Source organism: Vibrio sp. NC2, from assembly GCF_025195005.1.
Lineage (GTDB): Bacteria > Pseudomonadota > Gammaproteobacteria > Enterobacterales > Vibrionaceae > Vibrio > Vibrio splendidus.
In genome coordinates this window covers 1-57671 of the sequence record NZ_JANVFC010000015.1, presented here as the reverse complement: position 1 = coordinate 57671, position 57671 = coordinate 1, and the positions used below count along the sequence as shown (strand labels likewise).

Annotated in this window: 44 protein-coding genes and 2 pseudogenes (1 of these 46 running past the window's edge); 27 read left to right on the top strand and 19 right to left on the bottom strand. The window is 45.2% G+C overall.

The window, feature by feature from the left end:
• Window positions 1-1100, bottom strand: the 5' portion of a protein-coding gene (locus NX845_RS17260) for a methyl-accepting chemotaxis protein (RefSeq protein WP_260257023.1). Its footprint begins 538 nt before the window's first position; 1100 of the gene's 1638 nt are visible here — the first part of the coding sequence; it begins with the start codon at window positions 1098-1100; its stop codon lies off the left edge, out of view.
• Window positions 1101-1361: 261 nt separating this feature from the next.
• On the opposite strand from NX845_RS17260, the gene NX845_RS17255 reads away from it, so the two are divergent.
• On the top strand, window positions 1362-1787 hold the full coding sequence (locus NX845_RS17255) for a DUF3010 family protein (RefSeq protein WP_010432976.1): 426 nt from the start codon (window positions 1362-1364) through the stop codon (window positions 1785-1787).
• 106 nt (window positions 1788-1893) lie between these two features.
• Here NX845_RS17255 and NX845_RS17250 read toward each other — a convergent pair whose 3' ends face one another.
• Window positions 1894-2793 carry a DMT family transporter gene (locus tag NX845_RS17250; RefSeq protein WP_108150198.1) on the bottom strand — a complete coding sequence of 300 codons (900 nt, stop codon included), beginning with the start codon at window positions 2791-2793 and terminating at the stop codon, window positions 1894-1896.
• Window positions 2794-2917: 124 nt separating this feature from the next.
• Here NX845_RS17250 and NX845_RS17245 point away from each other — a divergent pair, with 124 nt between their 5' ends.
• Window positions 2918-4345: a PLP-dependent aminotransferase family protein gene (locus NX845_RS17245; RefSeq protein WP_260257022.1), complete on the top strand. Its 1428-nt coding sequence runs from the start codon at window positions 2918-2920 to the stop codon at window positions 4343-4345.
• Between the two features lie 90 nt (window positions 4346-4435).
• Here the strand turns inward: NX845_RS17245 and NX845_RS17240 are convergent, their stop codons facing one another.
• The 3 genes from NX845_RS17240 to NX845_RS17230 form a co-directional block, all read right to left on the bottom strand.
• Entirely contained in the window at window positions 4436-4984 is a 549-nt protein-coding gene (locus tag NX845_RS17240) for a carboxymuconolactone decarboxylase family protein (RefSeq protein WP_004732957.1), read from the bottom strand.
• A 332-nt stretch (window positions 4985-5316) separates the two neighbouring features.
• Window positions 5317-6285 (bottom strand): HTH-type transcriptional regulator YidZ, encoded by a 969-nt coding sequence (yidZ, locus tag NX845_RS17235; protein ID WP_004732954.1) that lies wholly within the window; start codon window positions 6283-6285, stop codon window positions 5317-5319.
• Window positions 6260-7498 carry an MFS transporter gene (locus NX845_RS17230; RefSeq protein WP_102455412.1) on the bottom strand — a complete coding sequence of 413 codons (1239 nt, stop codon included), beginning with the start codon at window positions 7496-7498 and terminating at the stop codon, window positions 6260-6262. The genes yidZ and NX845_RS17230 overlap by 26 nt, the downstream gene beginning before the upstream one ends.
• Window positions 7499-7978: 480 nt before the next feature.
• Between NX845_RS17230 and NX845_RS17225 the strand changes: the two genes are divergently transcribed.
• Window positions 7979-9142 (top strand): amino acid permease, encoded by a 1164-nt coding sequence (locus tag NX845_RS17225; RefSeq protein WP_065681097.1) that lies wholly within the window; start codon window positions 7979-7981, stop codon window positions 9140-9142.
• Window positions 9143-9298: 156 nt separating this feature from the next.
• On the opposite strand, the gene NX845_RS17220 is transcribed toward NX845_RS17225, so the two are convergent.
• Complete coding sequence (locus tag NX845_RS17220) at window positions 9299-9736, bottom strand: MarR family winged helix-turn-helix transcriptional regulator (protein WP_065681096.1); 438 nt, start codon at window positions 9734-9736, stop codon at window positions 9299-9301.
• A gap of 128 nt (window positions 9737-9864) precedes the next feature.
• Between NX845_RS17220 and NX845_RS17215 the strand changes: the two genes are divergently transcribed.
• The 4 genes from NX845_RS17215 to NX845_RS17200 all read left to right on the top strand — a co-directional run bounded on the left by NX845_RS17215 (window position 9865) and on the right by NX845_RS17200 (window position 13202).
• Window positions 9865-10287, top strand: a complete 423-nt coding sequence (locus NX845_RS17215; RefSeq protein WP_065681095.1) for an organic hydroperoxide resistance protein — start codon at window positions 9865-9867, stop codon at window positions 10285-10287.
• 285 nt (window positions 10288-10572) lie between these two features.
• Window positions 10573-10881, top strand: a complete 309-nt coding sequence (locus NX845_RS17210; protein WP_004732945.1) for a helix-turn-helix transcriptional regulator — start codon at window positions 10573-10575, stop codon at window positions 10879-10881.
• 185 nt (window positions 10882-11066) lie between these two features.
• Window positions 11067-12407: an aldehyde dehydrogenase gene (locus tag NX845_RS17205; RefSeq protein WP_029406151.1), complete on the top strand. Its 1341-nt coding sequence runs from the start codon at window positions 11067-11069 to the stop codon at window positions 12405-12407.
• A 15-nt stretch (window positions 12408-12422) separates the two neighbouring features.
• Window positions 12423-13202, top strand: a complete 780-nt coding sequence (locus NX845_RS17200; RefSeq protein ID WP_083994882.1) for an oxidoreductase — start codon at window positions 12423-12425, stop codon at window positions 13200-13202.
• Window positions 13203-13294: 92 nt separating this feature from the next.
• On the opposite strand, the gene NX845_RS17195 is transcribed toward NX845_RS17200, so the two are convergent.
• The gene (locus NX845_RS17195) at window positions 13295-15274 is read right to left on the bottom strand and encodes a methyl-accepting chemotaxis protein (RefSeq protein ID WP_054541504.1); all 1980 of its coding nucleotides are present in this window, start codon (window positions 15272-15274) and stop codon (window positions 13295-13297) included.
• A 497-nt stretch (window positions 15275-15771) separates the two neighbouring features.
• Here NX845_RS17195 and NX845_RS17190 point away from each other — a divergent pair, with 497 nt between their 5' ends.
• On the top strand, window positions 15772-15945 hold the full coding sequence (locus tag NX845_RS17190) for a hypothetical protein (RefSeq protein ID WP_004732938.1): 174 nt from the start codon (window positions 15772-15774) through the stop codon (window positions 15943-15945).
• Here NX845_RS17190 and NX845_RS17185 read toward each other — a convergent pair.
• Together NX845_RS17185 and NX845_RS17180 are read right to left on the bottom strand one after the other, a co-directional pair.
• Window positions 15942-16826, bottom strand: coding sequence for an SDR family oxidoreductase (locus NX845_RS17185; protein WP_065681093.1), 885 nt, complete (start codon window positions 16824-16826; stop codon window positions 15942-15944). The genes NX845_RS17190 and NX845_RS17185 overlap by 4 nt on opposite strands.
• A gap of 36 nt (window positions 16827-16862) precedes the next feature.
• Window positions 16863-17462 (bottom strand): hypothetical protein, encoded by a 600-nt coding sequence (locus tag NX845_RS17180; RefSeq protein ID WP_065681092.1) that lies wholly within the window; start codon window positions 17460-17462, stop codon window positions 16863-16865.
• 197 nt (window positions 17463-17659) lie between these two features.
• Here NX845_RS17180 and NX845_RS17175 point away from each other — a divergent pair, with 197 nt between their 5' ends.
• A complete protein-coding gene (locus NX845_RS17175; protein ID WP_065681126.1) occupies window positions 17660-18208 on the top strand; it encodes a TetR/AcrR family transcriptional regulator in 549 nt (182 codons plus the stop codon).
• Window positions 18209-18371: 163 nt separating this feature from the next.
• A complete protein-coding gene (locus NX845_RS17170; protein WP_017076914.1) occupies window positions 18372-18956 on the top strand; it encodes a TetR/AcrR family transcriptional regulator in 585 nt (194 codons plus the stop codon).
• A 125-nt stretch (window positions 18957-19081) separates the two neighbouring features.
• Here NX845_RS17170 and NX845_RS17165 read toward each other — a convergent pair whose 3' ends face one another.
• Window positions 19082-20947, bottom strand: coding sequence for a fructose-specific PTS transporter subunit EIIC (locus NX845_RS17165; protein ID WP_065681091.1), 1866 nt, complete (start codon window positions 20945-20947; stop codon window positions 19082-19084).
• Window positions 20948-21286: 339 nt separating this feature from the next.
• On the opposite strand from NX845_RS17165, the gene NX845_RS17160 reads away from it, so the two are divergent.
• Window positions 21287-21589 carry a PTS fructose transporter subunit IIB gene (locus tag NX845_RS17160; protein WP_017070485.1) on the top strand — a complete coding sequence of 101 codons (303 nt, stop codon included), beginning with the start codon at window positions 21287-21289 and terminating at the stop codon, window positions 21587-21589.
• 7 nt (window positions 21590-21596) lie between these two features.
• Window positions 21597-22370: a PTS sugar transporter subunit IIA gene (locus NX845_RS17155; protein WP_017070486.1), complete on the top strand. Its 774-nt coding sequence runs from the start codon at window positions 21597-21599 to the stop codon at window positions 22368-22370.
• A gap of 149 nt (window positions 22371-22519) precedes the next feature.
• Here the strand turns inward: NX845_RS17155 and NX845_RS17150 are convergent, their stop codons facing one another.
• A complete protein-coding gene (locus NX845_RS17150) occupies window positions 22520-24298 on the bottom strand; it encodes a sodium:solute symporter family transporter (RefSeq protein WP_017090435.1) in 1779 nt (592 codons plus the stop codon).
• Window positions 24299-24861: 563 nt separating this feature from the next.
• Window positions 24862-25701 (bottom strand): helix-turn-helix transcriptional regulator, encoded by an 840-nt coding sequence (locus NX845_RS17145; RefSeq protein WP_065681090.1) that lies wholly within the window; start codon window positions 25699-25701, stop codon window positions 24862-24864.
• 378 nt (window positions 25702-26079) lie between these two features.
• On the opposite strand from NX845_RS17145, the gene NX845_RS17140 reads away from it, so the two are divergent.
• The 4 genes from NX845_RS17140 (at window position 26080) to NX845_RS17125 (ending at window position 31485) form a co-directional block, all read left to right on the top strand.
• Window positions 26080-27984 (top strand): fructose-specific PTS transporter subunit EIIC, encoded by a 1905-nt coding sequence (locus NX845_RS17140; protein ID WP_065681089.1) that lies wholly within the window; start codon window positions 26080-26082, stop codon window positions 27982-27984.
• A gap of 110 nt (window positions 27985-28094) precedes the next feature.
• Window positions 28095-29312: a mannose-6-phosphate isomerase, class I gene (gene manA, locus NX845_RS17135; RefSeq protein ID WP_065681125.1), complete on the top strand. Its 1218-nt coding sequence runs from the start codon at window positions 28095-28097 to the stop codon at window positions 29310-29312.
• A 306-nt stretch (window positions 29313-29618) separates the two neighbouring features.
• On the top strand, window positions 29619-30059 hold the full coding sequence (locus NX845_RS17130) for a PTS sugar transporter subunit IIA (RefSeq protein ID WP_065681088.1): 441 nt from the start codon (window positions 29619-29621) through the stop codon (window positions 30057-30059).
• A gap of 13 nt (window positions 30060-30072) precedes the next feature.
• Window positions 30073-31485: a fructose-specific PTS transporter subunit EIIC gene (locus NX845_RS17125; protein WP_065681087.1), complete on the top strand. Its 1413-nt coding sequence runs from the start codon at window positions 30073-30075 to the stop codon at window positions 31483-31485.
• A 157-nt stretch (window positions 31486-31642) separates the two neighbouring features.
• Here NX845_RS17125 and NX845_RS17120 read toward each other — a convergent pair whose 3' ends face one another.
• The gene (locus NX845_RS17120; protein WP_017095116.1) at window positions 31643-33148 is read right to left on the bottom strand and encodes a bifunctional diguanylate cyclase/phosphodiesterase; all 1506 of its coding nucleotides are present in this window, start codon (window positions 33146-33148) and stop codon (window positions 31643-31645) included.
• A gap of 239 nt (window positions 33149-33387) precedes the next feature.
• Here NX845_RS17120 and NX845_RS17115 point away from each other — a divergent pair.
• A pseudogene (locus NX845_RS17115) lies at window positions 33388-33615 on the top strand (transposase); the annotation flags it as partial.
• Between the two features lie 542 nt (window positions 33616-34157).
• Here NX845_RS17115 and NX845_RS17110 read toward each other — a convergent pair.
• A complete protein-coding gene (locus NX845_RS17110; RefSeq protein ID WP_065681086.1) occupies window positions 34158-35783 on the bottom strand; it encodes an ABC transporter substrate-binding protein in 1626 nt (541 codons plus the stop codon).
• Between the two features lie 173 nt (window positions 35784-35956).
• On the opposite strand from NX845_RS17110, the gene mpaA reads away from it, so the two are divergent.
• Window positions 35957-36664: a murein tripeptide amidase MpaA gene (gene mpaA, locus NX845_RS17105; protein ID WP_083994880.1), complete on the top strand. Its 708-nt coding sequence runs from the start codon at window positions 35957-35959 to the stop codon at window positions 36662-36664.
• A 339-nt stretch (window positions 36665-37003) separates the two neighbouring features.
• On the opposite strand, the gene NX845_RS23430 is transcribed toward mpaA, so the two are convergent.
• The 3 genes and pseudogenes from NX845_RS23430 to NX845_RS17075 all read right to left on the bottom strand — a co-directional run bounded on the left by NX845_RS23430 (window position 37004) and on the right by NX845_RS17075 (window position 43015).
• On the bottom strand, window positions 37004-39832 hold the full coding sequence (locus tag NX845_RS23430) for a tetratricopeptide repeat protein (protein ID WP_311319416.1): 2829 nt from the start codon (window positions 39830-39832) through the stop codon (window positions 37004-37006).
• A 458-nt stretch (window positions 39833-40290) separates the two neighbouring features.
• Entirely contained in the window at window positions 40291-40635 is a 345-nt protein-coding gene (locus tag NX845_RS17080; protein ID WP_083994879.1) for a multidrug efflux SMR transporter, read from the bottom strand.
• Window positions 40636-40844: 209 nt separating this feature from the next.
• Window positions 40845-43015, bottom strand: a pseudogene (locus tag NX845_RS17075) (metallophosphoesterase).
• Window positions 43016-43526: 511 nt separating this feature from the next.
• Between NX845_RS17075 and NX845_RS17070 the strand changes: the two are divergent.
• The 5 genes from NX845_RS17070 (at window position 43527) to NX845_RS17050 (ending at window position 47682) form a co-directional block, all read left to right on the top strand.
• Window positions 43527-44675 carry an S-(hydroxymethyl)glutathione dehydrogenase/class III alcohol dehydrogenase gene (locus NX845_RS17070; protein ID WP_065681081.1) on the top strand — a complete coding sequence of 383 codons (1149 nt, stop codon included), beginning with the start codon at window positions 43527-43529 and terminating at the stop codon, window positions 44673-44675.
• A gap of 154 nt (window positions 44676-44829) precedes the next feature.
• Window positions 44830-45669 carry an S-formylglutathione hydrolase gene (gene fghA, locus NX845_RS17065; protein WP_065681080.1) on the top strand — a complete coding sequence of 280 codons (840 nt, stop codon included), beginning with the start codon at window positions 44830-44832 and terminating at the stop codon, window positions 45667-45669.
• A 160-nt stretch (window positions 45670-45829) separates the two neighbouring features.
• On the top strand, window positions 45830-46162 hold the full coding sequence (locus NX845_RS17060) for a multidrug efflux SMR transporter (RefSeq protein ID WP_065681079.1): 333 nt from the start codon (window positions 45830-45832) through the stop codon (window positions 46160-46162).
• A gap of 144 nt (window positions 46163-46306) precedes the next feature.
• A complete protein-coding gene (locus NX845_RS17055) occupies window positions 46307-46708 on the top strand; it encodes a hypothetical protein (RefSeq protein ID WP_102489290.1) in 402 nt (133 codons plus the stop codon).
• A 236-nt stretch (window positions 46709-46944) separates the two neighbouring features.
• Window positions 46945-47682 (top strand): NUDIX domain-containing protein, encoded by a 738-nt coding sequence (locus tag NX845_RS17050; protein ID WP_017083093.1) that lies wholly within the window; start codon window positions 46945-46947, stop codon window positions 47680-47682.
• Window positions 47683-47825: 143 nt separating this feature from the next.
• On the opposite strand, the gene NX845_RS17045 is transcribed toward NX845_RS17050, so the two are convergent.
• A complete protein-coding gene (locus NX845_RS17045) occupies window positions 47826-49346 on the bottom strand; it encodes an aldehyde dehydrogenase family protein (RefSeq protein ID WP_260257021.1) in 1521 nt (506 codons plus the stop codon).
• Between the two features lie 327 nt (window positions 49347-49673).
• On the opposite strand from NX845_RS17045, the gene NX845_RS17040 reads away from it, so the two are divergent.
• Both NX845_RS17040 and NX845_RS17035 read left to right on the top strand, forming a co-directional pair.
• On the top strand, window positions 49674-51464 hold the full coding sequence (locus NX845_RS17040) for a sigma-54-dependent Fis family transcriptional regulator (protein ID WP_260257020.1): 1791 nt from the start codon (window positions 49674-49676) through the stop codon (window positions 51462-51464).
• Between the two features lie 402 nt (window positions 51465-51866).
• Window positions 51867-53981: a methyl-accepting chemotaxis protein gene (locus tag NX845_RS17035; RefSeq protein WP_260257019.1), complete on the top strand. Its 2115-nt coding sequence runs from the start codon at window positions 51867-51869 to the stop codon at window positions 53979-53981.
• A gap of 309 nt (window positions 53982-54290) precedes the next feature.
• Here NX845_RS17035 and NX845_RS17030 read toward each other — a convergent pair whose 3' ends face one another.
• Window positions 54291-55142 carry a LysR family transcriptional regulator gene (locus NX845_RS17030; RefSeq protein WP_065681074.1) on the bottom strand — a complete coding sequence of 284 codons (852 nt, stop codon included), beginning with the start codon at window positions 55140-55142 and terminating at the stop codon, window positions 54291-54293.
• 117 nt (window positions 55143-55259) lie between these two features.
• On the opposite strand from NX845_RS17030, the gene NX845_RS17025 reads away from it, so the two are divergent.
• Both NX845_RS17025 and NX845_RS17020 read left to right on the top strand, forming a co-directional pair.
• A complete protein-coding gene (locus tag NX845_RS17025; RefSeq protein ID WP_065681073.1) occupies window positions 55260-55907 on the top strand; it encodes a glutathione S-transferase family protein in 648 nt (215 codons plus the stop codon).
• Window positions 55908-56050: 143 nt separating this feature from the next.
• Complete coding sequence (locus NX845_RS17020) at window positions 56051-57493, top strand: N-acylglucosamine 2-epimerase (RefSeq protein WP_260257018.1); 1443 nt, start codon at window positions 56051-56053, stop codon at window positions 57491-57493.
• Window positions 57494-57671: the final 178 nt, after the last annotated feature.

Below are 57671 nucleotides of genomic sequence, written 5' to 3'. Positions count from 1 at the left end.
TCTTGAACCACCCCACCCGCGTTCTCGATATCTTGCGCAAGGCGTTCAATAGAAGTCACGGTTAAACCCAGCGTCGTATCAGCCGATTCCACTTCATGATTGGCAACGTTACTTGCAGTTGCGGCATCCAGTGCATTACCACTGACCACTTCGCTAGTTGCTTGCATTTCATGAACCGCCGCAGCTACCACTTCACTTTCTCGCTGCTGATTTGAAGAGAACTCAGCAACACTTTGCGTGAGTGATTTAATGTTTTCCATCTCGCCACGTACTGCGTTCGATGTGAGAATAACTTGTTCCACGGTTACATGGATCTTGCCAACAAACTGGTTGAAAGCAGAACTTAAGCGAGCAATTTCGTCGTTACCTTCAACCTTCATGCGTTGAGACAAGTTACCGTCGCCCGATGCGATCTCATTCATCGCTTTCTCTACGTTCTGGATTGGTTGGACGATAAAACGGTTAGATAACCACATCGCAAAAAGCGCAGCGAAAACAGCGACCGCCATACCCACTTCAATGATCAACTTACTTGATTCGATAGAGTCAGCAGCTTGCTGACGAAGCTCTTTCTGCTTCTGTTCAATCAGGGTTCTGATATCACGAAGCTGAACACGAATGATTGCAAACTCAGCGTCTAATGCTGGCGAGTAATTGATGTTGTATTGGTATGCGCTGGCAGGATCTGCAAACATTGGTTCATGCAGCGCCACCCAATTGCTCATCGCGTTCACAAGCTTTGACAACTCACTGCGAGAAGAAGGATCTAGCACGCCCGCTGCATATAAAGTTTCCACACTTTCAAAACGAGGAACCGCTTTGTAAGCATTATCTTTAAATTCAAATTTTTGGTACTCAATCGCCGCTTGGTCTTTCGCGAGTAGTAGACCTTGAGCAGAAGCGATAACTTGGTAAATGTCACGATACCCATCTTCCAAATTGTCTAGCACGGGCTGAACCACATTATTCAGCTCATGGTTGATCGCAGCCTGAGCATTAGATCTAATGACATTAAGCACAGTAACAGTCGAGAAAACAATCACGATCACCATTAGTGGAATCGCAATTTTACTCTTAATAGATAGGTTGTTGATACTCATAAGGGGGTTAATAACCACACAGTAAATAGGGACGCGCGCATAATATACAGTATCAATATAAAAGCTAGCTAAAAGTTTGTGAACCTAGTCGCATAGCAAACGTTACCCCTGAATCGACTGTCTATTATTCAACCAAAGGTCAACTTTAAAAAGTAGAGCCAAAGACGTTTTTGCACTTATTTACCACAGACATGCTCAAATACTGGAGAAGTAATGGAAATAGCACCATAATGTACGGCTCAAAAGTAAATAGGTATGAACATGAAAATTTGTGGTGTTGAAATCAAAGGTAACGATGCTGTCATCTGTCTTCTTTCTCTGTCAGATGGTGTATTTAATATCCCTGATTGCCGAGTTTCAAAGGTTGCGATTAGCGACGCAAACGACACGCAGAATATGAAAGACTTTCAATTCTCTTTTGCAAAGTTAATGGAAGATTACCAAGTAGACAAAGTTGTGATTCGTCAACGCCAAACTAAAGGCAAATTTGCTGGCGGTGGCTTTGGTTTCAAACTAGAAGCAGCAATTCAACTGATCGACGGCCTAGACGTAACCGTTGTATCACCTGCTGACATCAAGGAGAGCCTTAAGCGCAACCCTCTTATGATGAAGTTCAAAGAAACTGGCCTTAAGCAATACCAAGAAGCACCGTTTACAACGGCTTACGCTTGTTTAATGCAGCGCTAATCAATAGTCGCTAACCAATATTTGATACAGAAAGAGCCTGAATATTCAGGCTCTTTTTTGTTTCTATCACTCGGCTTTAAACCCAGTTAGTTTTGATGAAATACGCTTACCGCTCTAACGCTGTTCGCCTGCGAGCCTTAATCCATTCCGGCTTTTTCACCACCAGATAAACCGCAGCGGCAGATAAGGCGAAGCCCATTGCGCCGTAGATATCGAACGACTCACCAAAGATAAGCCAGGCTTGAATTGCTGTCGTCGGTGGCACCAAGTAAAACACCGACGCCACACTTGAAGATGCACCGTGCTCTACCATGTAAAGCAGCAAAAGGATGGCAACACAAGACAGAACAACCACCAGCCAAATCAGCGTTAGCGTGAATTCTACAGTCCAGTTCACTTGCATAGTTTCGTAACGCATTGCGAACGGTAGAAACAACGCAGCAGAAGCCAAGTATTGCACCATCGCGCCGCCGACCATATCTGTCCCCTGACAGAAACGCTTCTGATACAAAGTGCCGCAGGTAATACCCACCAAAGAAACCAAACACAATAATGTTGCCAAGCCTTTCTGGTCGTCTGACTGCCATTCAATATTGCCCATCAACACCAAGCTAATACCCGCAAAACCGAGCGCTAATCCCAGCCACTGTGCAAAATTAAAACGCTGTGAAGTACAGCTGATCATAATCAATGCGGTAAGAATCGGTTGTAAGCCAACCAGTAAAGAACTCAACCCGGCAGGCATACCCATATCAATCGCCAGATAGGTGCCACCAAGGTAGAAACCATGAATCAAGATGCCGACTACACTAGCGTGGAAGAATGCTCGACCACGAGGGATACGACGCTTAAGGATTGCAATCAAAACCAAGAACAGCGCCACGTTGGCTACCATCCTCAGTGAAAGTAATGTTGCGGGTTCCGCGTATTCCACGCCAAGACGTGCGCCGACAAAGCCTGACGACCACAATATTACAAACACGAACGGAATCATTTTAATCAGCATTACAAACCTCTGGTCAACTCTTCATCAATGCTGTTACCTTAGTTGGGTACAGATAACTAATAAAGACACAGATATAACACTTTAAATGGTTACAGATTGAGAGTGAGCAACGAGGGAGAAAAATGTGGAAGTAGAACTCAGCGGCAATAAATATCTTGCTACCGAACAACATATTAAGGCTCAAATTGATAAAGGGCTCTTTCACCCAGACGATCGTCTTCCCTCGATCCGCCAGTTAAGCGAACAGCTTGGCGTGAGTAAAAATACCGTGATTCGCGCCTATCAAGAACTCGAAGCAACGGGTTGGGTGTACTCGGTACCTAAATCTGGCTATCGCGTGAAAGCACCGAACACCACCAGCTGGGATGCATCAAGCCAACCTCAAAAAGTGGACCTCTTGTCTGTCACCAAATCGGTACTCTCTCGCCCGAAAGGCCCCCTGAAACTGTTGGCAGGTTCTGCGCACCCGAACATAAACAACCCTGCGATTCGTAGCTTGTATGCCGAGATTGGTCGCCACAGTCGATTACAAACTCAATTGCCTGGGTATTACCAATTACCTCCCGGCGACGAGCAATTAGTAAAGCAATTGTTAAAGATCACCCATGATCTTGGTGTGCCTGCGGGATCGAAAGAGATTGCGATTACTCATGGCGCTCAACAGGCGATCAGTTTGGCACTACGTGCGCTCACCAAGCCCGGTGACATCGTGGCGGTCGAGTCGCCCTGTTATTTCGGTAATCTACTTTTACTTGAATCACTTGGCTTGCAAGCCCTTGAAATCCCAAGCAGCGTTAGCCACGGTATTGATATCCCATCACTACAGAGTGCGTTGGAAAAATGGAAAGTGAAAACCTTACTGCTAACGCCAAACTTTACTAATCCAACGGGATCACGGATGCCATTGGCTAATCGAAAAGCCCTGTTGGAGATCACCGGTTCTTTACCGATTATCGAAGACGATGTGTTCGGTAGCTTAGCATTCGACACACCAATCGCTAGTCTCAAAGAACTTGATGATCAAGATAGAGTTATATACGTCAACTCACTGTCTAAAACCTTAGATTCACGCTTACGAATCGGTTGGTTACTGTCGGGGCGCTACCAACCTTTGGTCGAAAAGTACCTTTTATGCGACAACATGGGCAGTTCAAACCTCATGCAATCCGCGGTGGGTCAATTCCTCACCACAGGCAAATACCGCAGTCACTTATCCAAAATGAAACGACTCTACCAAACCAATCAAAAGCAGTTTCAAAGCTTGTTAATACAAGCATTGGACAGCTATCCTCATCTTGAAGGGCGTTATCATTTATCGAAGCCAGAAGGCTCTTTTTTAAACTGGATAACGTTGCCAGAGTCGGTCGATAGTTATGCCGTCTACCAAGATTGTTTGAAGCATAAACTCGGGATCTTACCCGGAACAGTATTTGGCACCAATGACCAATATAAACACTGCTTGCGCTTCACTGTCGCCAACATTGAAGAGAGCAAAGAGTGGAAAGAAGGGGTTGTGACATTAGCGAAGATAATCGCTAAGCATACACCTTAACCAGATTAGGCCCACATAGCCCAAACAACAAAGCCCCACTCAACTGAGCGGGGCTTTCATCATTCTGATTCTTTAATTGCTTAAAGGCGATTAGCCTTGCCAAGCGAACTGTTCAAATACTTTGTCTACTGGCGTTTTGGCAACGCGGTTTACGTAGTTGCTGATCACTTTCTGAGACAAGCCAAGAATCACTTCTAACACCTGTTGCTGACCGTAGCCCGCTTCGAAAAATGCTGCCATTTCGCTTTCAGGTACATTACCGCGGTTGCGTACCATGCTCAGCGTAAAGTCATGAAGTGCTTGCAGCTTTTCAGTGGGTAGAGCCGTGCGATTACGAAGTGCTTCGGTGATTGCAGGATCAACCTTCATTGAATGTGCGATACCTGTGTGCGCAGGAACGCAGTAGTGGCATTCGTGTTCAACGTTGATGGTTTGCCAAACAACCGTCAGCTCTTCAGCATCGAAAGATGAGTCACTAAACGCCTGGTGAAGCTGAGTGTAAGCCTTAAGTGTGTTTGGAGATTCAGCCAACACACCGAAAAGACCCGGTACTCTGCCCATCTGCTTTTTAGCACCTTCAAGAATAGGTTGGCTTTGTTCTGGCGCTGATTCTACTGAATGAATTTTGAAGTTGCTCATTGTTTTATCCCTATCAATTTATGATTCTAAAGTTATTCAATCACGGAGCAATTAATGACTATTCTCCGTTGGTGTGAAAACAATATAGATCAAACCAGAACGATCGTTCAAGCGTTATTTTGAACACTCGTTCGATTTCATTCTATTTATCGAATCAACAATTAAGAAAAAACCGATTTTATTTTAGAGGGGCTAACCCTAACCCCATGATTAAAAATAAAAAACCCACCAGGCATCAACTGGCGGGCTCGCTTATAAGTCTGCATTCTTATTTCAATCAACGATCAATATCAACGGTACAAGCCTTCAGAACATCTAATTTCATCACAAGGTTAGACACTTTTCCCTTCAAATTGGTAAAGCTCTCTGAGCGTGTCTTTTAACCATAAAACGATGGGGTTGTAGGCATTGCGTTTGTGCCAAATCATGGTGAACGGGATCAGCAGCTTTTTGACGTTTTCTTCATCTAAAGGGATGGGTAGACAGGTAAGATTGGGGTGGAGTTGTTCAACGTAACGTCGACAGTAATTCGGCGCAACGGTAGTCATGGTGTGATTCGATTGAGCGGTCATAAATAACGACTGCTCAAAACCAGCTAAAGTCAGTACGATATTTCGGTCTAGTTGTAGGTCAGTAAGCACTTCATCTAGTGCCCATGTTTCACTTTTCTCCCACACAATATTGATGTGGGGGTATTTAAGGAAAGCCTCAAGATTCCACTCTTCTTTCAAGGCGGGATGATCTTTTCTCAAATACACAACCGGCAAGTCGTGAAACAGAACCTCGAAGTCGATGAAATAAGGTAGTGAGTCTAGGGATTCTTTCGAACGCGGATGGCTTTCTCTCCCTGAAAATCCAATATCCGATTCGCCACGTACGATGGAATCTATCGAATCGTAGTCCCAGTTACGCATTTTGATTTTCGCGTTGGGGTAACGTTGAGACACGCTTTGCGTCAACTCGTTAAGCATGATCAGAGATAAAGGAGATTCTGCCTCTAAATTCAAACGCACATCTTTTGGCGCTTCGTCACCACGAGTCGTCAGTATTTGGCTTCCAATCTGCAGCCAGTCTTGAAGATCTTTTACCATGCTCAGTGCAAGTGGCGTTGGCGTTAATCCCCTTGGCGTTTTCACAAACAAAGGATCATCAAACCAATCTCTAAGCTTGGTGAGTGATTTACTCACCGTAGAAGGCGTGACGTTCAGCTTTTTCGCAGCTTTTGAAACACTCTGCTCCTGCAGAAGCAATTGCAGAGTGAACAACAGGTTCAGATCAAGACGGGCTAGTGGCTTCTTCATAATCACTTTTAACTTGAGAGGGACCTACCCATAGTATTAGAGCAATACTGATAACTCCACCAACAGCTAATATAAATGCCAACATATTCAATGCACTTAGCCCAATAATGCCCATAAACCAAATAAACAATGCCGACGTACATATTTGAGAAACACCAAGAATCGAACTAGCCACACCTGCCCGCTGCGAATAACTGCTCAATGCTTGGCTCATCGCGACACCAAAGCCTAACGAGAATCCGCCACACACGAAAGCGAAGCCGATTAATGTCACGTAATGTCCTAATCCACCATCCATCGAGGCTATTAGCAAAATAGCAGCCACAATGAAGCACGTTTGAGAGGTCAGCATTAAGCTTTTCTGCTTAAACACATTCAATGCAAATGGGGCTGAAAATGACACCAACATGCTCACCAAGGCGGTTAATGCCATGGTGTAAGAGTACTGACCTCTATCGAAGCCAAGCTCTGTCATAATCAACAGTGGAGAGACATTCACATAAGTGAGAATTGTGGTCACGCCGAAACTGGTCATGATCACTCGGCTAATAAACAACGGCTCTTTAAACGTTTCGATTGAAGTCGAATGAAGGGTTACAGGTTTCTCAGGTAAGCGCGATGTCTTAGAGAGAGAGGCTTTGGTTAACCCATTATCTTTGATGTTGAGCTTAGTCTCTCTTAGCACCAACACCGACAATAAGCACACCACTAGACCCATGCCCGCCATGGTCGTGAACAAACTCGGCCATGGGTAAACAGTCATGATTAGATGACCAATCACAGGCGCGAGTACCGGAACGATGCAAGTAATGCCATTCAACATCGACAGCACCTTGGCACGCCTTTTATCGTCTAAGACATCTCGTAAGATGGCGAACGCCACCACATAACAAGATCCAGCACCAACACCTTGGAAAAAACGCACGATAAGAAACGGCTCAGCACTGCTCACAACCCCGCCCAACGTCGACGAGAGAGTAAAAACAATTGCACCGAAAATGGCGACGGGCTTCCTCCCTACGCTATCGGCAAATTTACCCGCGAACAACATAGTCGTTGCCATACCGGCCAGATAGATAGAAAACGCGGCATGGAGCTGAGCCTCAGAGGCATTTAAGTCCGCGGCGATTTGAGGTAACCCAACCAAATACAGATCAATGGCCGTTGGATACAAAAGCACAAGTGCGAAACTACAAAATAGAAAACGATACATAACACCCCCACATAATTGATGTGAGGATAATAAGAGCGAAATGCAAAACTACCGAGTGGCATCTACGACAACGGATCTTTCCATTTACGACAAACCCCCACGCTCTCCTAAGAAGTATATTGATTGGGGCTCATCAGATGAGCTGTGCTAGATATAAAAATCCGACAGAGATTCACTAGATAAGCAAGATTTGGACTGAGTTTTTCTGAAATAAAGGCATCTCTTAATCAGAGATGCAGTGCGAGTTATTGAACGTCGATTAATTTACAAAGGTTATCAAAAGGCTAAAACAATTCACCTGCCGAACACCTAATTCACCCAACCATACTCTTCGCAAATTGCTTCGTAACTTTTTTAGAAAAATTCAAAATTTATTAGAAATTAACCCCTAACTTTACTGAGTAATTTGTTAGTCTTGGCAACAAATATTTACAATCCAACTAAAAATTATTTGGATACTTCGAGGTTGTTTTCTTGAATATGAAATTATTCGGCAGTTCCCTAATCCTTTCAGGGACTGCATTAGGTGCAGGCATGCTGGCCATTCCGATGGTATTGGCTCAATTTGGTTTCATGATCAGCTCAATACTGATGCTACTTATCTTTATCGGCACCACCTACTCTGCGCTTCTACTAGCGGAAGCGTGTACAAAAACGAAAGACAACAGTGGCATGAGCAGCGTTGCTTACTTAACGCTTGGCAGTAAAGGTAAACACTTTATCAATGCACTCTTTTACCTGTTGCTGGTATGCATGCTGATCGCTTATATCTTGGGTGTCGGTGACATCATTCACAAGCTGCTGCTCGACGTTGGCGTCGATGTGTCTACATCGGTTGCCTATACCATTTTCAGCCTATTAATGGGTGTGATTGTGGTGGCGGGTAAGTCGTATATCGACAAATTAAATCGTGGTTTATTCATCATGATGGTGGTGATGCTGCTGATTGTTATTGCCTCTTTGTTTAGTAATATTCGTCTTGATTATCTGACTCAAACCAGCAAATACACCGCTAATGATGTGGTGCAATACAGCGCGGTTATCTTTACCAGTTTTGCCTCTATGGTGGTGATCCCGTCACTGGTTATCTACAACCGAGAAGCGACTCAAAAACAGATCCGCAATATGATTCTGCTTGGTTCAGTGATTCCATTAATTTGCTACCTAACTTGGTTATTCGCAATTATTGGCAATCTTGGCACAGACGCGATCAGTCAGTTCCACAATATCTCTGAGTTGATCTCTGCGTTCAGCGGCCAATCTGCTTGGTTGAAAGTGGTGATTGCGCTGTTCTCAGCACTGGCATTGGTAACCTCTTTCCTCGGAGTCTCGATGGCGCTTTACGACCAAAACAAAGATGCCGTCACCAACAACAAAGCGTTGGCTTATGCGTTGACCTTCATCTTACCTTTGGCATTAGCAGAGCTGTTCGCTAGCCAGTTCGTCAGCATGCTGGATTACGCAGGGATGGTATTGGTGTTCCTAGCTATCTGGGGACCACTTGCAATGGTGGTTAAGGTTCGTAGACCTGACTTCCCTCACCTACAAACCGAAGGCAGCTATACTGCAGCCGGTGGCGACACGGCACTAATGGCAACATTCGGCTTTGGTGCGTTGATTTTCGTATCTTGGTTTATGGGTTAAATCCCAATTGAATACACTACCTGCTGCCATTTAAACGACAGCAGATACAAAAAGCCCGTTAGTCTTACTCGAATTAGCAATCGCAACTAATTAACAGTAGGACTAACGGGCTTTTCCGTTTTCTTATTATCATTGCCGAGAGCTAAAAGGGCTTTCTCACTTGGTTAAGTTACCAAGCAATTGCTCACACTGGGCTTTTAGCGATTTAAGCTCATCTTCATTCATCTTAGAAAGACACAGCATTTCAACCGGAACGGTCTGCGCTTGCTCTTTGAGCTCTACCCCCGCAGGTGTCAGTGTAATAACCCGAACTCGTTCATCTTCAGCACTGCGAGTTCTAAGCACGTAACCTTTCACTTCCAAACGCTTGAGTAGTGGCGTCAATGTACCAGAATCTAAATGCGTTTTTGCGCCTAGCGCTTTGACATTTATCTCTTTTTCTTCCCAAAGCACCATCATCACAATGTATTGCAAGTAAGTAAGATCAAGTGCTTTCAGCAAAGGTTGATACGCTCTACTCATTGCATTCGATGCACTATACAGCGCGAAACACACCTGATTATCCAGCTTTAGATAGTCATCTTGGTCGCTCATGATCGCCTCACCAATAATTTAAATTGTGCACAATATACTTGCGCGCTCAAATTTTATCAATTAAGCTAGCTTTAAAATTAAGTTGCACACAATTTAATTGTACAAAATCATAATTAAGGACTAAAACAATGACAACACTCTACACAACTTCTGCAACAGCAACGGCGGGTCGTAACGGCCAAGTTTCTACTGATGACAATCTGCTTTCAGTGGCGTTGAGCTACCCTAAAGAGATGGGCGGAACAGGTGAAGCGACCAACCCTGAGCAACTGTTTGCTGCGGGCTACTCTGCATGTTTCTCAAATGCTCTACTTCACGTTGCGAAAGAGATGAAAATTAAAATCGTATCGGCGCCAACCACTGCAACAGTGGGTATCGGACCAAATGAAAACGGTGGCTTTGCTTTAACTGTTGCTCTATCGATTGAACTGGATCTAGAGCAAGAACAAGCTGTTACGCTTGTGAAAACGGCGCACCAAGTTTGCCCTTACTCAAACGCGGTTCGTGGCAACATTGATGTGAAATTGTCGGTTAACGGACAAGCGCTTTAGTCTCAAAGTTAAACCAGAAAGATACGCTTATAGAGATGTCAGTAGACGCCTAAAATTGAGCCTTATCCCTAAGTTACTTTGCTTTGAGCGAGTAACTTGGGGATTGTTCATTAGTTAATAGCGAACAAGCTTTACCAAAACAAATCGATACTCAGATCCCGCAACGTCGGATTGGCAGACACCGTAACGCCAGATTGGCAGACACCGAAAATAGATATCGACATATTGCGATATCTTAGTTTCAAGGGTATATTTCACTTAAATCGGAAATAGCAGTCAAACACCATGTCAGACGTGAACGAAATTTTAAAATCCATCAACAACCCTGTACGCAGAGATATTCTTCATTGGCTTAAGTCGCCTCAAGAGCACTTTAACCTAGAGAAACAACTCGTTGATACCGATGTTGAGGGGGTGTGCGTTAGCATTATTCAGGAGAAGAGTGGCTTATCTCAATCTACCGTTTCTTCTTACCTCTCGAACCTGCAGCGTGCGAAGTTAGTGACATCAAAACGCATTGGCTCGTGGACTTACTACAAGCGTAATGACGAATACATCGAGAAATTCCTGAAGGCGCTGTCTGATTCCCTGTAGTTGAAAAGAACAAAAATCAACAGAACAGCAGTTAGATAGCAAGATGAAAACTGGATGGAATCACGCCATCCTTTATGACGAATATCATTTTTAAAAATCAACATATCGAGATTTTTAGATATCTAGTTATCGCACTATTCAATAATAATGATGCCGATACTAAAAATGCAGCGGAGCCGACAAACATGAGCAAGTCCATTCAATCCTTTGACCCAAGTAACGGTGAACTCCTTGGCGAGGTAAACCACACTTCGGCTGAAGAAGTAACTCAAACCATCCACAAAGCAAAAGCAGCACAAAAAGCATGGCGCAAACTTTCGATGAACGAGCGAGTGCTGACCATTATCAAAGCCTATCAACAACTTGATAAGTACGAAGAGTCCCTCTCACAGTTACTTGCTCGTGAAATGGGTAAAGACATTCGTCGCGCGACCGGAGAAGCAACCGGTGCGATCTACATGGGTCAGCACTATGCAGAAGATGCTCAACGTGCACTCAACACTCGAAAATTATCCGGCTCAACAGAACTTCAATACCGTCCACTAGGTGTTGTCGGAGTTATATCTCCTTGGAACTACCCGGTGATGATGGCAAACAACCTCATTGTGCCAGCATTGGTCGCCGGCAATAGCGTGATTCTAAAACCTTCAGAAGAGACCCCTCTCATCGCTGAAGCATTCTTTGGTGAACTGCAAAAGTACTTACCAGAGAATGTCTTGACCGTGATGCAAGGTGATGGTGAAACAGGCAAAGCATTAGTCGAAGGCGACATCCAAATGATCGCGTTCACTGGCTCAAAAGCAACAGGCCAAGACATCATGCGACGTGCCGCGAGCAAGGTAAAACGCTTGGTCATGGAACTAGGTGGCAAAGACCCAATGATTGTGATGCGTGATGCCAACCTAGAGCAGGCCGCTCGCTTTGCCGTCGCAGGCAGCTTTGAGAACTCAGGGCAAATGTGTACTTCGATTGAACGTATCTATGTTGATGATCGTATCGCTGAAAAATTTGAACAACGTGTCACCGAGATCGCCAACATGTACCAGATTGGCCCGTGGGATATGCCGAACGTCAATGTCGGACCAATCATCAACGCGACACAACATGGCAAGATTGTCGACCAGCTAAAAGACGCAAAACAGAAAGGAGCCACTTTTCTTTTAGGCGGTTCTGAGCAACCCGAGCGTTATATCCGCCCTACAGTAATCACCGGAATGACAGCAGAAATGAAACTGGAAACAGAAGAGACTTTCGGTCCAGTTGTCGCGATCAGTCGCTATTCCGACATTGAAGATGCGATTGAGCGAGCCAACGCCAGTGAGTACGGCCTAGGTGCTGTGGTCTTTGGAAACCAAGGCGTCAATGACGTTGCTGACGAACTTGATGCTGGCATGGTTGGCATTAATCAAGGACAAGGCGGCAGTGGTGATGCTCCATGGGTTGGTGCGAAACAGAGTGGCCTTGGTTACCACGGCTCGGTTGACGGGCACCGTCAGTTTGCACAAGTAAAAGTGGTTTCAAGATAGAGATAGAGGTTGATGATGAATAACAATGAGAATTTTTATGTCGTTCGACGCGAGTCAGGTACCCAGCGCAATGACCTTCCTGTTTGGGCACCAAAATCTGCAAACCCATTTGCACTTGATAAGAACGTTAACGCGGTATCACGCGTTGAAGTAGACAAGGTTCCCGGTGCTTTCCAGTTGCGAGATGTGCTGCTTCCCGAAGAAGTTCAGCGCATACTGGATGAAGCCAACAAGCTTGGATTTACAGAAGATGCGGCCGTGTCTCTACCAAGAGAAGTTCGCCACAATCAGAATCTCAACTTGATCGCAGATACTGAAACTCTCGACGTTATTTGGAAGCGTTGCCAAGATCAATTCATCGATAAGTACAATCACTTTGCTGGTGTAAAACCTCTAGGCATTAACGGTCGTTTCCGCTTGTATCGTTACGATAAAGGGGATTTCTTTAAGATGCACACTGATGGGTCGTGGCCCGGCAGTCAGGTGGTGAATGAACAGTTAGTCGATGACGCATTTGGTGACCGCTGGAGCATGTATACCTTCTTGATTCTATTGAGTGACGACTTCGTTGGCGGTGAAACTCAATTTATGGTTAACCGTAATGACCCGAGTAAGCCTGCTCGTCGTCAAGGGCATCATCAGGAGAGCGCGAATATAGAATCGGTTAGAACACCAAGCGGCAGCGTGCTTTGTTTTCCTCACGGTACGCACCCCGCCCATTGTATTCATGGCTCTGCGCCGATACTTTCTGGGACGAAATACATTATTCGCACAGACGTACTATTCGAGCTCTAAGCGACTCTACTGGTCGTTTCAACTCTTAAAAAAATGTCCCGCACTAAGCGGGACATTTTTATATAAGATAGAAAGCTTCTAGCTCTAAGCTGCTAACTCTTAAACGTATTCGAAAGCTCTTTCAGTGATGTTGCCAGTTCAGCTTGCTCTTTAGCTGTTGCGGCAATTTGCGTTGCACCCGTCGTAGATTCTGTCGACTTCTGCTCTACCGCCACAACGTTCTGAGCGATATCCTGAGTGACGACCGCTTGCTCTTCGGTCGCAGTTGCGATCTGCTCTGTCATGCTGAATATTTCGCTCACAGCACCTGAAATATCTTGCAACGTCTGCTCTACTCCTCGTGAATCTTCAACTGCTCTTGAAGACATCTTCTTGCTGTTATCAATCACGTTAAACGCGGTTTGCACGTCTGATTGTAGAGAGCTAATGAAGCCTTCAATTTCCAAGGTGGATTCTTGAGTGCGCTGCGCCAGAGTACGAACTTCATCGGCAACGACGGCAAAGCCACGACCTTGTTCACCTGCACGAGCCGCTTCGATCGCCGCGTTTAGTGCGAGTAAGTTGGTTTGGTCAGCAACCGACTTAATCACATCAATCACGCTGTTAATGTTATTGCTACTTTCGTGTAGATGAGTGATTTTTTCAGCGAGGCCGTTAATCTCAGAAGCCAAGGTCTCAATCGATTGGTAAGAGTGCTGAACCGTGCTCAAGCCTGCTTGTGATTGCTCGTCAGCCAGTTTAGCTGAACTTGCTGTTTGCTGTGTTTTAGCCGCAACTTCGCTCACCGTTGCCGAAAGCTCTTCTGTCGCTGTTGCAATCAAGCCGATTTGGTCTTGCTGCTCAACCAAAGTATTAGAGTTGTATTGGCAAGTTTGCGCTGTCTCTTCGGCTGCTGAAGCGAGTGTTAGACTAGATTGAGACAAGCTATCAATAACCCCAGAGAACTTCTCTAGTGTTTCATTAAGCGATGACGAAATTTGACCCAATTCGCTGTTACCTTCGTAAGTCGCACGAACGGTTAGATCATTGTCATGACGGACTTTAGAAAGTACACGCGTTAGATCTTTAACTCGAGTTGTTAAATCTGTAATGGCTTTAAAGCTAATAAAGGTCGCAAACAGGGTGATCACAACAAACATCGTGATACTGCCCATCATTGCTGATTGAGCTTGCTGAGTTTTCTGATCAGTCAATGCAATAAGAGAGTCTGCCAGTTGGTTCTCTGTCTTTTTCAGCTGAACAATGCGCGCCGTTGATTGCGCGAACCAGTACACAGGGTCGACATCAAATCCGCTCATTTTCGATTCAGCCACATCACGAAGCTTCTCGACTTCCGCGACCGAGCGGTCATTCAATTGTTGTTCAAAAAAGCGAACATTGTCTGGGTTACCCAGAACTTCAAAGTTCGAGAAATAGGTATTTTGCTCAGTCACCAAAGAGATGAATTTAACCAGCATACCCGGGCCAAACTCATTTTTAGAAAAAGTGTTATTGAGAACCGCACGTTCAATACCCGCACGCTCTTTACCTTGAAGGAAGTTATAGTAAGCGATGGTTTCAGTCGTGATGGTGGCGTCAGAACTTAGCTCAGCGATCAAGGCTGATACGCTAAGTAGCTTTGCGTTAAGTTTGGTGTAGTAACCCAAAGCTTCAGAAAGCGGGATCGACTGAGAATCGACGCGATTACGAATTGAAGTAATTTGATTGAGGCTTTGGCTGATTTCAGTATTCAGACGAGAGATCTGCGGCAAGTCGATTTCTGCAGACTGCCAGTATTCGGTTCTCTGATTGCGTCTGTTATCCGCACTGGTTCTTTGTGCTCGTAGCTCACTAACAAACTTAGTACCCTGTGAGCCGATAAAACCAGCCGTCATTCCGCGCTCTTTCTGCAACTCATGCACCAATTCACTGTATACAACCGACAAGCGTGTCAGTTGATTCAATGAAGACATTTCACTGGTGGTTTCTACGCCTTTGGATATCGCAGAAACACTAAGCCATAAAAACCCTAAGATCGGTAAAGTAAGCAAAGCGATGATTTTTTGCTTAAAAGACATATCGGTTAAATTCATTTTTATTTCCCTAGCGGCTAACAAATCTTTCTCGATCATCTCACTAGGCACATTTCTAGCGAATGCGACTCAATGGTGACCGTATAATTATTCAACTTAATCAATGCATTTCAATTACCGTGCCACGCAGATCGGTAGGCGGTAAAAATAACATTTAACCTTATAAAATACATTGGTTTATCGATAAAACTGTTAGCTATGCAACTTTAGTGAACGAAAAAAACGTGCAACAACATATTATTGACGTAAGCGACTGAAAATTGACATGTTTTTTATGATCCAAAAGGGGTAGACCTGCACCAATTATGTGCTCACAGACAGCTGTATATTCAGAAATAACTATAGATTCAACACTCGCTAGCTATTAATTCACCGCTAACCAACTCCCTATTCTTCGCCAATTAACTGTCTATTCCTCGTTAACTAAATATGTATAATGCCGAGTTGTTAAAGTAGAGATTCGCAATAAATATGCGACAACAAATGAGAGATATTTTATGGAATGCCCCGCTTGCGAAGAACATATCGGATGGGAATGGGTAGAAGAAGCCGCTATCGAACCGAATGAAGAATTCGATTGCCCAGAGTGCCAAGAAACCTTGATGTATACCATCGATGAAGGCACCTATTACGGCGCGCAACATAAAACCGTAGAAGTAGTCGATCACTAACCTTTATTGGACTCCTTATTAAGCTGGGAAAAGTGATCACTTAAGTGATGCTTTCCTACACAAGGTGCAACGGCATCCCCTTCCATTGCACTCAAGAAAAACTCCGCAGGCCCAACTCGATTTTCCGGTAGTCGTCTTATCACGCTTAGAGCCAACTTTCTCACGCAATCGGGAATGTAAGTGATCCGCGTCATTTTACCCTGAGACTGAAACGCAAGTGCTGCGATTTGTGTAGCACTAAGGGCATCAGGACCGCCCACATCCAATTCTTTTTCGGCATTAGGCAATGATGCCAAAATAAAGTCTGCCAAATCTGCTCCATGAATCGGATTCAAACGCACATCACCCGAACCAAACAAGTACACCCTTCCCGACTGAGCCATGTTGTAGAACTCTTCGATATCTGCAAAAAATCCATTGGGACGAACCACACAAGGTGCTAACTGTTCAGATACCAATAAGCGGCATGCAAACCGTTCTTTGGCCTCGAGTAAGCGAACACTTTTGATGACATTGGCCCTAAACGCCGAGACATAAACAAACTTTTTAACGCCTGCTCGTTCAGCTTCTTCCAATAGGTTTAGATTGGCTTGATAGTCGACATCCATGTAACTCAGTCCCTCTTTCTGACGTGTGATTCCAACACAAGAGATGACGATATCCACTCCATCGCAGCAACCTTTTAGGCTATCGGAATCGGTCACTTGTGCGATTTGAATTTGAGAGTCGTTTAGGCCGAGATCCTTGAATTTTTCAGCACTGCGAGCCTGCGCTTTGAAATCAGCATCACACGCTTGGAGCGCTTCAATAAGATGACGACCTAAGTATCCTGTCGCCCCTGCCACCAAAATTCGGCTTTTGAGCTCATTCGTTACGTTCATTTATAGATAACCCCATTTATTAAAAAGCCTCATTGATTAGATAGCTTCGCTTTCCGGACGATAAGGCTCTTCTCTTAGAATATGGCTGATCAGTAACTTCAAATAGAACACAGGTAAGAACCACTCTAAGCCGACAGGTGATTCGACGACATAAAGCGATATGATTAAGCTTAGCGTGTATAGAGTCAAAGCAACTGGGCGCTGAAGGTAAAGCTCGGTTTTCAGTACCAAGGCACACGCCAACATCATGTAGCCACCCGTCACTGCTACCCACATTAGATTTAAATCCAAGAACAGCCAACTGAATAACGTTAACTGAATGAAGTGAATAGCGATAAAGGTCATGTGTTGCTCAAAGCCTTCCCCTTCTCTGTGAAACCAACGTTTAGCGCTTGATGTCGCATTGGTGATCACGCCACCTAGCATATCAATCGTTAACAAAACCGCTGCCAAGTATTGACCCCAAGACCAGCCCAACTCTGCGTGATTAGCATAAGCTGCAATAAGCGCACCCGCTATGAACGGAATGTACAGTTGCAGGTTCTTCTCTGCTGATGTGGCACCGGGGCCAATAAACTTATCAAGTCCGCCTAAGAAGCCCGCTCTGAATGAGGGTAGGTTCCAATCAATTCTCATAGTTACCTCGAATAGTCGTCTTATTTTTATTTGGAACACTTGGTCTTTTAAAATTAGATCAAAGTTTAACCACTGTAAAGAATTATTTTTGACCACTTGGACTAATTTAAACTAAGATGACATTCATCAGCTACATTAAGCTATTGGTGATGCCTAAATTGACTGAACCTTCAACTATTGAATTCCGAGGAAGACTCATGCCAAAGATCGTCGATCATGACCAAAGACGCGAAGAGATCGCACTGAAAGCCGCTGGTGTGTTTTTGGAGTTTGGTTATAAAGAGTTGGGAATGAGACAACTCTGCTCACATCTCAACATGAGCAAGAGTGCGGTCTATCACTATTACAAAAGTAAAGACGAACTATTTAAGGCAGCAACCGAAGCCATTGTGCGACACGATGGTGGAAACCTCGCAGAACTGCCACTTGCAGTTGAGGCAACTACAGAACAGAAAATTGAAAACTTCGTTCAGATCTTTCATGCGATAGAGTCGCGTCACTTCCAAGAAATGAAATTAGTTTTTGATTACATTGATGTGATTGGTCAGGACGCTGTCGCCCAGGATCCAAGCATGGCCATTGCCAACGAAAAGTATCAGCAATTGATTGCTCGATACGTTGATGAAAAGAACGCGCTACCGCTGTTCTCCATTCTTATCGGACTGCTCACTCACCAAACGCTGTGTGGTGGTACATTAGAAACCGATCACGTTCGCTCTGTGGTGAGAAAGCAAATAGACAAATAAGAACTTGAGCGCAAAGCCATTTAATCAATGAGTTTCAACCAATTAATGGGGATTTCATCCATATTGGTTTACCTTGGTTTGAGCGACAATAAACACACCTTTACTAGAACGGGCGTTCAGCATAAAATATTGAACATATGTTCAGATTAATGAAGTAGATGTTATGGCCAAGACTGCGAAGTTCGATAGACAAGATGTAGTAGATAAAGCAACGAACCTGTATTGGGAAAAGGGCTTTCATGCGACTTCTATGCGTAACCTGCAAGACGTGATTGATATGCGTCCGGGCAGCATCTACGCGACGTTCGGCAGCAAAGAAGGCTTGTTTAAAGAGACATTGGCTCGCTATACCGAACTTGGCATCCTCAATCTAAACCGCTTTCGCAGTGAAACCGAATCGCCGATCAAAGCTCTCGAAAATTTCGTAAAACGCGCCGTTGTCGAATCGAAACAAAGTTCGCCAAATGGCATGTGTATGTTGGCTAAAACGGTCGCAGAACTGACTGATGAACACGCAGAATTGTTAGCAGAAGCGAAGAAGTCACTTAAGATAATGGAAGGTGAGTTCGCCAAGCTGATTGCAGAATCACAAGAACTGGGTGAGATCAGCAAAGAGCGCGAGCCTACTCAACTTGCTCGTCATGTTCAGGTTCAAATCGCAGGCCTGCGTACTTACGCCAAAACCTGTGACGATATCGATTTGCTCAACTCAATGGTTGAAGACGTATTTAAGTACCACCCTTTTTAAGGGCTGAACTTATAGATTAGTAAGCGATACAAAAAGACTCCACTTTCAACTTAACCGGCCTGAGCGGAGTCTTTTTAGTTTTGATCTAGTTAACTTTATAGATGATAAACTTTGCGGTTTAAGGATTACACCTTTCTCATGATCAACGCTTGTGCATTAAGCATCGCTTCCTTAGTACTGACATCTAAGGTTTTCACGTTCGCAAAGCGTTCTACTTCTTTAATCGCCACGTCGTGAGCAAAGATCACCAGCCTCGCCCTTTCAATATCTTTCTGCGTGATACGATTGCCTATTCCGTTGGCACCCTGCGTTTCGACTTTAATCCGAACCCCAAGATGATGCGCCGCCTTTTCTAAGGATTTCGCTGCTAAGAAAGTGTGGGCAACGCCTGACGGACAAGAAGTGATCGCCAATACCTCCGCTTGCCCTTCTTCCGTTACCGAGCCTCCCGTGAACTGATTAGAATTCGCTTCGCCTTCGACCACGTTCTTTTTCAGCAGTATCACAATTAAAGCCGTGGTAAGAGCCCCTGCCAGTGTGCCGACGATATAGCCAATCTTGCCATCAACCACAGGCAACACAATCCAGCCGCCCCATGGTGCATGATTCACTACATGGAACATAAAGCCGACCACGTTCCCGACAATACCACCAGCAACAACCGCAGGCAGAACACGTGCTGGATCGGCGGCTGCAAATGGAATCGCACCTTCACTAATGCCGATCATTCCCATGATCCCTGCTGCTTTTCCAGCTTCGCGTTCGTCGCGTTTAAACTTCTTCGGCGATAGGAAAGTCGCCAATGCCATACCCAATGGTGGCGTACAAATCGCAATTCCCACACCACCCATCAGCCAAGGTTGGGTATTCACCTGCGTTTGAGCAAACAGCGTTGCGACCTTATTGATCGGGCCACCCATATCAAAGGCCGTCATCGCACCTAAAATACTGCCCAACAGCACTTTTCCTGAGCCTGCCATGCCAGTCAGCATTTGGTTCATTTCTAGCATCACTTGAGCTATCGGTGAGCCAATCACCCACATCACCGCACCACAGGTAACAAAGGTGCCGACTAGTGGATAGATGAAGATCGAGCTCAGCGAGATCATGCTATCTGGCAGTTTGATCTTCTTGAGTAGATTAACCACAAAGCCCGCGAAGAAGCCGACCACAATCGCGCCGAGGAAGCCGGTATTGTATTGGTTGACCGCGACCCAAGAACCAATCATTCCGGGCGCTAAACCCGGTTTGTCGGCCATTGAATACGCGATGTAACCACCGAGCACGGCAGTAAACAGGGTTAACCCCGCGATGCCCATCTGTGCAATGTCAGCCAGAACGCCGCTCTCAGGCACTGCGCCATGACCCGACATCATTACCGACAAAGACAAAAGCACACCACCCGCGACCACGAATGGAATCATGTGTGAGGTGCCGTATAACAAGTGTTCTTTAAGGCGATTAAGAGATTGTGCCCAAGGGCTGAGTGGCTCGACATACACTTCATGATGGCTAGAGGCGTAACTATCGAAAGGTTCAAAATTGGCTTCGAGAAACAGCTCTTGAGCTTCCTCGACCGACTCCACCGCCTTTAATTTTGTAACAAAGCCATCTTCGATAAGTCTGGTCGAAATCTGAGCTAGTACCTCGATATGGTGGTCGTCGTGGTTATCGGGAGAAGCGAGCATAAAGAAAACATCCGACAGCTCGCCGCCGTCTGCGCCATAATCGATGCCAGAACGGCTGATACCTACCGCCACAGCAGGTTTAGCTACGGCAGTACTTTTCGCGTGTGGAATCGCAATACCATCGTCAAAACCTGTATTACCGATGGCTTCACGCTTCCAGATGTCATCAAGGAATTCACTTTTATTGGAGAGCTTACCGGCACGATCGAGCAGTTCAACAAGCTCTTCAAATACCGCCTGTTTTGAGTCTGCTTGTAAATCTAAGCAGATAATCTCGGGCTCGATAATGTTGGTGATATCCATATGCTGCTCTGCCTCGCCTGATTTCAGACTGAAGTAATTAGTGTCTGTTAACCAAAGTGATAAGGTTAATAAGATGAAAAGATTAACGGTGTGAAGGCACTCAATATATAGGACGAAAGGTGCATTAACTGGATTATTGTAACCAAGAACTCAGAGTGTGACTTTCACCTTGGAATAAAAAACGCCAATCCATAAAATCCACAAAACCCATAACAATATCGTCCCTCCCCTATGCGAGCTTTCCATACTGGAGTTCCCATGCAAGATAGCTTTTCCAAGGTAGCTTCTGAAAGGTAGCTTTTGTAACGTAACAGGGACGAGATTAAGCCGAGAATAATAATGAGAATTGTAGCGGTAACTGCGTGCCCTACAGGCATTGCGCATACTTATATGGCAGCTGATGCTCTAAATAAAACAGCCCCTAAGTTCAACGTTTCAATAAAGGTAGAGACGCAAGGCGCTATGGGTATTGAAAACTTACTGACCGCCCAAGATATTACCCTCGCAGACAAAGTGTTGATCGTCTCTGATATCGACATCGAACAACCAAGCCGATTTGACCCAGCGAAAACCGTATTTGTTCCAATGGAAGAGGTACTGTTGAGTGTCGATAAAGTCTTTATTAAGCATTGTCGAACTTAAACTTTTCATGAACGAATACCAGATCACCTTCTTCGTTAACGATCCTGCCGCGAACTCACATGTCGCGCAGCCGCTGACTCGCTTAGCGAAGAAGTTCAAAAGCAACATCCGCATTATCAACATCACTCAAAATCGAACCGCTGATCTCTCCAAATCCGTCGCGATGCTGCAAGTAGGTTTACTTCGTGGTGATTTGTGTCAGATAACCGCGGTTGGTATTGATGCGGAGCTGGCCTGCTTCGTTCTCAAAGATGTAATTGCCGAGCATTACGATATGGTTGGGTCGCAAGTAAACCATGAATTCTCTAAAGATTTAATCCAGCGAATGCCACAAATATGCCCGCCTTGTGACATCAAATGGCACCACGCTAAGGCGCAAACCCAACTGACCAAATTTGAGTGCTTAAAAGGGCTCGCTCACCTTGTTTATCCAGAAGACCCAGATGAACTAATTCTGGCATTCATTAAACGAGAAGAACGCTCGTCTACGTGTGTGTCACCGGGTATCGCCTTGCCGCATGTGATGTTTGAATCGACTCAAGATCTCTCAATTGCCGTTATTGTCAGTGACGACCCGATTGACTGGGCGTCACGTATCGGTGAAGTGCACGTTGCTATTGCTTTGGTATTGCCAACCAAACCACAGCGTGAGCACATTGTGGCGGCGACCAACCTAACTCGAAACCTGCTTCACGATCAGGTCAATGAACGTCTGCAAAAGACTCGAAGCAGTGTCGACCTGCAAGCTCTTCTGATGTATATCTCTTCACGTCTGATTTAATTCATCTCACCCTTTTAAGTTCAATTTCTTAATCAGCTAAGTTACTCACTCCATTGGTTATAATCCCAATTGCTCACACAATAAAAAACGGCTGAGCAATTACGCTCAGCCGTTCTATTCTAAATGGCTTATCTTGTAGGTTTAGTTACTTAAGCTGTTTTTTTCGCTTGTTTCGCATCCTCAACCGAGTCGTCTACAGCTTTCACTAACAGTAGACCAACGATAAACACAATACCGCCACACAGTACGAACATCATTCTTCCCCAGAATGGGTTTGGTAGAGCAAACATCGCCATCACAGCTACACCAGACACTGCGATCAATGAACCCAGCATGTGACGTTGTTTGTTATCCAGTTTCTTCTGTGCTGTTGATTCAGAAACCAAAGGTGTCGCAAGGTTAGTGAAGAAAGTATCAACATCTTTCTGACGAGACGCTTCTAGCGGTTTGTAGAACAAAGTCGAAAGAATAAAGAAGCCGCCTGTAAACGTTAAGTGAGCAATCAGGCCTACCGCTACTTTCAAATCAGACCATTCACGACCTGTTAGCGGCTCTAGGTTGAACCAATTTTGTAGCATTTCAGCGGTAATCACGAAGCCTACGATGTAAGACACAATCGCGCCAACCACTAACGTGCCCCAACCTGCCCAGTCCGGAGTCTTCTTAATGAAGAAGCCACAGAATGCTGGAATCGTCATTGGGAAACCGATTAATGCACCTACGTACATCATGGTGTCGAACAAGCTCAAGCCTTTCAATGAATTGATAAACAGTGCAATAAGGATGATAGCGACACCGAAAACCGAAGACATCAACTTAGATACAACCATCAACTCTTTCTCTGTCGCGTTTGGACGAAGAATCGGTTGGTAGAAGTTGATTACAAAGATACCTGAGTTACGGTTTAAGCCTGAGTCCATAGAAGACATGGTTGCTGCGAACATTGCTGCGATTAGAAGCCCCACCATACCCGCTGGCATGTATTGCTCTACGAAGTAAAGGTAAGCAAAGTCGCCTGCTTTAGAACCTGCGTCTGGGTAATGTGCTGCAAGGTCAACGCCTTGTCCTGCTACAAACCAAGGTGGCATGAACCAAATGATTGGACCGATGGTCATCAGAATACACGCTAGCAGAGCGGCTTTCTTCGCGTTCTTTGAGTCTTTTGCCGCTAGGTAACGGTAAGAGTTCAACATGTTGTTGGTGATACTGAACTGCTTGAAGAAGATGAAGAATGCCCAGATTCCGAAGATGCTTACGTAGTTCAGGTTGTTACCAGAAACAAATGATGCGCCTTCTGCTACAGGGAAATCGTTGATGATTTCAGTAACGCCGCCACCTTGCACGATAGCCACAGCAGCACATGTTACGGTTACTGCCATGATGATAACCATCTGCATGAAGTCAGACGCGATAACCGCCCATGAACCGCCCGTTACCGACATCACTAGTACAACAAGACCGGTTAGAACGATGGTGGTTGTCATATCGAAGCCAAATATGCCCGATGCGATAATCGCCAAACCGTTCAGCCAGATACCTGCAGAAACAATACTGTTTGGCATGCCAGACCAAGTAAACACTTGCTCGTTGAAGCTACCAAAACGCATACGAATCGCATCAATTGGCGTTACTACGCGTAGTTGACGGAATTTCGGAGCGAAGTACAGATAGTTCATCAGGTAACCAAATGCGTTCGCTAGGAAGATAACCGCGACAGCCATACCATCGGCATACGCTTTACCCGCTGCGCCAGTGAAGGTCCAAGCACTGAACTGAGTCATAAACGCAGTTGCGCCAACCATCCACCAAAGCATGTTACCGCCCCCGCGGAAATAGTCACTGGTTGTACTGGTGAACGTTCTAAACATCCAACCTATTGCGATAAGGAAAAGGAAATAAATTCCTACGATCAGAGTATTGAGTTCCATGTATAAGTCTTCTTTATGATGAATATCTGAAGAGCATATTATCTATTGAATCTTTAATTTGTAGTATTATAAGTCAAGGTTGTGATGGGGCGTATAAACCTGAATATTTGATTTCGAGGCATGAATTACACGTTAGTAAACAAAGAACAATCTGACGAAAAGTAAACATTTAAAATCAATAACTTAAAAAATTTCAATCAGTAATCTGGACAACAATAACAAGATTTTATCGTCTCGATAAGTGGTTTTTAATTTACTTAGCATTCATTAAATGCATCGCATTAATACATCAACTCTCACACGTTTAATTCAATAAATAGGCAACGAAAAATAATAAGCAACTCGCAAAGCGAACCCGTAATGTTATTCATTGGGGTTATTTAGTGAAACGGAATAAATAGAAATCGTGCCTAAAGATAAGGTTGGGAAATAAAGTGTAGAAATAAACGGCAGAGGAGAACACAAAGCAAATTGCTCACCACACCACAGAGTCCACTGTGGTGATCTAGTCATACAAATTTCGGTCGTATAAGCTCTGGTCAAAATGGCAATTTGGAGGGATGTTAGATTGAACCACGATATTCGGTCGGCGTTCTACCGGTGCGATTCTTAAACACGCGGCAAAAGTAGTTCACATCTTTAAAGCCACAACGTAGCGCCACTTCATTGAGTTTGAAGTTGTACTTCTTAAGCATAAACTTAGCGCGATCGACCCGCACGCGGGTGATGTATTCTGCCAGCGTCATGTGGCCTTGTTGACGGAACATTCGCGACAAGTGATTGGATGAAATACTAAAGCGCGAGGCAATGCTGTCTCGGGTGATTTGGCGGTGGAAGTTCTCTTGAATGTAGATACAAATCCCCTGATACACATCCTGTACTCGGCTATGAGATTTTTCTACGGGCGCTTCCAACATCGTCTTGCTGTATTGCAGTAGAGCTTGCAGCAATAACTCATCCATCGGCTGCTTGTTGCTCTCTCTCGCTAACGAGCTGAGCGCCTCCAAGATGTTATCAATCGCAAACCCAGAGCGAGTCTGAATACTGTACTTTTGGATATCGTAAAAGCTCTCCTCCCCTTTGCGCTTACTCACCAAACTTAAACCAAGCTGACGACGACCAAACAACATACTCAGCACCGAACAGTCAGTGTCCCAATTGGGTTTATTCCAACAGTTGGGTGGAATGAAAATCGCGTCTCCGGCTTTGGCAATAACGTTAGTGATCTTACGATCATGACTCTCCATTTCATTAATATACTCTCCGTCTAGCACCAACTCTAAGCGCGGAAAGTTCACCTGATAACTGCACGCTGAAGGTGTATGAAAATCTCCAGCAAACCAGATGTTATGAAACGGTTCTCGCTCGTTTAATACCGACGAGATTAAGTCATGAAATATCATTATTCGAACTCTTATAAGCAGCAATAAGGCTACCGGAATAGATATACCTGTAACTGAAACATAGCGCTATTGAGCAAAATCACAATTTGAGATCTAGGTTACAAAAATCCAGTCGTAGAAATAAATCTCCAGTGCAGGAACCAATGAGGCACGTAATTTCCCAGATAACAAAACACGCTGTAGCCCTTATAAATAAAAGCTTCAATGCATGACAAACCTTGTCAACACAGGGCTAAAAACGCCCGTTCGACCGATCAAAATCACACTCCACTTATAACGCATTAATCATCCAGTAAATGCATTTTTTCTTCACTACAGAAGGCAAGCCGTAGATTCCAGAATACCTCTAACAAAATAAAAACAGAGTAGGGGTTCATTATGATCACGACATTGATCAATCAAGATTTGATTAAGCTTTCGCTTAGCGCTAATTCAAAAGAAGACGTATTTAAAGAGCTAATAGACGTGCTTTACGCACAAGGCAGAATCTCAGACAAAGCACAGTTTCTTGCCGACATTAAGGCTCGTGAAGAACAAGGTAATACCGGGTTTGAAGAAGGTATTGCTCTGCCTCACGCCAAAAGCAGCGCGGTGATCAAACCCGCGGTTGTTATCGGTGTCCATCAACAGGGTATCGAGTACGGCGCAGATGACGGCCAGCCATCAAAACTGTTCTTCATGATTGCCTCTCCTGATGGCGGCGATAATCACCACATCGAAGTACTGGCAGAGCTTTCTTCAAAACTGATTGAAGAAGGCTTTATCGAAAGCTTCATGAATGCTGAATCTCAACAAGCCGCATTGGAACTACTGCTTGCCAAACCTGAGCCGTCAGAGACTGAAACCAACGTTGAGAAACAAGGCTTCATCATTGGTGTCACTGGCTGCCCAGCTGGCGTTGCACACACGTATTTAGCCGCCGAAGCACTAGAGAAAGGCGCGGCGGCTCTTGGTTACGACATCAAGGTCGAAACCAACGGCTCGATAGGCGTTAAAAACAGCCCGACTCAAGAAGAGATCGAACGCGCAGATGCGATTGTGGTCGCTTGTGACAAACAGGTCGACATGGCTCGCTTTGCCGGAAAACGCGTTATCAGCACCAACGTAAAAGCGCCAATCAAAGACGCACAAGGCTTGATTCAGCAAGCGCTCAATGCACCTAGCTATCAAGCAGAACAAGCACCGACCAACCAATCTGTTGCAGAGAAAGCCTCGCAAGCACGTTCAGATCTTTACCGTTACTTGATGAATGGCGTATCTCACATGATCCCATTCGTAGTGACTGGCGGTCTTTTGATTGCCCTAGCACTAGCCATTGGTGGCGAGCCAAGTGAATCTGGCATGGCGATTCCTGCTGGCAGCATGTGGAACCAAATTCTAGAAGTCGGTGTGGTTGCGTTCACGCTGATGATCCCAATCTTGGCTGGCTACATTGCTTACGCGATTGCTGACCGCCCTGCCCTAACTCCTGGCCTTATCGGTGGTTGGATTGCTAACAACGGCTCTTTCTATGGCGCTGACGCGGGTACAGGCTTCATTGGTGCAATCATCGCTGGCCTATTAGTCGGCTACTTCGTTAAATGGATTACCTCGTTTAACTACCACAAATTCGTTCAACCGCTTGTGCCTATCATGATCGCTCCGATCACAGGTTCTCTATTCATCGCGGGTCTATTCATCTTTGTTATCGGTGCACCTATCGCAGGGCTAATGGATGCTCTTACTGCACTACTAACGAGCATGAGCACAGGCAACGTGGTTCTGCTTGGCATCGTCCTTGGTGGTATGGCTGGTTTCGATATGGGTGGCCCGTTCAACAAGGTGGCGTTCCTTTTCTCGGTCGGCATGATCGCCAGCGGTCAAACTCAATTCATGGGTGCGATGGCGTGTGCTATTCCTGTGGCTCCACTGGGTATGGCTATCGCAACCAGACTTGGCCGCAAGTTCGACCTGTTCGAATCTTCTGAAATTGAAGCAGGTAAAGCAGCAGGTGCGATGGGCTTGGTGGGTATCTCTGAAGGTGCGATTCCTTTCGCGGCTCAAGACCCGATGTCGGTTATCCCTGCCAACGTACTGGGTTCAATGACTGCAGCGGTTATGGCGTTCTCGTTTGGTATTACCAACAGTGTTGCTCACGGTGGTCCAGTGGTCGCTCTGCTCGGCGCAATGAACTACCCAATGCTGGCGCTGCTGTGCATGGCGTCTGGTGCGGGTGTGACGGCGGTAACTTGTATCGCGCTTAAAAATCTACGCAAAGCCAAGCTAATAGCAGCAGCGGCTTAAGCCATTTCAACTCCAATGGCTTGAGCCCCTCTACCCTACTGTTTTTAGTAGCTAATAGTTTTTTAGGAACGAATGGAGCTCAAGCCATGTTTCCCTTCATGGTGATTTCGATGTCTGATTTTTCTTTAGCGAACGATTCGTTCGTACAACGCTTTTTCTACCCTATGACCAACGTAATTCAAAACTACGCATGGGGTAGCCCTTCTTCGTTCAGCCAACTGTTTGGTATTGATAACCAATCTGGTGAGCCACAGGCCGAGATCTGGATGGGGGCTCACCCAAATGGTTGTTCAATGGTGAACGACAACGGGCAGCAAACCACATTATCGAGCTTGATCTCTAAGAACCTAAACCTGTTTTTAAGCGAGAAAGTCGCGAGTCGTTTTGGCGAACTACCTTATCTATTCAAGGTATTAGCGGCTGAGAAAGCACTGTCTGTACAAGTACACCCAAACAAGCAACAAGCCGAATCTGGATATGCTCTAGAAGAGCAGCAAGGCATTCCGATGACGGCAGGCAACCGCAACTACAAGGATTCCAATCACAAGCCTGAGCTGGTGTATGCATTAACCGACTACACCGCGATGAATGGCTTTAGGTCGATCAACGAGATTCTTGAGCACTTCCATTACCTTGATATTCCCGAACTGCATTCGATGGTCAATGACCTAGCGGGCGACCAAACTCCCAATGGATTAGCGAGCTTCTTCGCGAGTTTATTGTCTTTGCAAGGTGAACAAAAAGGCATGGCGCTGACCATGTTGCTGGTCAAGGCGAAGCTTTCAGATGCCCCTGTGTTTCAGTTGATTTCAGAACTAGAAGATCAATACCCAGGTGATGTCGGCCTATTCGCACCACTGCTATTGAACGTGATCACCCTAAAGCCGGGGCAAGCCATGTATCTGGACGCTGAGACACCGCACGCTTACATCAAAGGCACAGGCTTAGAGATCATGGCGAACTCAGACAACGTACTTCGCGCAGGGTTAACGCCCAAGTATATGGACGTGAATGAGCTAGTCTCTTGTACTCGATTTAATGAAAAGCCTGCGGATAGATTACTGCTCAGCCCGATCGAGCAAGGTGATGTGATGGAATACCAAATTCCAGTCGAGGATTTTAAGTTCTCTATCGTGCAAAACTCACATCAGCGACAGATCACTACCGAAGGTGCCGAGATCCTATTGCCGCTCGACGAATCCATGGTGCTTACTCACCAGTGTGGCGAAACCTGCGTGATAGATAAAGGCCAGTCGGTATTCATTCCGGCTTATGCTGAGAGTTACAAACTGGACTGTGTTGGACGCGTGGCGCGCGCTTACAGCTAGCTCTATCGAGTAAATCTAGCTCTCCCTAGTAGATACAAACACTGATCATGCCCTGCTTTGCGGGGCATTTTTGTTCCTACAGCTTTTTTCTTCCTACAGAAAGTTATTTCAACACCGAAGTACACCATCAAATATGACTCATCTCACACTGGATGAATGATGCAAATCACACTGGATGAATGATGCAAATCACACTTAATTTTGCTTGGTACAAATGTACAGTGAAGGGCTTTTATTTGCTATTTCGCGAATCGGGTTAATCCATTAATTTTAATTCAAGAACTTCAATAGTGAATGAGTTAATAAATGATCACACAGCTAACTAACGTCAACTTAATTAATAACAACCTTCAAGCGAATAATAAAAAAGAACTGTTTGATGAATTGGCAATCATGTTATTTGAGAACAACCGAATCAGTAATAAAGAAGCCTTCTTGGCAGACATCGAAATTCGTGAATCTCAAAGCATCACTTCAATGGACGGCATCGCTTACCCACACTCAAAAAGCAAGGCTGTCACTGAGCCAGCGATTGCAGTCGGTGTTAAGCGCCAAGGCATTGAGTATGGCGATGAAGACGGCATTAACCCAACCGTGTTTTTTATGATTGCCTCACCAGATAACGGTGCAGACCATCATATTTATGTACTACAAGAACTATTTGGAAAATTCAGCGATGAATTTATTCAAGATATCCATAACGCAAAAGACGAACAACAAATCCTTAATATTTTAATTAATTCATAAGGCGTAGAAAATTATGAGCACCCTAACAACTCAAGCTACGAATACCAATAATAAAAATAGTAGTAGCGACTATAAAAAAATCCTTAGTACCATGAAAGGTCACCTGCTTTTCGGAACCTCACACATGCTACCTTTCATCGTAGCCGGTGGTGTTCTGTTGGCGTTAGCGGTAATGGCATCAGGCAAAGGTGCTGTACCAGCAGACGGCTTGCTGGCAGACATCTCTAATATCGGTATCAAAGGCCTTGTTCTTTTCCCAATCATTCTTGGCGGCTTTATTGGTTACTCCATTGCAGATAAACCAGCACTAGCACCTGCAATGATCTCTTCTGGCATCATGGCTGACATGGGCGGCGGTTTCCTTGGCTGTATCGTGGCAGGCTTTATCGCCGGTGGCGTGGTGTTCCAACTTAAGAAGATCCCACTTTCTGCAAACATGACCGCGCTGGGTGCGTACTTTATCTACCCGCTGCTAGGCACGTTAATCTCTGCAGGTATCGTACTGTGGGGCATCGGCGAGCCAATCAAACTGTTCATGTCTTCAATGAACGAGTTCCTAGCTTCAATGGCTGGCGCATCTAAGATGGTTCTGGGCACAATCCTTGGCGGTATGACAGCGTTTGACATGGGCGGCCCTATCAACAAAGTAGCGACCCTATTTGCTCAAACTCAAGTAGACACGCAACCTTGGCTAATGGGCGGCGTAGGCATCGCGATTTGTACTCCACCTCTAGGTATGGCTCTGGCGACTTTCCTATTCAAAAACAAGTTCTCTAAACAAGAGCAAGAAGCAGGTAAAGCAGCAGCAATCATGGGTTCTATCGGTATCTCTGAAGGTGCTATCCCTTTCGCAGCAAATGACCCAATGCGCGTACTTCCTTCAATCGTTGCCGGTGGTATCGTGGGCTGTGTATTCGGCTTCATGACAGACGTTCTACTGCACGCACCGTGGGGCGGCCTAATCACTGCGCCAGTATCAAGCAACATTCCAATGTACGTCGTCGGTATTGCGCTAGGTTCACTGACAACAGCGGTTATCGTTGGTTTCTGGAAACCTGTGGCGGTTGAAACCGAAGAAGACATGGTTGAAGCGCCAGTACAAGCTCAAACAGCTCCTGTAGCAGGCGAAGGCGAGTACGACATCGTAGCCGTAACATGTTGCCCTTCTGGTGTTGCACACACCTTCATGGCGGCGAAAGCACTAGAGAAAGCAGGCTTAGCCGCTGGTCTTAAGATCAAGGTAGAAACTCAAGGTCAAAACGGTATTCAGAACCGCATCACCGACCTAGATGTAGCGAACGCGAGACTGGTTATCTTGGCTCACGATATTCAAGTGAAAGACGCTCACCGCTTTGCCAATGCGAACGTGATTGAGTGTTCAACCAAGGAAGCAATGAAGAAAGCCGCGACTATGGTGGCTATCTAAAACCTGAAACAAGTTAAAAGATAAAATTACTACCCCCTAGTAACTAAAATCCCCATTCGTTTTGTCAGCGAATGGGGATTTCTTATAGTTAGGCCAACAGCATCCTTCTCGATACAAGTCATCTGTATCTCTGTAGCCTAGATGAAAAAGTATTAAGTTATGTTGTTGAACATGGTTCTATCTCAGAGGTGAGACTTTCTTTCAACTGTTTATATGGCATCGGGTAGCCCAGATAATAACCTTGGGCTTGTTCGCAATTTAACGTTTTCAAAATTGACAGTTGTTGAGCATTTTCAACCCCTTCAGCCACAACACTAATGCCAAACCCTCGCGCTATATCAATGATACCAGACGTTATGGCTCTAGAACGATAATCATCTTCTAACCCATTGATGTAACTGCGATCGACTTTGATTTCATCTACATCCAATTTGCTAAATATACCAAAAGACGTGTAGCCAACACCAAAATCATCTATCGAAAAGGACACCCCTTGTTTTTTTAACTTCTGAACAGCGATTGCACACTGATCTATATCTTTCAAAATAGCGGTTTCAGTGATTTCCAGACAAAGTAAGCGAGCAAACTCGGGATCCTTTCGTAGATATTCGTCCAGATGGTTCATGTCATCAACGCTATTTAGCTCTACCGCTGAAATATTGACCGAGACACTATTAAGCGCATTCCCTAGCAAGCCATTAGCCCTAAGTTGTGACGCAGTCTTCTCTAGAACTAACGTAGTCAAATCACGACAAAAATAATTCTCTTCTGCTAGCGCGACAAAGATATCCGGTGAAACGACACCATAGCGCTCATGCGTCCAACGAGACAACACCTCCACACCTACGACGAGTCTACTTTCAATGTTGAATTTAGGCTGAAACACAATATCAATCGCTTTGTCATCAATCGCTTTACGTAATTCTTGCACCATTTCTTGACGTTGACGTTCAAGCTCAGTGAGTTTTGGGTCATGAAATTCAATCGTGTCCTTGCTTTTCTTTGCTTCAGTTAAGGCGTGGGTAGCAGATGCCATGAGTTGCTTGGCATTATTCCCATCCGAGGGGAATAGAGCAGCGCCAATACAGCAAGTGGCATTAATATTATAACGATAAGCACACTGGTTAAATCTACGATGTACGAGGGCAATGTAGGATTCAATATGTTCCGTATGGTTGAGTTTAACCAAGCACGCGAAACCATCTGAGTGCACTCGTGATGAAAGCGGTTGATGCTCTATAGGAAGTTCAATAGATCGTGCGATATCTTTTAAAAATGAATTAGTATTCTCGAATCCGATCTGGTCAGCGACAGATTTGAAGTTATCAATGTCTAATAAGAAGAGGACATAATGGTCACTGGCTTGAGAATTTTTCAGTCTTTTATTTAAATATCGATAAAAGACTGAAGGGCTATGAAGTCCAGTCACACTATCAAGATCGTTAGCGTCCTCTAAATCTCGATTATTTTTCTGGACCATTACCCATAATAAAATAGACGTTAGAATGATAAAGATCAGACCTTTGACTGTCTGAGCTAAGGCATGTTCGTGTAAATTATTTGATAGTGACTCAACTGCGAGATCAGAGAATAAAACCCATAATGATGACAGTATTAAGTAACTGAATACTATGTTGACCGGATATCGTTTTGTCTTGTTCATCGTTAACTGCTATCTCTCAGTCTAATGTGTCATGACTTATATGTTATAAATTGCTCATAACGTAGCACTAACATAATTAGCAATCTACTATTCACGCTTTTATTTTTAACCTTAGTTTATCAACTCTGGTCGTCATTCTGGGCGAAGGAAAGCTCATAAGGACTTGGTTACGTAATTCAGTGGAACTAAACGAAGAACCTACAATCTGATCAGCTACATTCATTCCCCCTCGTAGCCGTATACTTAAACCTCGAGACAAAACAACCAACTGGAAGCAATACAATCAACCAGTCATTAACCGTGGTTCTCTGGCCTTCTAGATTAATGAAGAAACGGTAAGTGACTGGACGCAAAGCAAACAGAATAAACGCGGGAGGTCACGTCGATTAACTGATTTATCTGTCGCGACAGTACTCATAGTGAAACGCGTGTTTTCTATGCAAATGAGAGCGCTGCGAAGATTTATAGGAAAGAGCGGTATGGACACCACAGACGTTCACTTTCAGAAACAGCGATGTATCGAGGTAAACCGTTGATAGGATGGCGATTGAACTAAAGAAATTACAATGTACAGGTGGGGAAATTTACATGATGATAGAAAGCGTTGAACAAGCTTACTGGGTTAGGTATGCCTGAAACTTGTCGTATTAACTAAAAAACACACGAAACGGGGGTGACTCTGTCTCTAAACCGAATTACGCAACAAAGCCTTCACTAGAATAATAGCTATGATATATCCCCCCTTAGTAGGTTTGAAAAAGGTGTTTATCGAAATAAAAATATCAAAGGGGATATTATACTTAACGTATCCAACGTCTATTTAACTCTATGAAAATGCATATCGCTAATTACCTGTTTCGATTCATAATAATTGAGTTAGGTTTCAACGCTTTTCTATTCTAGTGACCGATTAATGACGAAGGGACGTTGATCAGATATTTATGATCACCGTCCCTTTTCTTCTATCTCTTATATCTATGCGTTAGGCCAGAACTCGCATTAAGCCTATCTATTCTTTGATATAAAGATCCTTAGAATAGATGCGCCCTTCCACGTTGTTCTTGGCAAAGCCACCAACACTTGGTCGCACTAGGCGAGCCTGCATGTAGTAATAGATAGGTGCGATAGGCATATCTTCAGCCAGTAACTGTTCTGCTTGATCATAGAAACCTTGGCGATCTTGTTCGCTGGTTGCGGCCAATGCGCTGTCCATTGCAGAGTCGTACTTGTCGTTGTTGTAACGAGCAAAGTTACCCGAAGACTCAGAGCGCAGTAGGCTCAAGAAAGTCGATGCTTCATTGTAATCACCACACCAAGAAGCCCGCATCACATCAAAATCACCTTGGCGACGTGATACTAGGTAAGATTTCCACTCTTGGTTTTCTAGCTCAACTTGCGCGCCTAGATTACCTTTCAGCATGGAAGCAATCGCCACTGCAATCGACTTGTTCGATTCACTGGTGTTGTAGAGTAATTTGAAGTCCAATGGGTTAGCCGCATCGTAGCCCGCTTCTTTCAACAGCTCTTTCGCCTTTTGGTCACGCTCCTTTTGAGTCCATGTGCTGTATTCAGGCTGAGTCGCATCAAAACCAGCCGTGTACTCATGAGCAAAGGTATAAGCAGGTAGGTTACCCACCTGAGTGACGCCATTGGTGATCACATCACGCATCATCGAATAAGACACCGCTTTACGCACTCGCGCGTCATCAAATGGAGGACGTGTAGTATTGAATGCATAGTAGTAAGTACATAGCAGAGGCACCGCGGTAAACGCATCTTGGTATTTGGTTTTAAGCTGCTGCGCCATGTGTGTCGGCACATCAGACGTGATATCCACCTCACCCACCGCATAACGGTTAATCGAGGCGTTTTGGTTTTCGAACGGAATGTAAGTCACTTGGGTTAGATTGGTATCAGAACTAGCCCAATAGTAAGGGTTCTTCTTCAGCTCGATGCGTTCGTTAATCACCCACTCGTCCAAAACAAACGCACCATTACCCACAAACTGCTTAGGGTCATTCCACGGCTTATCGCTGTTTTCTAGCGTTGCCTTATGAACGGGCATCATCGATGTATGGCCTGTCATCGCCACAAAGTAAGGCACCTTGCTATCGAGATCGAACTTCACCGTGTGTTTATCGACAGCGGAGATACCGAGATCTTCAACGGGCTTCTTACCTTCTGCCACGTCAGCAATATTGTTGATTCTGGTGAGCTTGAGATACCACACGTTTGGCGAAGCCAGTTTCGGGTCGACCGCGCGTCTTATCGCGTACACGAAATCATCGGCCGTCACCGGATCGCCATTCGACCATTTCGCGTCTTTACGCAGATGGAATACAAACGTCTGGTTGTCTTCCGTTTCCCAAGACTCCGCGACACCTGGGGTGATGTTGCCATCGCGATCTTGGATCACTAAACCCTCAAATAGGTCGCGTAGAATGTGCATTTCCGGTAGGCCTTCCGCTTTCGCAGGGTCAAGCGTCGCTGCTTCCGCATCATTGGCGCGAACTAAGTGCTGGTCTTTTGCCAGTGAAACACCAGCAGGTAAGGTTTCAGCAACGGCAGTCACTGATATAAAAGGGGTCAATAAAGATGAAATGAGTAAAGCCGTTGAATGTTTTTTAAAATCCATGTTTGTTTGCTCTCCTAGCCTATCTTTGAAGCAAGTAATAAAATTAACAATGCGACGGTTGACGAGTTTTGACGCTATGGTTTATTTAAAGGGGTTCATCTAATGGACTTAGTTAATGATTAATATAGCCAATAGTGAATACTTGATAGTACTTGATCAATCAGGAGATTAAGGTGAGTTTAATTCCAAGAACGGAAAGAGCTGCGTTTTCAATAAAGCCGCTGTCATATGGAAAATCGGTGTTGGGTGCGCCTTTGCTCTATTTCCCCGCGCAAATAGAAAGCGAATCTCGCGGGCTAATTTTAGCAGGCACACACGGTGATGAAACCGCTTCTATCGCAGGTTTGTCTTGCGCCCTGAGAAGCTTGTCAGCCGCCAATTTACGACACGATGTGATTCTGTCGATGAACCCAGACGGCAATCAGTTAGGCACTCGCGCTAACGCCAATCAAGTCGATTTAAACCGCGCCTTCCCAACGCAAAATTGGACAGAAAACGGCACTGTCTATCGCTGGAGTTCTCGCACACCGGTCAGAGACGTAAAAGTGAAAACGGGACAAGCCAACCAACTTGAACCTGAAGTACAGTCACTCATCAACCTCATTGAGCAGCGCAAACCCAAGTTCGTCATCTCTTTCCACGAACCACTCGCTATGGTCGACGACCCAACCCAATCAGAACTCACCTCTTGGCTAGGCAAGCAGTTCAACCTACCACTCGTCGAAGACGTCGATTACGAAACCCCAGGCTCATTCGGCACATGGTGCCAAGAAAGAAACCTACCGTGTATTACCGTAGAGCTACCGCCCGTTTCTGCTGATCTGACGATAGAGCAGTATTTGGATGCATTTGTGGCGGTGTTGGGGTGTGAGGAAGGATAGCCCTGATCATTGTTGGACAAAAGTGTCTCAGGACTTACTCTAAATTAGCAATTCGTGGATAACTAAAGGTATGGAAAAGTGAGTATTGGAGAGCGAGCACGATGCGTAAAATCGCACTAGTAAAAGGTTGGTTTAGATGCCGACTAAATACGGTTCCGTTCAAACCACTATTATTGAATAAAAAGCCTTTAGCGGTGTAGCCAGAAGAAATTCACCCTTCGTATTGACTTTGTCGTGTGAAAACGGCTCCCTATCGGGAGCCTGTCATATGTCTAAATCTCGGTGCGGATTAAGTGCAGTTAAGTTCAATCAACTATCGACGTTGCATGAAGGTTATATTTAATTACATCGAATGTAATCAGATTCCAAACATATTTTAGCTCTTTTTTTCGCCTCATTGACATCGATTAATGTCATTCTTTTAGTCATTATATCGAAGTCGTTTTGCATCCCTTCCTTGCCATTATATTGAGCTAATTTTAACCACATGTAAGATGTTTTATCGTTTTTAGTCACACCTTTACCTTCTGCGTACATTGATCCAAGATTGTATTGAGCTGTCGCAAGTCCTTGCTCAGCTGCCTTTGTGTACAAAGACACCGCTTTTTTTTCATCTCGAGAAACACCGGTGCCCTTTGCGTACATAACACCTAGATTGTTTTGAGCATCTACGTCACCCTGCTCCATGGCCTTTCTATACCAAGACACCGCCTCTTTATCATCTTGAGAAACACCTCGACCTTCTGTGTACATAACGCCTAGATTGTTTTGAGCTGTCGCAAGTCCTTGCTTAGCGGCCTTTCCGTACCAAGACACCGCCTCTTTATCATCTTGAGAAACACCGATGCCTTCATCGTACATCCACCCTAAATGGTTTTGAGATCTCGCATGCCCCTGCTCTGCAGCCTTTTCATACCAATACACCGCTTCTTTATCGTCTTGAGAAACACCCGCACCTTGCTCGTAAGACATTCCAAGGTTATGTTGAGCATCTACAACCCCCTGCTCAGCGGCCTTTTTATACCAAAACACCGCTTCTTTATCATCTCGGGAAACACCTCGGCCTTCTCCGTACATAACGCCTAGATTGTTTTGAGCTAGCGCATGTCCTTGCTCGACGGCCTTTTTATACCAAGACACCGCTTCTTTATAGTCCTGAGAAACACCTAGGCCTTTTTCGTGCATAACGCCTAGATTGTTTTGAGCTAGCGCAAGTCCTTGCTCAGTGGCTTTTCTATACCAAGATACTGCTTCTTCATAATTTTGAGAGATACCTCGACCTTCTACGTACATGCTGCCTAGATTGTTTTGAGCTAGCGCATGCCCTTGCTCAGCGGCCTTTCTAAACCACAACACCGCTTCTTCATAATCTTGAATTACACCCACACCTCGTTCGTAAGACAATCCAAGATTATATTGAGCATCCATAGCACCCTGCTCAATGGCTTTTCTATACCAAGACACCGCTTCTTCATAATTTTGAGAAACACCTCGGCCTTCTGCGTACATGGTGCCTAGATTGTTTTGAGCTAGCGCGTGTCCTCGCTCTGCGGCCTTTCTATACCAATACACCGCTTCTTCATAATTTTGAGAAACACCTCGGCCTTCTGCGTACATAGCACCTAGATTGTTTTGAGCTAGCGCATGCCCTTGCTCTGCGGCCTTTCTAAACCACAACACCGCCTCTTTATCATCTTGAGAAACACCTGTGCCCTCGACGTACATCCATCCTAACTTGGTTTGAGCTCTTGCATACCCCTGCTCTGCCGCCTTTTGATACCAAAATACCGCCTCTTTATAATCTATGGAAACGCCTCGGCCTTCATCATACATCGATCCTAAATCGGTTTGAGCTCTCGCGTCCCCTTGCTCAGCCGCCTTTCTATACCAAGACACCGCCTCTTTATAATCTTGAGAAACACCTGTGCCATCGGCGTACATCCATCCTAAATTGGTTTGAGCTCTCGCATGCCCCTGCTCAGCGGCTTTTTTATACCAAGACACCGCCTCTTTGTCGTCTTGAGAAACACCTCGGCCTTTTCCGTACATAACACCAAGATTGTTTTTAGCTCTCGCGTCCCCTTGCTCTGCGGCCTTTCTATACCAAGACACTGCTTCTTCATAATCTTGGGAAACACCACTGCCTTTTTCGTACATAACGCCAAGATTGTTTTGAGCTGTCGCATGTCCTTGCTCAGCGGCCTTTCTATACCAAGACACCGCTTCTTTATAGTCCTGAGAAACACCTCGGCCTTCTTCGTACATAACGCCTAGATTGTTTTGAGCTCTCGCATGTCCTTGCTCAGCGGCCTTTCTATACCAAGACACCGCTTCTTTGTTATCTAAGGAAACACCGATGCCTTTTTCGTACATCCATCCTAAGTTAGTTTGAGCTCTTACATACCCCTGTTCAGCGGCCTTTCTATACCAAGACACTGCTTCTTTGTCATCTTGAGAGACACCTCGGCCATTTTCGTACATCCATCCTAAATTGTTTTGAGCTCTAGCGTACCCCTGCTCAGCGGCCTTTCTATACCAAGACACCGCCTCTTTATCATCTTGAGAGACACCTCGGCCTTCGTCGTACATCCATCCTAAATTGTTTTGAGCGCTCGCCTCCCCCTGCTCAGCTGCCTTTCTATACCAAGACACCGCCTCTTCATAATCTTGGGAAACACCTCTGCCTTTTTTATACATCCATCCTAAGTTAGTTTGAGCTCTCGCGTACCCCTGCTCAGCGGCCTTTCTATACCAAGACACTGATTCTTCATAATCTTGGGAAACACCTCGGCCTTCGTCGTACATCCATCCTAAATTGGTTTGAGCTCTTGCATACCCCTGCTCTGCGGCCTTTCTATACCAAGACACCGCCTCTTCATAATCTTGGGAAACACCTCTGCCTTTTTTATACATCCATCCTAAGTTAGTTTGAGCTCTTGCATGCCCTTGCTCTGCGGCCTTTCTATACCAAGACACTGCTTGTGTATCGTCCTGAGATACACCGTTTCCGTCTTCATACATAACGCCTAGATTAAATTGACCATGAGCGTCCCCTTGCTCTGCCTGTTGAAAGTATGCAGCTTTTTTTGCTTCAATATCTTCTTGATGTCGATCTTGAGTGCACCCAGCCAAGCTAATAGAAACTATTAAGAAAATTAAAATTCGCATCTCTGACTCTGTTGTATAAGTAATAATTATTATTTATGTGTGTAACTTGTGATTTCCACAAAATCTATGACAAGTAGTAGCAAAGTCGCTATAGCGACCTTTAAATAGCAAGTAATAAGATAATGCGATCTTCTCTTTGTGACTTTTTATAAAATCAATAAGTTAGAAGAAAGTCAATCGAGTGGGTTGCTTATTGTTGCATATGTTGAATATTTACTGCGTTTGAGTGAATTCTAGTCGGGAAAGGCTCGTCGCTAAATTGTGTAGAGTATTCAATCTGTCAAATAAACGGGCAGGGATGTACCAGTCGAGAATCAACCAACTCGACTATTGAGAAGTTAACTAGGAATAAGTTCTTGAGGGTTAAACTTAACAAGTTCAGTAGCTGAAACTCCTGTGTTGCGTACATAACGAGTCACAAAGTTGTGCCCCCCTCACGCATAACACAACTAGCTCCCCTAATGACTCACCGACGTCGAAAACAAGTTAATAATCACAACACCTGCCAAAATCAAAGCGATACCGATGATCGCGAAGATATCGAGTTTTTGACCGTAGACCAACCAAGACAAAACTGCGACTAACACGATCCCTACCCCACACCAAATCGCATATGCCACACCTAAAGACATAGTTTGAACCGTGAGAGACAACAGATAGAAAGCAAAGCCATAACCGACTAGCACTGCGGCAGTCGCGGGCAAAGAAGTAAATTGCTGCGTTTTAGGCAATAGAGAAGTCGCGACAACTTCAAGCACAATGGCAAGTGACAGCATCACAGGAGGCTGGATAGATAAAAGCATGTTTGGGTCCACAACAATAAAATACGGCGCTCAGAATATTGTAGTTTTATTTCTGGTTCATGTGATTTTCAGCAAGTAATTATTATGATGCACCTTAAAAATTCTTAGGTGTAATTCTCGATTAAACCTACGCTCAGACAAACAAAAGAGCCCACTAACTCATGGCAAGCAGGCTCTTCATCAATATAATCATCTAATCGGTAAGACACTTAATTTGCTGACGTTGAGCCTCTTAGAATATTGCGTTTAACTTCACCTTTAAGATCGGTCAGGGTTTGCTGGTCGACATCAATCAAGAAGTGATTACTCGCTTGGCCTGTTGCGAATTTTTCAAGAATCACGAACAAGCTACCAAAACGAGAGCGGAATACCTCTCCCACGGTATATTGGCCAAGATCACCTAGCTCTGAATCCACCGTGCCATCAAACTCGGCAAGCTCGCGGCTTAGCAGTTCGTATTGGCGCAGTTGTGTTTCACCGATATCACGGAACGCCAGTTCGTCTGCGTTACGTAGTCGATAGAAATCTGTCGCTAGTAGCTCACCACTCCACTCTGCAAAGTCAGCTAAGCTTAACCCCTCAGTAGATGCCAAAACCTCAGCTTCTACTTTGGCTGCTTGCCAATCTCTCTGGAACTGTTCCTCATCAACGACACCATTTGCAGTACAGCCTTCAACTGGATAACCCAACTTGTCGGCTAATTGACAAACCGTGAACTGCGTTTCTAGTTGAGACATGATCATCATCTCTTCACCGTTCATGTGCATGATCATTTCACGCATTTCGATTGGCCAATCACTAGGAAGGAAACGTAAGCGCGTTAATTCACGGATATGCCAGTCAGTCAGTTCGTAGTAGCTCTCTGAATCCAGAATATCTTTGTTCCAGATCTTAGCTTCTGCATCAGGATCTCCATTTGCAGCTTGAGTAAGGTATGCATGCTCTTCTTCGTAGTGACTAAACAGTTCGTTGTAACGTTCGACTTGATCGATAACCACAGTCTCGACCTCAATTTGGTTATCAGGGCGAATATTCAACAGCTTATAGGCTGGAATATAGCCCGCTAACGATGGCGCTTGGATATTAAAGAGCGTGTGCTGAACACCATCGATATTGAAGCTTTTCTTACCAGTATCGTTAAAGTGCATATGACCGCCAACGTGGATATTCAATCCTGTTGCAGCAAGTGCACGACTGGTATTGTCATCTGGTTCACGAGCCAGTTGATGGCTTCCTTCACCAAACAGATCTTCAATCTCTTCAGAGGCACCGTTGTAGAAATCTGTCATTGGGAAGTGCGAGAAGGAAACAAGCGTCTTATTCTGCTCTTTCGCTGCTTTTACTACATCAGAGATCCAATCGATCACATGTTCTTTGTGAGTCAGCATCATGTTGTAGCCAGCGCTGCTTGATCCATCAAACGTGTTTCCGTCTACAGAGCTATCAGACGAATTTTCTTTAGGGCGATAAACATTCGCGTCAATGGCCAACAGCCACAAGCCTTTAACTGGCTCGACTAAGTAACTGGTATCGGGCACTTCAGAACAACTTGAGTAGCCATTCTCTTTATAACTACCACCTGTTCCTTCATAACAGATCTCGTACATGCGCTTATCAAAAGCTGCTTCTTCTTTCGCTAATTCATAGCTGTAATTGGTACGAGCTTGCGTACTGCTATAAGGGGTTTCAAAGTAGAGATAATCTTGCTGAGGGTAGAAGCCGTGAGTACCAAGGATACCCATGATCTCTTCATAGCCCCACTCACGCACTTCTTCAGTACAGATGGTTGCTAGGTTATCGCCGTCACCGGGAATAGTTGTCCACTCATCTTCATAGCCAACACACTCTTCTTTACCGCGACTATAAATACGTTGGTTCTTACCCCCTTCACCTAAAAAGTCGGACTTACCCGCAGGGATAGTAAATGGCCTCACTGGATCGTGGTTGCCTGGGCTGCAAAAAACTCAAGGCCGTACGTGTCGCGGTAGTGATCAAAAATGCTTACTAAACCACGCATATGAATGGGTTGGCCGTCATCACTGAAGTCACCCGGCAGGGCTACGTACTTCACGCCACGCTCAACCACATCATCTAGCGCCGCAATCATCGCGAAGTAGTTTTCGTTGAATAGACGAGTAGAGTTCATCTGAGACTCCATCGTTCTGATCGTTGCATTCTTACCACTGATTGCATTCGGCAACCCTGCGAACGAGCCGTCCTGAAAATCACCGTAAACATCATGGAAATGGATATCAGGCATGAACGCCACTTGCACTGCGCTGTCCATATTGCCGCTGTCATCACTTGGTGAACTTGAATTGCAACCAACCAGAGCTGCTGCTATCAAGCCTGAAAGTACGGTCAATGTACTCTTTTTCATTTTCTCTTCCCAAAAAGTTAGAACTCAAAATTTGGCGAGGAGATTAGGTGAGAAAAATGACACTATTGTTTCTGATATCTTACAAAACGTCGTATGCAGAGTGCTTATGCGACCTTGCTTCAATCCTTAAAATTCAATTGATTAGCCAACATCATAAGCGTCAATGATTTGATAATACAAATCAGATGAAAGTATACAAACCATCACACATCGAGCAACCGAACATCAATGGTAGCAATGCATTCAAGCGGTTCAAGAATGTCAGTCCTTTCCTAAAAGTGGCTTTTTGGTCTCAAGGTTTACGACCACTAAGTCGGGCAGACCCCCAATACCAATTATTACAAATACGTAATAATCATTTTCTATTTAAGGGGATTATCAAAACTCGAACTCACACCTATACTGGCTCCAACAAAACGAGAGAGCGGAAACAATTAAGCTCAACTACTCTTAACGGGTTGAATTTAATTGCACAGTTATCCGCTGTACTGACATATATAGGAAGCATCCAATGACAATCGAAATTAAACCTGGTCAAACTCATATCAAATCAAAAGCAATGGTTGCATGGGCAGCTGGCGAGCCACTAAAAATGGAAGAAGTTGATGTACAACTTCCTAAAGCTGGTGAGGTTCTAGTTCGCATCGTTGCTACTGGTGTTTGTCACACTGACGCATTCACATTATCAGGTGACGATCCAGAAGGTATCTTCCCTTCAATTCTTGGTCACGAAGGTGGCGGCATCGTTGAGATGATCGGCGAAGGCGTTACAAGTGTTGAGATTGGCGACCACGTTATCCCACTTTACACAGCTGAATGTGGCGAATGTAAGTTCTGTAAATCTGGTAAAACTAACCTATGCCAAGCCGTTCGTGAAACGCAAGGTAAAGGCCTGATGCCAGACGGTACAAGCCGCTTCTCTATCAATGGCGAAACAATTTTCCATTACATGGGTTGCTCTACTTTCTCTGAGTACACAGTACTTCCAGAAATCTCTCTAGCGAAAGTAAGCAAAGAAGCACCACTTGAAGAAGTTTGTCTTCTAGGTTGTGGTGTAACTACGGGTATGGGCGCGGTATTGAACACAGCTAAAGTTGAAAAAGGCGACAACGTTGCTGTATTCGGCCTAGGCGGTATCGGTCTTTCTGCAATCATTGGTGCTCGCATGGCTGGTGCTAACCGCATCATCGGTGTAGATATCAACGAGAGTAAATTCGAACTAGCAAAACAGCTTGGCGCGACTGACTGCATCAACCCAACTAAATTCGACAAACCAATCCAAGACGTTATCGTTGAGATGACAGACGGTGGTGTTGAGTACTCTTTCGAGTGTATCGGTAACGTAAACGTGATGCGTCAAGCACTTGAATGCTGCCACAAAGGTTGGGGCGAATCAGTCATCATTGGTGTTGCAGGTGCAGGTCAAGAGATCTCAACTCGTCCATTCCAACTAGTAACTGGTCGTGTATGGCGTGGTTCTGCTTTCGGTGGTGTTAAAGGCCGCTCTGAGCTTCCAGAAATCGTTAACCGTTACATGGCGGGTGAGTTTGGTCTTCAAGAGTTCATCACTCACACTATGGGTCTGCAAGACGTTAACGAAGCATTCAACCTAATGCACAAAGGTGAATCTATCCGTACTGTTCTACATATGGATAAGTAACACCTCTTGGTCTCGATACTTAGGTGTCGAGGCCAAAGTTATAAATGAAAAGCAACAAACTGTCTTCACCACCTCCTGCCCGGTGGGTGGTGAAACTTAAAAATGACATAGACAAGTTATTCCCCAAAACCATCAACCTAACGGAGCACAATAGATGACAATCGAAAACATTAGCCAAGCAAAGGTTGCTGGTGGTTGGCACAAACAATACACCCACTTTTCTGCAACGCTTGACTGCAACATGCGTTTTGCGATTTTCTTGCCGCCTAACGCAAGCAAAGAAAACCCAGTTCCTGTTTTGTATTGGTTATCAGGCTTAACCTGTACCGATGAAAACTTCATGCAAAAAGCCGGCGCATTCAAAGCTGCGGCTGGGCAAGGCATCGCGATTGTAGCACCCGATACAAGCCCACGTGGCGAAGGCGTTGCCGACAATGAAAGCTACGATCTCGGCCAAGGTGCGGGCTTCTATGTCAATGCCACTCAAGCACCATGGGACAGCCATTACCACATGTACGATTACGTGGTAACAGAGCTTCCAGCCTTGATTGAATCTTTCTTCCCTGTGACTTCGGTGAAATCAATTTCTGGTCACAGCATGGGCGGACACGGTGCCCTAACGATTGGTATCAAAAACGAAGATAGCTACCGTTCTATCTCGGCATTCAGCCCTATCACCAACCCAATGCAATGCCCTTGGGGACAAAAAGCATTCAACCAATACTTGGGCTTAGATATTGAAGAGTGGAAACATTACGACGCGTCTGAGCTTCTAAAAACCAAAGGCACTAAGCTGCCAATGTTGGTTGACCAAGGCGAAGCCGATAACTTCCTGATTGAGCAGCTCAAGCCTGAGCAATTAGTCGAAGCCGCTAAGGTAACCAATGCCGATTTAGAGCTACGTATGCAGCCAGGTTACGACCACAGCTACTACTTCATCTCTAGCTTTATTGATGAGCATATTGAGTTCCACGCTGCTTACCTAAACAAGTAGTCACACCGATTTAGCCCACACCTTGCAAAAGCGTGAGGTGTGGGCTTTTTTGTGCCTGCTATTTGGGCGAGCCCGCTGTTACTTGATAGCAGCAACAACGATTCACACTTTCAAGCACCCCGCTATACCAACAAAAACAATACGAACAAAAGGTACGATTATGAGCTGGTTTTTCTTAATGATGGGCGTGATGGCAGAAGCACTTTCTCACGTAGCACTTAAAGCAACCGACGGTTTCAGCTTGTCTAAACCTATCCCTGCTTTATTGGTGATTTCAGGACACTTGGCGGCATTTCTATTTTTGAGCCAAGCTATGAAAGGGATGCCAGTTGGTGTGGTTCACTCTTTGTGGGCAGGTTTAGCTATCGTGACAGTGAGTCTGATTTCTACGTTCGTTTACCGCCAGCACCTCGATACCATGGTGTGGATCGGCATGTTATTCGTTGCGGCTGGTGTTATGATGATAAACCTGTCACAAGGTCACTCGCACTAGTGTAGATAATGACTTATGAACAGTGTGTCAATTCGTTCAAATTTCCTAACAGACAGGTGTCACCTTCACTTATTCATACTCTTACAATCAGCAAATCAAACCTGTTACCATAGGCCTTCAACATCACCTATTTTGAAGGTTGCTATGAAAGCAATTAAGACTCTTTTCTTCCTGATGGTTTTATTGAGCGGTCTGTTTACCGCTTGGCTGTTTATCCCGATTCCAGCGACCATGGACAAGCAAACGCTCGACGTTCCATTAACGGAACCATTCAAGCTTGTGGCGTACCGCAGCAACCCGAATGATGCGAGCAAGCCACTGACTTACCACTACTATGTGATTTCAGATGTAGTTGGCGTAGACGACATGGAACCGTTCCTGATTACCACGGACCAGTTCGTGAAGCTTGGCGAATTCGACGAGAACACATTCAACCTTACGGTTAACGGCAAGATTGATAGCTACACCAACGATTTGTGGATCAAAAAATCTGACGGCAAGCTTCAGCACTGGTACGTAAGTGTTGATGCAAACTATATTCGTTAGAGTCGAATCCAAATAAACCCTATTTTAAAACTGCGCTTTGGCTTCCAAGCGCAGTTTTTGTTTCTAGCGTAATTTTTGTTTCAAGCCGCCCGCTTTATACTCTCCCTCACTTTTTACCCACCACTGCCGTGCTCTTAAAAATGCTACAAGCAGAGCAGGTTTTATAAGCTCTTGAGATAAGATAAGCTGCACCTATGCTCGACTCCCAATAAATCAAAAATAATAAAGGATCACTCGTGGAATTTACGCTCGACAAATTTAACGGCATCATCATCGACCCAGCAACAGCCCCTCACGATGCTGACTCTTTCAATGCCGAACTCAGCGAGATCACCGAATTTTCAAAGCAGAATAACAAAGGCATCATTTGGATTAGTTTACCTATTTCACTCTCGCACCTTATTCCGGTGGCGACTGAGCTTGGCTTTGTGTTTCACAACTGTCTAGAAGACGAAATTACGCTGATCCACAAATCCGAGATTGTAGAGTTTGTGCCTTTCATCCCTACCCACACTTTGGGTGCTGGCGCGTTGATCACCAACGAACACAACCAAGTGCTGATGATTAAAGAGCACGGTATGACGGGCTACAAGTTACCTGGCGGCCATATTGAGTTGGGTGAAGGTATTGAAGAGTCTGTGGTTCGTGAAACCTTGGAAGAGACAGGTATCGAGGCAACGTTCGTCTCTGTGGTTGGCATGGCGACAAGACACCCGTATCAATTCGGTAAATCAAACCTCTACTTTATTTGTCACCTTATCGCTCAAACTCAAGATATCGCGATTCAAGACACCGATGAAATTGCAGAAGCTAAATGGATAGATGTTGAAGAGTATATTAACAACCCCGACAGCTACCCGTTTAACCGCCAATTGGTCGGCTCTCTGATAGGAAAGCAAGGTTTGGAACTCACTCAGCTAGAGGGCAACTATGGCCCGGTCCACAAGCCCGAGATCTTCTTTTCGAAAAGCTAGAGTGCTTCAGATATAAAAACGCCCAACTCAATTGAGTTGGGCGTTTTAGATTCTAGCTTTTGTTGTTCTTAATTAAGCCAACTGCGTTGTTAGTTATTCTTTGTACCCATGATTCATTCTCATACTTTTAGAACAAACCTGTATTAGAAGAAACCCAACGGATTAGTATCGTAGCTGATCAATAGGTTCTTAGTGTTTTGGTAGTGGTCGAGCATCATCTTGTGTGTCTCACGGCCAATGCCCGATTTTTTGTAACCACCAAACGCGGCATGAGCTGGGTAAGCGTGGTAACAGTTCACCCAAATACGCCCCGCTTCAATGTTACGACCCATGCGATACGCTAGGTTTGCATCACGAGTCCATACGCCTGCACCCAAGCCATACTCGGTGTCATTGGCAATCTCTAGCGCTTCTGCTTCATCTTTAAACGTCGTTACTGCGATAACAGGGCCGAAGATCTCTTCTTGGAATACACGCATCTTGTTGTGCCCTTCCAGCATGGTTGGCTGAATGTAGTAACCGTTGCCCAGATCATCTGGTTGCTGCGCGATTTCACCACCTGTTAGCACTTTCGCACCTTCTTGACGACCGATTTCTAGGTAGCTCAAGATCTTATCGAACTGCTCTTTTGAAGCTTGTGCACCCACCTGAGTATCGGTATCTAACGGGTTACCTTGTTTAATAGTTTGAGCACGCTCGACCACCTTGGCGATGAACTTGTCGTACACCGATTCATGGATCAGCACACGTGATGGACAGGTACACACTTCACCTTGGTTGAAGAACGCAAGCAACATGCCTTCGACACACTTATCTAGGTATTCGTCTTCATGATTAAAGATATCTGGGAAGTAGATATTTGGAGACTTACCGCCCAGCTCAACCGTTGATGGAATCAAGCTTTCAGCCGCACATTTTAGGATATGGTGGCCAATTTCTGTTGAACCAGTAAAGGCCAATTTCGCCAAACGATCGCTGGTTGCTAACGCTTGACCCGCTTCGCTACCAAAACCATTCACGATGTTGACTACGCCTGCAGGCAAAAGATCGGCGATCTTTTCCATCATCACTAAGATCGATGTCGGTGTTTGCTCGGCGGGTTTCATCACCACACAACATCCTGCTGCCAGTGCCGGTGCTAGTTTCCAAGCCGCCATTAAGATCGGGAAGTTCCAAGGAATGATCTGCCCTACGACACCAATCGGTTCAGGGAAGTGGTAGCTTGCGGTGTTTGAATCTAGCTCGGCTGCGCTGCCTTCTTGCGCTCGAATACAACCCGCAAAGTAACGGAAGTGATCGACAACCAAAGGAATGTCTGCTGCCAAAGTTTCACGCACAGGCTTGCCGTTTTCCCACGTCTCAGCGACTGCGATTTCTTCTAGGTTCGCTTCAATGCGGTCGGCAATTTTAAGTAGGATGTTGGAGCGCTCTGTCACGCTAGTCGCCGCCCAACTAGCACGAGCTGCATGCGCCGCATCGAGTGCCAAGCTAATGTCGGCCTCTGTTGAGCGTGCCACTTGGCAATACACCTGACCATTCACTGGAGAAGTGTTATCAAAATACTCACCGCTAACAGGCTTCACCCATTCGCCACCGATAAAGTTATCGTATTGCGCTTTAAAGTTCACCACTGCGTTATCACTACCCGGCTGTGCGTAAATCATAGTTAGATCCTTCTTTGATTTGTTATTCGTTATTGAGCGAGAGCTGTCTTATTTTTATGGCGGCTCCTCTTGAGAAAAGAACTCATGACAAGACGCCCATGTTTATGCTTTCTGTTTAAAACACTGATACTTCGTGTTTTCTTCACAACAGTAACAACGCAAATCACACGCCAGAACTTCAAAGCTTGTTGTTAATAAATTGTAAAACTATGATTACCAAACGTTTACAACCTAAAGTGAGTTGGCATTGAACGGACGTCTGGAAACCACTCCAGTGTTCAACTGTTCCAAATTGGTACACCCTCACTGTTACGACATGGAACAGTCATGCACCTTCAACAAGCAAACACCTCAGATTGGCTTTCGTCTTCTTGGCACCGCAGTACAGAAGCGGGTCTAAAACAGAGACGACTACCCGAAGACATTCGCCTACCACAATCGATTCTTAAACAGAGACGTCACCAATCTTCGAGCTTAATTCAAATAGTCGAACGTAATGCTCTACCTCTGTTTAATCAGATGTTTGCACGCACTGACAGTCGTTTGATTTTGACCGATATTGAGGGCGTCATTCTGGCGAGTTGGGGACAGGAGCGGTTTAAGGAGAAGCTGACGTCAATTGCACTCAGCTCTGGAGCCTGTTGGCAGGAACAACTCAAAGGCACTAACGCGATTGGCACCGCGATTGTTGAAGCCAAGCCAGTATCTATCATTGGTGAGCAGCACTTCATCCACCAGCACCGATTTATCAGCTGTTCAGCAAGCCCTGTGTTTGATCATCAAGGGCAGATGGTTGGCGTATTGGACATTACCAGTGAGCAGCAACAACACGACAGTTCTGTCCAATTGCTGGTTCAAAATATGGTTCAGCTTGTTGAAAATCAGCTATTAAGTCATATCCCACAAGGCACCACTCGAATCGATCTCGCGTGTGAGAAATCTTTATTACACAGTGGTTGGCAAGGGATTGTGATAGCCAATGAAGCCGGCGAAGTAGTGGCGCACAATCAGGTTGCCTCTCAATTGTTGGATCAAACCTCGATCGTCGGCGAATGCATAGATACCCTGTTCAACCGAACCTCATTAGACACGCCCTTTGTGTTTGAGAAACAACACCTCAAACAACCAACCACCAAACGCACGCGCTCCATTTCAGCATCGTGCGATTTGCACCATGGTGAACAACAGATAGAACACGCTTGGCAACAAGCCAATAAGGTTATCGACAGAGGGATCAGCCTATTAATCCTAGGCGAAACAGGGGTTGGTAAAGGCGAGTTTGTTAAAGCGTTACACAAGCAAAGCCAACGTAAATCGTCACCGTTAGTTGCGGTGAACTGCGGTGCGCTGCCGAAAGATCTTATCGAATCTGAATTGTTTGGTTATGCACCGGGGGCTTTTACTGGCGCAAGCCACAAAGGTTTCCAAGGCAAGATCCGTCAAGCAGACAAGGGCATTCTATTTTTGGATGAGATCGCCGACATGCCATTGGAGGCTCAATGTCGATTGCTGCATGTTCTGCAAGACAAATCCGTAGTGCCTGTGGGTTCGAACCAAAGCTACCAAGTCGATTGTCAGATCATTGCTGCCACTCATAAAAACCTAGAACAGTTAGTTGCGACAGGAGAATTTAGACAAGACTTGTATTATCGCCTGAACGGCTTAGCCTTCACCTTGCCAAGCCTACAACACCGACAAGACAAGCACGCTTTAATCGAGCACATTCATCGTAAATACGCCGAAGACGAACAAACAATCTGCCCTCACTTGATGAGCTTACTGTGCGCCTATTCTTGGCCGGGCAATATTCGCGAATTAGATAATCTACTCAAAGTCGCGGCTTTACTGGCGAGTGATGAACCACAACTCACGCTAGAACATGTGCCAAGCCACCTTGCTCAACATCTGACGTCATTAGCACACGATAATCAGCATCAGCTAATGACTCCTAATGCCATCAAAGGTACAGCGAGTAACGATTTAAGAACTACCGTTGAAGAAACCTTGCTGCAAACGTATCAAGCGAACCAAGGCAACATCAGCAAGACATCTCGAATACTCGGCATCAGCCGCAATACCATTTATCGAAAGCTAAAGAGCCTGGGGATTCTTCAATAAAACATGAACAATGATTTGGTTCCTCAGATTGAACATGCAACGCATAAATACACACTTTACAAGTGGATATAATGTGCTTCGGATCAAATTAAAGTGTGAGTGAAGTCACGTAATGAGTAATCCATATTCAGGACACTCTCAAACTACAACCTCTTGATTTACCGACAAATAAATATCATCAATAAATTTAAAAGATCAATGAATACAAATAGCTAATGAAATAATTACGGCCATTCGCTTGCCTTATAGAACTCGCCCACAAGATATAAATCTGAGCACTATGCAATCCTATTTATAATTTTGATCACCCTATTCTTTTTGTGTTCATTATTTTGAATTTTCCATTCACTTATCTTGTTTAAAATCTCTGGAAAACTACCACTATTTGGCTACAGGGATCATATGTTTAACAGTATACGTACGCGAATTGCGGTGAGTGCAGGCGGAGCAATGGCTTTCACTCTGTTGATCGCAATGGGCATGACCACCAGCGCCTTTACCGATGTGAACAAACAAGTCACTGAAAAAGTAAAGACGCAGCTGACAGACGCCACAACGACAGATTTACAAAACACAGCCATTCAACAAGGTTTGAACATTGCCAACCAACTTGATCCTGTACTAGCAAACCTTAAGCAAGCACGATCCATTATTGAGTTAAGTTCAGAAACCAATGCAAGCGCAGACCTTATCGTTAAACAGTTTACTGCCGCCTTGGAAGCACAAAACAAAGCTGTATTTGCGGGCTACATGGTGTGGGAGAACAAGACTTGGCCACAACAAACCGATCTGAATAACGAGATCAGCTTGGACACTGAATTAGGTTTTAACAGTCAGGGCTACCTTGCGCCTTTCTTCTCTCCAAATGATCAGAACAGCTTTGACGCCGTCGCAATGGAGAGCTTCAGCAATACCGAACTCAACAGCAACGGTGAGCGCAAAGACGACTGGCACTTAATGCCATACCAAACCGGTAAGACATTTGTGATGGAACCCTATTTCTATCCAGTTCGCGGCAAGCAAGAGCTCATCACTACCATCAGCCAACCAATCAAACAAGACGGGAAAATCATTGGCTCAATTGGCTTTGATTTGTCTTTGTTCGAACTTCAAAGCCAGAGTGAATTATTTGCACGTAACTTGTTTGATGGCGAAGGAAAAATCCTTATTACATCATGGAAAGGCATAACTCTCGCCAACAGCCGTGCTGGAAACATGGTGGGTAAAAGAGTCTCTTCTGAATTGGAATCCGAATGGTCGAAGATTCAATCTATCGCTAAGCGAGAAGGGGCTGGCCTTGTTAATTTCGGCGGCGATGAGTACGCAATAACAGCCATTGATACCAGTGATGCGCCATGGGTAGTCATGGTGTCGGTTCCCAGTAGTCACCTTACAAAAAGCGTCGACAACTACACGCAATGGAGTGATGCACAGAATTCAAAAGCACTTGAAAAAGGTGTGTGGGCGGGGCTCATCGCAGCTATTCTAGGTATTGCCTCAATGGCATTCATTGCCAATTCTCTGGGCAAGGTTCTGAACAACTTAGTGGAGCGTTTTAAAGATGCAGCACAAGGCGAAGGCGACTTAACTTACCGCATTGAAGTGAAAGGAAAAGATGAAACCGCTCAGCTTGCACACTGGTTCAATACTTTCCTATCTCGTATGCAAGAGATGCTACTTACCGTTATGGTAACGGCCGACCAAGTAGATAAAAACGCAACAGAAGGCCAAGCTCGTGCTGAAATTTCACGTGACCAGTTGAACTCTCAGGTTAACGAGGTGAACTCACTTGCAACCGCGATCAATGAAATGAGTGCGACAGCGCAAGAAGTGGCAAGCTCAGCCGTTCAAGCAGCAGCAGCCGCAAGCCAAGTACAAAGCAACAGTCTCAATGGCATGACACGCATGGACAATGCCGCCAGCGCTGTAGACAGCTTGGCTGTGCAGGTAAATGACGCACAGCAACAAACGCAAAATTTGGTCGATTCGAGCACCGCTATTCAGGGTATCTTGAGCGAGATTGGTGGCATTGCAGAACAAACCAACTTACTTGCGCTTAATGCCGCTATTGAGGCAGCACGTGCGGGTGAAGCAGGACGAGGCTTTGCTGTCGTGGCAGATGAAGTGCGTAACCTCGCAAATCGCACTCAAGGCTCGACAGAAGAGATTCGTTCGATGTTGGCTCGCTTAGAACAAGAGACTCAATCTATCGTGATATTGATGGAGCAAAGCCAGAAGCAAGCGAACGATACCAAAGGGGAAACCCAAGCAGCACATCTAGCCTTGTCGGAAATCAACCAAGCGATTGAAGTGATTAACGACATGAACAATCAGATTGCGTCCGCGGCTGAAGAGCAAAGCTCAGTGTCAGAAGAGATTAACCGCAATGTAGTGATCATCAATGACACCGCTGTGGAAGTGATGGGCACCATGACATCATCAGTAGCAATCAGTAATGAGCTGACAGTGAAAGCCGGAGATTTGCACGGTGAGTTAAGCAAGTTCAAGCTTTCTTAATTACCAACAACGTCTCACAATAACTAGGCCGAGAAACACCATGTTTTCGGAGAAACGCAATGTTCTCGGCCTCTTCACTTCTTAATTTCCGCTCAACTTCAAACTCATCGATTGCAGTTCATCTATTAAATTTTACGGAACAAAGCTCGCCTAACCAAACTGTCCCAATAAACTATCCCAATAAACTATCCCAATAAACTATCCCAATAAACTATCCCAATAAACTATCCCAATAAACTATCCCAATAAACTATCCCAATAAACTATCCCAATAAACTATCCCAATAAACTATCCCAATATAAACAAAGCTACTCAGACTCTAACTCCACAAGTTGATTGAGCACTTCTTTGTCTAACACCGGGTGATGTTTGCTCGCTAAGATCAGCACAATATCCACTGCTGGTAACGGTGGCATATCATCAAGTATTTTCAAATCTGAAGTCACGCTCAGCTTACCCATCGCACCAATGGCCAAACCCGCTTTGACGATGGCACGTTGTGCAGAAGCGGTATTACTGCACGCCAATAACTGATAAGGCGTGCCCTGCTTGGTTAAACCATTAACTGCCGCTGCGTGGTACTTACAATCGGTCTGAAACAAGGCTAATGGGACGGGTTTAGACTCATCAAACACATAGTCAGGGCTGCTTATCCATACTCCGATATCATGAGTGAGCCAGTAACCCTCTTCGCTGTCGGGCGCTCGGGTGACAATCGCGGCATCGAGTCTGCCATCATCCAACCACTCTCTGAGTGTAATGCTGGGCAGGCTAAATATTTGGATTGAACAGGTGGGTTCCGCTTTCTGTAACAGGCGAATCACTTTTGGCAGAATGGTGTCGTTGTAGTCTTCAGGGCAGCCGAGTCGCAGAGGTTGTTTGTCTTCGTAACGCTTTACTTGCTTGAGGGCTGTATTGTGGAGCGCGACCAACTGGTCAGCATGAGAACGCAGCGCTAAGCCTGCTTCAGTGAGTATTAAGTTACGTCCTTCTTTTTGGAAAAGAGTCACGTTGAGTTCTTCTTCCAACTTACGCATCTGAGCACTAAATGCCGATTGGGTGCGGTTGATCTGTTTCGCAGCACGAGTAAAGCTACTGGTTTCTACAAACGCGAGAAAGCCTCGCAACGCATCAATGTCCATATTGAAATCACCACCCATCGTTTTTATTAATGTATTGCATCAAAATTATCCGTTAGTGCGCCGCAATACAATCCCCTAAGCTCAAATGCATGCCCCTAGGGTCAAAGCATACCCACCAAACGCAAGGAAGCAACGATGCAGCTTTATATTGGAAACCAGAACTACTCAACTTGGTCACTGCGCGCATGGCTAATATTCGACAACTACAACCTGAATGCAGAAGTCATCAAGCTCAAGCTATTCACCTCTGATTTTTACGACACTCTGGCGAAAGTGACGCCAACGGCCAAGGTTCCAACCCTAGTTGACGGCGACGTTGCGGTGTGGGATTCACTGGCGATTCTCGAATACGTTAACGACGCCCACTTGAACGGTGCAGCGTGGCCTAGCTCAGTGAAAGAACGCGCCCATGCCCGAGCAATTTCCGCAGAAATGCACTCTGGGTTCTTTGCCGTCAGAAATGAAATGCCGATGAACTGCCGCGCACAACGAAAGCTCACACTCAGTGAAGACACCTTGAAAGACATCGCCCGTATCGATGCCATTTGGTCGACGCAGATGGAACAATACCCTGAAGGATGGTTGTTTGGTGAATGGTCGATTGCCGACGCGATGTTTGCACCTGTGGCTTTACGTGTAGAAACCTATGGCATCCAACTTTCCGAAAAGGCATCACAGTATCAACAACGCGTGCTCAGCAGCCCATCAATACAAAAATGGCTGGCAGAGGCAAACTTAGAAACCGATGTGGTTGAAGAAGATGAGGCGGGGAAGCCTGTATAAAATACAAAACACCCTTTCAAGGCTCACTAGTCTGTGAGCCTTTATTTAAACCACAATAATTTGGTCGATTGTGATCACCGAATCACAATGTGCAGATGCGATTGTTTATATTCAAAGAAACTCAAATCATTAAGATAAACATCATGTTACGAGCAACGATCGCATTACTCAGCGTGGCCAGCTTGGCCGTATCTGCCAATGTCACCCTTCCCACTGGAGAAGACTGGATCAATCATGCCTCTGAAGGGCTGGCACCTTATTGGCTAATGCCTAGCGCGCAAGGAGAACCAATAGGCAACTTCCCTACTTTCCGCTGTGATGATGGCACCTTGCTCGATGTTTCTGATGTGTGTCCTGAACTGAACAAAGGCTGGATCACGCCGCACTTTGGCAAGGAGTTTACGCGGATGAAATCACGTCAAACTTATGCCTATGGCGTGCTCTACCATCTTACCGGAGACAAGCAGGCTTTAGCGCTTGCCAAACAAGGTGCCTACTACATCATTGATCAGCTAGAAGATAAGCAAAATGGTGGCTTTATCGGCTACGTAAAAGAGGGAAAAGAAGGCCAGGATTGGCAACAACGAACCTCTCAAGATCAAGCGTATGCATTAGTTGGCCTTGCCATGTACTACTACCTGACTCAAGACAAAAAGGTAGAACAAGCACTCATCGCCCAACAAGCTTTTATCTTTGATAAATATCGACTTAGCGACAACAGTGGTCTTACTTGGGTACTCGCTGACGGTGAAGATGGCAGTGCAAAACGACGCGAACTGGTCGCGCAACTTGATCAAATAAACGGCTACCTGTTATTAGTCGCTCCTCTGCTCAAAGAGCCCATCAAATCAAAATGGCTTGATGACTTAAACTGGCTCACGCAAGCCATGATTGACCAATACCATTCTGAAGATCAACAACGCTTCTACGGCGCAATTCACGATAAAGCTGCGATGATGCCGAATGCCAATCACAACGATTTTGGGCACACCATCAAAGCATATTGGATGACCTATCTAACCGGTCATGCATTAAATAATTCCGATTGGTCGGAGTTTGGTTTAGACGGCATGAAACACACTCTGGATCAGGCGCAATATCAGAAAGACTTTGCCAATGTATCTAACTACTTTGGTGAGCGACTTCAGAAAATGTGGCAAGGGCAAGATATCACGGGCTGGCAAAGCAGACCGCACAGTCAGTGGGCGTCATCATGGGAGTGGGCTGAGCTTGATCAAGCGGCCATGACGGTTTCGCTGGTCGATGGTTCAATGAAAGACGTCCTGCAATACACCCTACCGACCTTTCATGATGTATGGGTCGACCACAAATACGGTGGCGTTGGGCTTGATCCTAAGCGTACTAAAGCTTTCCATTGGGGCAATGGCTATCACCAATTTGAACATGCGCTGATTGGATATTTATATGCTCAGCAAGTTGACGCTAAACTGGCTGTATTGCACTACGCAAGACCGACCAACAGCAATATGCCAATGGAACCTTATTACTATCAAGGAGACGTAGTTAAGTTGGAGAAACTTGGAGATGGAACGCAGAAGGTCAGCTTCAATAACATTCGACCTTAATATCTGATATTCGCTCATCGATACTTTTAGCTGTGGTTTACGGTTAAGACGGAAAAGGTGAGTGACTAGCTGTTCGCAAAGCCTGAGAAGAAAAGATGCTTTGAAGTGACCCCGTAAAGTTGGACATTTCTGTTAAGCGGCTTTCAAGGCCTGAGTTCGATATTCTATCGGAGTCAGG

Bases quoted from the DNA above. Each gene is read 5' to 3' on its own strand.
- NX845_RS17255 (WP_010432976.1), top strand. From the start codon at position 1,362: ATGAAAATTTGTGGTGTTGAAATCAAAGGTAACGATGCTGTCATCTGT.
- NX845_RS17250 (WP_108150198.1), bottom strand. From the start codon at position 2,793: ATGCTGATTAAAATGATTCCGTTCGTGTTTGTAATATTGTGGTCGTCA.
- NX845_RS17240 (WP_004732957.1), bottom strand. From the start codon at position 4,984: ATGAGCAACTTCAAAATTCATTCAGTAGAATCAGCGCCAGAACAAAGC.
- yidZ (WP_004732954.1), bottom strand. From the start codon at position 6,285: ATGAAGAAGCCACTAGCCCGTCTTGATCTGAACCTGTTGTTCACTCTG.
- NX845_RS17230 (WP_102455412.1), bottom strand. From the start codon at position 7,498: ATGTATCGTTTTCTATTTTGTAGTTTCGCACTTGTGCTTTTGTATCCA.
- NX845_RS17225 (WP_065681097.1), top strand. From the start codon at position 7,979: ATGAAATTATTCGGCAGTTCCCTAATCCTTTCAGGGACTGCATTAGGT.
- NX845_RS17220 (WP_065681096.1), bottom strand. From the start codon at position 9,736: ATGAGCGACCAAGATGACTATCTAAAGCTGGATAATCAGGTGTGTTTC.
- NX845_RS17215 (WP_065681095.1), top strand. From the start codon at position 9,865: ATGACAACACTCTACACAACTTCTGCAACAGCAACGGCGGGTCGTAAC.
- NX845_RS17210 (WP_004732945.1), top strand. From the start codon at position 10,573: ATGTCAGACGTGAACGAAATTTTAAAATCCATCAACAACCCTGTACGC.
- NX845_RS17205 (WP_029406151.1), top strand. From the start codon at position 11,067: ATGAGCAAGTCCATTCAATCCTTTGACCCAAGTAACGGTGAACTCCTT.
- NX845_RS17200 (WP_083994882.1), top strand. From the start codon at position 12,423: ATGAATAACAATGAGAATTTTTATGTCGTTCGACGCGAGTCAGGTACC.
- NX845_RS17195 (WP_054541504.1), bottom strand. From the start codon at position 15,274: ATGAATTTAACCGATATGTCTTTTAAGCAAAAAATCATCGCTTTGCTT.
- NX845_RS17190 (WP_004732938.1), top strand. From the start codon at position 15,772: ATGGAATGCCCCGCTTGCGAAGAACATATCGGATGGGAATGGGTAGAA.
- NX845_RS17185 (WP_065681093.1), bottom strand. From the start codon at position 16,826: ATGAACGTAACGAATGAGCTCAAAAGCCGAATTTTGGTGGCAGGGGCG.
- NX845_RS17180 (WP_065681092.1), bottom strand. From the start codon at position 17,462: ATGAGAATTGATTGGAACCTACCCTCATTCAGAGCGGGCTTCTTAGGC.
- NX845_RS17175 (WP_065681126.1), top strand. From the start codon at position 17,660: ATGCCAAAGATCGTCGATCATGACCAAAGACGCGAAGAGATCGCACTG.
- NX845_RS17170 (WP_017076914.1), top strand. From the start codon at position 18,372: ATGGCCAAGACTGCGAAGTTCGATAGACAAGATGTAGTAGATAAAGCA.
- NX845_RS17165 (WP_065681091.1), bottom strand. From the start codon at position 20,947: ATGGATATCACCAACATTATCGAGCCCGAGATTATCTGCTTAGATTTA.
- NX845_RS17160 (WP_017070485.1), top strand. From the start codon at position 21,287: ATGAGAATTGTAGCGGTAACTGCGTGCCCTACAGGCATTGCGCATACT.
- NX845_RS17155 (WP_017070486.1), top strand. From the start codon at position 21,597: ATGAACGAATACCAGATCACCTTCTTCGTTAACGATCCTGCCGCGAAC.
- NX845_RS17150 (WP_017090435.1), bottom strand. From the start codon at position 24,298: ATGGAACTCAATACTCTGATCGTAGGAATTTATTTCCTTTTCCTTATC.
- NX845_RS17145 (WP_065681090.1), bottom strand. From the start codon at position 25,701: ATGATATTTCATGACTTAATCTCGTCGGTATTAAACGAGCGAGAACCG.
- NX845_RS17140 (WP_065681089.1), top strand. From the start codon at position 26,080: ATGATCACGACATTGATCAATCAAGATTTGATTAAGCTTTCGCTTAGC.
- manA (WP_065681125.1), top strand. From the start codon at position 28,095: ATGTCTGATTTTTCTTTAGCGAACGATTCGTTCGTACAACGCTTTTTC.
- NX845_RS17130 (WP_065681088.1), top strand. From the start codon at position 29,619: ATGATCACACAGCTAACTAACGTCAACTTAATTAATAACAACCTTCAA.
- NX845_RS17125 (WP_065681087.1), top strand. From the start codon at position 30,073: ATGAGCACCCTAACAACTCAAGCTACGAATACCAATAATAAAAATAGT.
- NX845_RS17120 (WP_017095116.1), bottom strand. From the start codon at position 33,148: ATGAACAAGACAAAACGATATCCGGTCAACATAGTATTCAGTTACTTA.
- NX845_RS17110 (WP_065681086.1), bottom strand. From the start codon at position 35,783: ATGGATTTTAAAAAACATTCAACGGCTTTACTCATTTCATCTTTATTG.
- NX845_RS23430 (WP_311319416.1), bottom strand. From the start codon at position 39,832: ATGCGAATTTTAATTTTCTTAATAGTTTCTATTAGCTTGGCTGGGTGC.
- NX845_RS17080 (WP_083994879.1), bottom strand. From the start codon at position 40,635: ATGCTTTTATCTATCCAGCCTCCTGTGATGCTGTCACTTGCCATTGTG.
- NX845_RS17070 (WP_065681081.1), top strand. From the start codon at position 43,527: ATGACAATCGAAATTAAACCTGGTCAAACTCATATCAAATCAAAAGCA.
- fghA (WP_065681080.1), top strand. From the start codon at position 44,830: ATGACAATCGAAAACATTAGCCAAGCAAAGGTTGCTGGTGGTTGGCAC.
- NX845_RS17060 (WP_065681079.1), top strand. From the start codon at position 45,830: ATGAGCTGGTTTTTCTTAATGATGGGCGTGATGGCAGAAGCACTTTCT.
- NX845_RS17055 (WP_102489290.1), top strand. From the start codon at position 46,307: ATGAAAGCAATTAAGACTCTTTTCTTCCTGATGGTTTTATTGAGCGGT.
- NX845_RS17045 (WP_260257021.1), bottom strand. From the start codon at position 49,346: ATGATTTACGCACAGCCGGGTAGTGATAACGCAGTGGTGAACTTTAAA.
- NX845_RS17040 (WP_260257020.1), top strand. From the start codon at position 49,674: ATGCACCTTCAACAAGCAAACACCTCAGATTGGCTTTCGTCTTCTTGG.
- NX845_RS17035 (WP_260257019.1), top strand. From the start codon at position 51,867: ATGTTTAACAGTATACGTACGCGAATTGCGGTGAGTGCAGGCGGAGCA.
- NX845_RS17030 (WP_065681074.1), bottom strand. From the start codon at position 55,142: ATGGGTGGTGATTTCAATATGGACATTGATGCGTTGCGAGGCTTTCTC.
- NX845_RS17025 (WP_065681073.1), top strand. From the start codon at position 55,260: ATGCAGCTTTATATTGGAAACCAGAACTACTCAACTTGGTCACTGCGC.
- NX845_RS17020 (WP_260257018.1), top strand. From the start codon at position 56,051: ATGTTACGAGCAACGATCGCATTACTCAGCGTGGCCAGCTTGGCCGTA.